The sequence below is a fragment of the Clostridium homopropionicum DSM 5847 genome (assembly GCF_001263795.1).
GTDB classification, from domain to species: Bacteria; Bacillota; Clostridia; order Clostridiales; family Clostridiaceae; genus Clostridium_H; species Clostridium_H homopropionicum.
The window spans coordinates 1-54,631 of the sequence record NZ_LHUR01000017.1 but is presented as its reverse complement, the minus strand read 5'-3'; the positions used below and the strand labels follow the sequence as shown (position 1 = coordinate 54,631).

Annotated in this window: 53 protein-coding genes and 1 rRNA gene; 40 read left to right on the top strand and 14 right to left on the bottom strand. The window is 30.1% G+C overall.

Translation table 11 applies throughout. From position 1 onward, the window contains the following. The 8 genes from CLHOM_RS06475 to dnaA all read right to left on the bottom strand — a co-directional run. Positions 1–121: ribosomal RNA gene (locus tag CLHOM_RS06475) — 16S ribosomal RNA — on the bottom strand; the annotation flags it as partial. A gap of 470 nt (positions 122–591) precedes the next feature. After that, positions 592–3,099 (bottom strand): DNA gyrase subunit A, encoded by a 2,508-nt coding sequence (gyrA, locus tag CLHOM_RS06470; protein ID WP_052220895.1) that lies wholly within the window; start codon positions 3,097–3,099, stop codon positions 592–594. Between the two features lie 21 nt (positions 3,100–3,120). Continuing rightward, positions 3,121–5,034 carry a DNA topoisomerase (ATP-hydrolyzing) subunit B gene (gene gyrB / locus CLHOM_RS06465; RefSeq protein ID WP_052220894.1) on the bottom strand — a complete coding sequence of 638 codons (1,914 nt, stop codon included), beginning with the start codon at positions 5,032–5,034 and terminating at the stop codon, positions 3,121–3,123. 18 nt (positions 5,035–5,052) lie between these two features. Further along, complete coding sequence (gene remB, locus CLHOM_RS06460; protein ID WP_052220893.1) at positions 5,053–5,319, bottom strand: extracellular matrix regulator RemB; 267 nt, start codon at positions 5,317–5,319, stop codon at positions 5,053–5,055. A gap of 28 nt (positions 5,320–5,347) precedes the next feature. After that, the gene (gene recF, locus CLHOM_RS06455) at positions 5,348–6,430 is read right to left on the bottom strand and encodes a DNA replication/repair protein RecF (protein ID WP_052220892.1); all 1,083 of its coding nucleotides are present in this window, start codon (positions 6,428–6,430) and stop codon (positions 5,348–5,350) included. Positions 6,431–6,473: 43 nt separating this feature from the next. Then, positions 6,474–6,680 (bottom strand): S4 domain-containing protein YaaA, encoded by a 207-nt coding sequence (gene yaaA / locus CLHOM_RS06450; protein ID WP_052220891.1) that lies wholly within the window; start codon positions 6,678–6,680, stop codon positions 6,474–6,476. A gap of 26 nt (positions 6,681–6,706) precedes the next feature. Then, positions 6,707–7,810, bottom strand: coding sequence for a DNA polymerase III subunit beta (gene dnaN, locus CLHOM_RS06445; RefSeq protein WP_052220890.1), 1,104 nt, complete (start codon positions 7,808–7,810; stop codon positions 6,707–6,709). A 259-nt stretch (positions 7,811–8,069) separates the two neighbouring features. Next, a complete protein-coding gene (gene dnaA / locus CLHOM_RS06440) occupies positions 8,070–9,422 on the bottom strand; it encodes a chromosomal replication initiator protein DnaA (protein ID WP_052220889.1) in 1,353 nt (450 codons plus the stop codon). A gap of 547 nt (positions 9,423–9,969) precedes the next feature. Between dnaA and rpmH the strand changes: the two genes are divergently transcribed. The 12 genes from rpmH to CLHOM_RS06380 all read left to right on the top strand — a co-directional run bounded on the left by rpmH (position 9,970) and on the right by CLHOM_RS06380 (position 19,388). Next, positions 9,970–10,104, top strand: a complete 135-nt coding sequence (rpmH, locus tag CLHOM_RS06435) for a 50S ribosomal protein L34 (RefSeq protein WP_052220888.1) — start codon at positions 9,970–9,972, stop codon at positions 10,102–10,104. 51 nt (positions 10,105–10,155) lie between these two features. After that, positions 10,156–10,515: a ribonuclease P protein component gene (gene rnpA / locus CLHOM_RS06430; RefSeq protein WP_052220887.1), complete on the top strand. Its 360-nt coding sequence runs from the start codon at positions 10,156–10,158 to the stop codon at positions 10,513–10,515. Continuing rightward, positions 10,496–10,705 (top strand): membrane protein insertion efficiency factor YidD, encoded by a 210-nt coding sequence (gene yidD / locus CLHOM_RS06425; RefSeq protein WP_052220886.1) that lies wholly within the window; start codon positions 10,496–10,498, stop codon positions 10,703–10,705. Before rnpA ends, yidD begins: the two co-directional genes overlap by 20 nt. Before the next feature lie 16 nt (positions 10,706–10,721). After that, on the top strand, positions 10,722–11,465 hold the full coding sequence (gene yidC, locus CLHOM_RS06420) for a membrane protein insertase YidC (RefSeq protein ID WP_082204372.1): 744 nt from the start codon (positions 10,722–10,724) through the stop codon (positions 11,463–11,465). A gap of 56 nt (positions 11,466–11,521) precedes the next feature. Further along, complete coding sequence (gene jag / locus CLHOM_RS06415; protein ID WP_052220885.1) at positions 11,522–12,151, top strand: RNA-binding cell elongation regulator Jag/EloR; 630 nt, start codon at positions 11,522–11,524, stop codon at positions 12,149–12,151. Positions 12,152–12,205: 54 nt separating this feature from the next. Next, the gene (mnmE, locus tag CLHOM_RS06410; RefSeq protein ID WP_052220884.1) at positions 12,206–13,585 is read left to right on the top strand and encodes a tRNA uridine-5-carboxymethylaminomethyl(34) synthesis GTPase MnmE; all 1,380 of its coding nucleotides are present in this window, start codon (positions 12,206–12,208) and stop codon (positions 13,583–13,585) included. 12 nt (positions 13,586–13,597) lie between these two features. Then, entirely contained in the window at positions 13,598–15,481 is a 1,884-nt protein-coding gene (mnmG, locus tag CLHOM_RS06405) for a tRNA uridine-5-carboxymethylaminomethyl(34) synthesis enzyme MnmG (RefSeq protein WP_052220883.1), read from the top strand. A 14-nt stretch (positions 15,482–15,495) separates the two neighbouring features. Further along, complete coding sequence (rsmG, locus tag CLHOM_RS06400) at positions 15,496–16,227, top strand: 16S rRNA (guanine(527)-N(7))-methyltransferase RsmG (protein WP_052220882.1); 732 nt, start codon at positions 15,496–15,498, stop codon at positions 16,225–16,227. Between the two features lie 36 nt (positions 16,228–16,263). Next, positions 16,264–17,043 (top strand): ParB/RepB/Spo0J family partition protein, encoded by a 780-nt coding sequence (locus CLHOM_RS06395; protein ID WP_052220881.1) that lies wholly within the window; start codon positions 16,264–16,266, stop codon positions 17,041–17,043. 194 nt (positions 17,044–17,237) lie between these two features. Beyond that, entirely contained in the window at positions 17,238–18,005 is a 768-nt protein-coding gene (locus tag CLHOM_RS06390) for a ParA family protein (protein WP_052220880.1), read from the top strand. Between the two features lie 7 nt (positions 18,006–18,012). Further along, positions 18,013–18,849 carry a ParB/RepB/Spo0J family partition protein gene (locus tag CLHOM_RS06385; RefSeq protein WP_052220879.1) on the top strand — a complete coding sequence of 279 codons (837 nt, stop codon included), beginning with the start codon at positions 18,013–18,015 and terminating at the stop codon, positions 18,847–18,849. Between the two features lie 32 nt (positions 18,850–18,881). Beyond that, the gene (locus CLHOM_RS06380; protein ID WP_052220878.1) at positions 18,882–19,388 is read left to right on the top strand and encodes a DUF4446 family protein; all 507 of its coding nucleotides are present in this window, start codon (positions 18,882–18,884) and stop codon (positions 19,386–19,388) included. A 45-nt stretch (positions 19,389–19,433) separates the two neighbouring features. Here CLHOM_RS06380 and yyaC read toward each other — a convergent pair whose 3' ends face one another. Next, positions 19,434–20,048, bottom strand: a complete 615-nt coding sequence (gene yyaC, locus CLHOM_RS06375) for a spore protease YyaC (protein WP_052220877.1) — start codon at positions 20,046–20,048, stop codon at positions 19,434–19,436. 248 nt (positions 20,049–20,296) lie between these two features. On the opposite strand from yyaC, the gene CLHOM_RS06370 reads away from it, so the two are divergent. From CLHOM_RS06370 to CLHOM_RS06310, 13 genes are all read left to right on the top strand, one after another. Continuing rightward, on the top strand, positions 20,297–20,500 hold the full coding sequence (locus CLHOM_RS06370; protein ID WP_052220876.1) for a DUF951 domain-containing protein: 204 nt from the start codon (positions 20,297–20,299) through the stop codon (positions 20,498–20,500). A 123-nt stretch (positions 20,501–20,623) separates the two neighbouring features. After that, on the top strand, positions 20,624–20,911 hold the full coding sequence (gene rpsF, locus CLHOM_RS06365) for a 30S ribosomal protein S6 (protein WP_052220875.1): 288 nt from the start codon (positions 20,624–20,626) through the stop codon (positions 20,909–20,911). An 11-nt stretch (positions 20,912–20,922) separates the two neighbouring features. Then, complete coding sequence (locus CLHOM_RS06360; RefSeq protein WP_052220874.1) at positions 20,923–21,375, top strand: single-stranded DNA-binding protein; 453 nt, start codon at positions 20,923–20,925, stop codon at positions 21,373–21,375. Between the two features lie 40 nt (positions 21,376–21,415). Further along, complete coding sequence (gene rpsR, locus CLHOM_RS06355) at positions 21,416–21,652, top strand: 30S ribosomal protein S18 (RefSeq protein ID WP_052220896.1); 237 nt, start codon at positions 21,416–21,418, stop codon at positions 21,650–21,652. Between the two features lie 151 nt (positions 21,653–21,803). Next, entirely contained in the window at positions 21,804–22,118 is a 315-nt protein-coding gene (locus CLHOM_RS06350) for a MazG-like family protein (RefSeq protein WP_052220872.1), read from the top strand. Positions 22,119–22,131: 13 nt separating this feature from the next. Next, entirely contained in the window at positions 22,132–23,124 is a 993-nt protein-coding gene (locus CLHOM_RS06345) for a DUF2232 domain-containing protein (RefSeq protein WP_161803202.1), read from the top strand. Positions 23,125–23,134: 10 nt separating this feature from the next. Then, positions 23,135–25,123 carry a DHH family phosphoesterase gene (locus CLHOM_RS06340; RefSeq protein WP_052220870.1) on the top strand — a complete coding sequence of 663 codons (1,989 nt, stop codon included), beginning with the start codon at positions 23,135–23,137 and terminating at the stop codon, positions 25,121–25,123. Next, positions 25,120–25,563 carry a 50S ribosomal protein L9 gene (gene rplI, locus CLHOM_RS06335; protein ID WP_052220868.1) on the top strand — a complete coding sequence of 148 codons (444 nt, stop codon included), beginning with the start codon at positions 25,120–25,122 and terminating at the stop codon, positions 25,561–25,563. Before CLHOM_RS06340 ends, rplI begins: the two co-directional genes overlap by 4 nt. Positions 25,564–25,633: 70 nt before the next feature. Further along, on the top strand, positions 25,634–27,565 hold the full coding sequence (lonC, locus tag CLHOM_RS06330; RefSeq protein ID WP_052220867.1) for a Lon family ATP-dependent protease: 1,932 nt from the start codon (positions 25,634–25,636) through the stop codon (positions 27,563–27,565). Positions 27,566–27,577: 12 nt separating this feature from the next. After that, a complete protein-coding gene (locus tag CLHOM_RS06325; protein ID WP_052220865.1) occupies positions 27,578–28,912 on the top strand; it encodes a replicative DNA helicase in 1,335 nt (444 codons plus the stop codon). 183 nt (positions 28,913–29,095) lie between these two features. Next, positions 29,096–30,385 (top strand): sensor domain-containing diguanylate cyclase, encoded by a 1,290-nt coding sequence (locus CLHOM_RS06320; RefSeq protein ID WP_052220864.1) that lies wholly within the window; start codon positions 29,096–29,098, stop codon positions 30,383–30,385. Positions 30,386–30,467: 82 nt separating this feature from the next. Beyond that, positions 30,468–31,331, top strand: a complete 864-nt coding sequence (locus CLHOM_RS06315; RefSeq protein ID WP_052220863.1) for a DegV family protein — start codon at positions 30,468–30,470, stop codon at positions 31,329–31,331. Positions 31,332–31,343: 12 nt separating this feature from the next. Further along, positions 31,344–32,180, top strand: a complete 837-nt coding sequence (locus CLHOM_RS06310) for a DegV family protein (protein WP_052220861.1) — start codon at positions 31,344–31,346, stop codon at positions 32,178–32,180. 43 nt (positions 32,181–32,223) lie between these two features. Here CLHOM_RS06310 and CLHOM_RS18280 read toward each other — a convergent pair whose 3' ends face one another. Next, complete coding sequence (locus CLHOM_RS18280; protein ID WP_074782965.1) at positions 32,224–34,917, bottom strand: extracellular catalytic domain type 1 short-chain-length polyhydroxyalkanoate depolymerase; 2,694 nt, start codon at positions 34,915–34,917, stop codon at positions 32,224–32,226. Positions 34,918–35,665: 748 nt separating this feature from the next. On the opposite strand from CLHOM_RS18280, the gene CLHOM_RS06300 reads away from it, so the two are divergent. Continuing rightward, complete coding sequence (locus tag CLHOM_RS06300; protein WP_052220859.1) at positions 35,666–36,208, top strand: CPBP family intramembrane glutamic endopeptidase; 543 nt, start codon at positions 35,666–35,668, stop codon at positions 36,206–36,208. Between the two features lie 10 nt (positions 36,209–36,218). Here CLHOM_RS06300 and CLHOM_RS06295 read toward each other — a convergent pair whose 3' ends face one another. Then, entirely contained in the window at positions 36,219–36,821 is a 603-nt protein-coding gene (locus CLHOM_RS06295) for an accessory gene regulator ArgB-like protein (protein ID WP_052220858.1), read from the bottom strand. Positions 36,822–36,991: 170 nt separating this feature from the next. Here CLHOM_RS06295 and CLHOM_RS18130 point away from each other — a divergent pair, with 170 nt between their 5' ends. Continuing rightward, entirely contained in the window at positions 36,992–37,135 is a 144-nt protein-coding gene (locus CLHOM_RS18130) for a cyclic lactone autoinducer peptide (protein WP_139205675.1), read from the top strand. Here the strand turns inward: CLHOM_RS18130 and CLHOM_RS06290 are convergent. Next, complete coding sequence (locus CLHOM_RS06290) at positions 37,110–38,453, bottom strand: sensor histidine kinase (RefSeq protein ID WP_052220855.1); 1,344 nt, start codon at positions 38,451–38,453, stop codon at positions 37,110–37,112. The genes CLHOM_RS18130 and CLHOM_RS06290 overlap by 26 nt on opposite strands. Continuing rightward, positions 38,446–39,180 (bottom strand): LytR/AlgR family response regulator transcription factor, encoded by a 735-nt coding sequence (locus CLHOM_RS06285; RefSeq protein WP_052220854.1) that lies wholly within the window; start codon positions 39,178–39,180, stop codon positions 38,446–38,448. The genes CLHOM_RS06290 and CLHOM_RS06285 overlap by 8 nt, the downstream gene beginning before the upstream one ends. Before the next feature lie 548 nt (positions 39,181–39,728). Here CLHOM_RS06285 and CLHOM_RS06280 point away from each other — a divergent pair. The 13 genes from CLHOM_RS06280 to CLHOM_RS06220 all read left to right on the top strand — a co-directional run bounded on the left by CLHOM_RS06280 (position 39,729) and on the right by CLHOM_RS06220 (position 53,914). Next, positions 39,729–40,562, top strand: coding sequence for a cytochrome c biogenesis CcdA family protein (locus tag CLHOM_RS06280; protein ID WP_052220852.1), 834 nt, complete (start codon positions 39,729–39,731; stop codon positions 40,560–40,562). Between the two features lie 24 nt (positions 40,563–40,586). Then, the gene (locus tag CLHOM_RS06275) at positions 40,587–40,886 is read left to right on the top strand and encodes a hypothetical protein (protein ID WP_052220851.1); all 300 of its coding nucleotides are present in this window, start codon (positions 40,587–40,589) and stop codon (positions 40,884–40,886) included. Between the two features lie 15 nt (positions 40,887–40,901). Next, positions 40,902–42,092: a TlpA family protein disulfide reductase gene (locus tag CLHOM_RS06270; RefSeq protein WP_052220850.1), complete on the top strand. Its 1,191-nt coding sequence runs from the start codon at positions 40,902–40,904 to the stop codon at positions 42,090–42,092. Between the two features lie 131 nt (positions 42,093–42,223). Next, on the top strand, positions 42,224–43,513 hold the full coding sequence (locus CLHOM_RS06265; protein WP_052220849.1) for a homoserine dehydrogenase: 1,290 nt from the start codon (positions 42,224–42,226) through the stop codon (positions 43,511–43,513). A 28-nt stretch (positions 43,514–43,541) separates the two neighbouring features. Beyond that, the gene (thrC, locus tag CLHOM_RS06260) at positions 43,542–45,035 is read left to right on the top strand and encodes a threonine synthase (RefSeq protein ID WP_052220848.1); all 1,494 of its coding nucleotides are present in this window, start codon (positions 43,542–43,544) and stop codon (positions 45,033–45,035) included. A 180-nt stretch (positions 45,036–45,215) separates the two neighbouring features. Continuing rightward, entirely contained in the window at positions 45,216–46,037 is an 822-nt protein-coding gene (locus CLHOM_RS06255; RefSeq protein WP_052220847.1) for an alpha/beta fold hydrolase, read from the top strand. Positions 46,038–46,245: 208 nt separating this feature from the next. Then, positions 46,246–47,646, top strand: coding sequence for a sigma-54 interaction domain-containing protein (locus CLHOM_RS06250; protein WP_200903902.1), 1,401 nt, complete (start codon positions 46,246–46,248; stop codon positions 47,644–47,646). 153 nt (positions 47,647–47,799) lie between these two features. Continuing rightward, positions 47,800–48,834 carry a 3-oxoacyl-ACP synthase gene (locus CLHOM_RS06245; RefSeq protein ID WP_052220845.1) on the top strand — a complete coding sequence of 345 codons (1,035 nt, stop codon included), beginning with the start codon at positions 47,800–47,802 and terminating at the stop codon, positions 48,832–48,834. 60 nt (positions 48,835–48,894) lie between these two features. Next, on the top strand, positions 48,895–50,202 hold the full coding sequence (locus CLHOM_RS06240; RefSeq protein WP_052220844.1) for an acetyl-CoA hydrolase/transferase family protein: 1,308 nt from the start codon (positions 48,895–48,897) through the stop codon (positions 50,200–50,202). Between the two features lie 39 nt (positions 50,203–50,241). Then, entirely contained in the window at positions 50,242–50,664 is a 423-nt protein-coding gene (locus CLHOM_RS06235; RefSeq protein ID WP_052220843.1) for a MaoC family dehydratase, read from the top strand. 457 nt (positions 50,665–51,121) lie between these two features. Next, on the top strand, positions 51,122–51,775 hold the full coding sequence (gene atoD, locus CLHOM_RS06230; protein WP_052220842.1) for an acetate CoA-transferase subunit alpha: 654 nt from the start codon (positions 51,122–51,124) through the stop codon (positions 51,773–51,775). A gap of 2 nt (positions 51,776–51,777) precedes the next feature. Then, complete coding sequence (locus CLHOM_RS06225) at positions 51,778–52,437, top strand: 3-oxoacid CoA-transferase subunit B (RefSeq protein ID WP_082204371.1); 660 nt, start codon at positions 51,778–51,780, stop codon at positions 52,435–52,437. Between the two features lie 124 nt (positions 52,438–52,561). Continuing rightward, positions 52,562–53,914, top strand: coding sequence for a TIGR00366 family protein (locus tag CLHOM_RS06220; protein WP_052220840.1), 1,353 nt, complete (start codon positions 52,562–52,564; stop codon positions 53,912–53,914). Between the two features lie 64 nt (positions 53,915–53,978). Here the strand turns inward: CLHOM_RS06220 and CLHOM_RS06215 are convergent, their stop codons facing one another. Further along, the gene (locus tag CLHOM_RS06215) at positions 53,979–54,374 is read right to left on the bottom strand and encodes a CoA-binding protein (protein WP_052220839.1); all 396 of its coding nucleotides are present in this window, start codon (positions 54,372–54,374) and stop codon (positions 53,979–53,981) included. Between the last annotated feature and the right edge of the window lie 257 nt (positions 54,375–54,631).

Here is a 54,631-nt window from a genome sequence, read left to right as displayed (position 1 = left end):
GCCCACGTGTTACTCACCCGTCCGCCGCTAGGTTTGTTCCGAAGAACTCCCCTCGCTCGACTTGCATGTGTTAGGCACGCCGCCAGCGTTCGTCCTGAGCCAGGATCAAACTCTCAATTTAAAAGTTAAGCAGAGAGCCCAAATTTATAATTTGGTGCGAATCGCTTAAGCAGATATCTCAAATCTATGATTTGATGATAGTCGCTTACTCTTTGAGCACTCCTCAGCTTCGCTGAGCGAGTTTCCTTCGCTTCTCTATAACTTCATTTTGAGTATCCTTACTCAATTACAGTTATTGACTGGCATTTATTTACCTTAATTCTGTTTAATTTTCAAAGACCATTTGTTTTCGTCATTTCTTGACGACAAAAATTATTTTATACTGAAAAAATACTTTTGTCAACAATATTTTTTCATTTTATATTTGTAAAATAAATACAATATATAAATAAGCTTAAAAAGAAATCCCTAATATCTAATCACTAGCCCCTATGCTTTAATAAATACATAGAGATTAGCGATTAGAGACTAGAGACTATTTTTTATTTTTCATAAACAAACTTATAACATAACTACAAAATCTAAAATCTTCTATTCCTCATTGCCATCATCAATTTCTACTCTATCTTCTATTTCATTTGAATTTGTCGATTCATTTACTAAATTTTCTTCGTTTTCTCCACTAATGTTTACTTTAGCCATAGCAACTACCTTTTCTTCTTCAGTAGTTTTCATTAAAGTAACTCCCATAGCATTTCTACTAGTAGTTGATATATCAGATACATTTATCCTTATTGCTATTCCATTAGTATTAATAAGCATTAATTCTTCTCCATCACTAACTAATCTAGCACCTATAACTTTACCTGTCTTTTCAGATATCTTATAGGTTATAAGTCCTTTTCCACCTCTCTTTTGAAGCGTATATTCTTCAATAGGTGTTCTCTTACCATATCCGTTTTCACTTACTACTAGAAGATCTTGATTCTTAGTAGCTACTTCCATTCCAACAACTTCATCGTCTTCTCTTAAATTAATTGCTTTAACACCAGAGGCAGTTCTTCCTAAAGATCTTATGTCACTTTCATTAAATCTTATGGCATATCCATTTTTAGTTACGTAAATTATCTGGCAATTTTCAGTTGTTACTCTTACACTAATAAGCTCATCATCTTCTTTTAAGTTAATAGCATTTAAACCATTCTTCCTAATAGATGAATACTCACTAAGGGAAGTTTTCTTTATTAGACCTTTTTTAGTTCCCATTACTAAATGGCTATTTTCAGTAAACTCATTTATATATAAAACAGCTTGAATCTTTTCCTCTTGACCTAGAGGGATTAGATTAATTAAATTCATTCCTTTAGCTGTTCTACCTGCTTCCGGTATTTGATAAGCCTTTAGCTGATATACTTTTCCTAGATTTGTAAAGAAAAGTATATTGTTGTGGGTTGTTGTTGTCATAATATGTTCAACAAAGTCATCTTCCTTTGTTGCCATTGCCTGAATACCTCTTCCCCCACGTTTTTGAGCGCTATAGGTTTCAATAGGAAGTCTTTTGATGTATCCAGCATGAGTTAATGTTATTACAAGATCCTTCTCTTCTATAAGATCTTCTAACTCTAAAGCATTTCCCTCATCTGCTATTATCTTACTTCTTCTCTCATCACCATATTTTTGTTTTATTTCGTTAAGTTCATCTTTTATTATTTTTAATAATAGAGCATTATCAGATAAAACTTCTCTGAAATATTTTATTTGTTCTAATAATTTAGTATACTCTTCTTCAATTTTGTCTCTTTCAAGACCTGTAAGTCTTTGAAGTCTCATATCCAAAATGGCTAAAGCTTGCTTTTCTGAAAGACCGAATTTATCCATTAAGCCCTCTTTTGCATCATTTGTTGTTTTAGAAGCTCTAATTAGCTTTATAACCTCATCAATATGATCTAAAGCTATTTTTAATCCTTCCAAGATATGAGCTCTAGCTAAAGCTTTATCTAAATCAAACTGAGTTCTTCTTCTTATAACTTCTTCTTGGAATTTTAAGTAATGTTCTAGCATTTGCTTTAAGTTAATAACCTGAGGTTCTCCATCAACTAAAGCAAGCATTATTATTCCGAAGCTATCTTGCATCTTTGTATGCTTATATAATTGATTTAGAATGATATTTGGATTACTGTCCTTCTTCAATTCAATTACAATTCTCATACCTTCTCTGTCTGATTCATCTCTAAGGTCTGATATTCCATTTATCTTCTTATCCTTAACAAGATCTGCTATATTCTCTATAAGCTTTGCTTTATTAACCTGATAAGGTATTTCAGATACTATTATTCTATGTTTTCCTTTTATCTCTTCTATATCTGCCTTGGCCCTCATTAGTACCTTACCACGGCCAGTTTCGTAAGCTTCTCTTATTCCTCGTTTCCCAACAATTAATCCGTAGGTTGGAAAATCTGGGCCTTTAATTTCAGTCATCAGCTGTTGAACTGAAACCTCAGGATTATCTATTAACATATGGATACCATTTATAACCTCTGTTAAATTATGTGGAGGAATATTAGTTGCCATACCAACAGCAATACCTGATGAACCATTTACAAGTAAATTTGGAAATCTTGAAGGAAGTACTGATGGTTCTTGTTCTTCTCCATCAAAGTTAGGAATAAAGTCTACAGTTTCCTTGTTTATATCCCTAAGCATCTCTAATGTTATTTTCTGCATCTTAGCTTCTGTATATCTCATAGCTGCAGCGCCATCACCGTCTACTGAACCAAAATTACCATGGCCATCTACAAGAGTATATCTAATTGAAAAATCTTGAGCCATTCTTACTAAGGCATCATATACAGCAGTATCTCCATGAGGATGATACTTACCAAGAACGTCTCCGACAATTCTTGCGCACTTTCTATATCCTTTTTCAGGAGTTAATCCTAACTCATGCATTGAATATAAAATTCTCCTGTGTACTGGTTTTAAACCATCTCTTACATCAGGAAGTGCACGACCAACAATAACGCTCATGGCATAATCTATATAACTTTTTTTCATTTCATGACTTATGTCTACCGGTAAAATATTACCTTCGTTATTCATTTTTACACCTCTTTACTAACCTTATATATCTAAGTTAACAACCTTCTTAGCATTTTCATGTATAAATTCACGTCTTGGCTCTACCTTATCTCCCATAAGGATTGTAAATATTTCATCTGCCACCATGGCATCTTCTACTGTCACTTGAAGTAAAGTTCTGTTTTCTGGGTTCATTGTAGTCTCCCACAATTGTGTTGCATCCATCTCTCCAAGACCTTTATATCTTTGAATGTCTGTGTTTTTATCTTTTCCACCCATCTCCATTAATTCGTTTTGAAGCTCATTATCTGAATAAGCATATCTTATATTTTTTCCTTTTTGAATTTTATACAAAGGTGGTTGTGCGATAAAAACATGGCCTTTTTCTACTAATTCCTTCATGTATCTATAGAAAAATGTTAATAAAAGAGTTCTTATATGAGCACCATCGACATCAGCATCGGTCATTATAATAATTCTATTGTATCTTATTTTTGTAACATCAAAATCCTTTCCAATTCCTGCTCCAAAGGCCGTTATCATGGATCTTATAGTATCTGATCCTAATATTTTATCTAACCTCTGTTTTTCAATATTCATTATCTTACCTCTCAAAGGTAAAATTGCCTGGAATCTTCTATTTCTTCCTTGCTTAGCTGAACCTCCCGCAGAATCTCCCTCTACTATGTAAATTTCACATTCCTCTGGATCCTTAGAAGAACAATCTGCAAGCTTTCCTGGAAGTGTTGTACTCTCTAAAACACTTTTTCTTCTAGTAAGTTCTCTTGCCTTCTTAGCAGCTTCCCTAGCTCTAGCTGCTGTTAATGATTTTTCTATTATAATCTTACCAACTGCTGGATTTTCTTCTAAAAAAGTATTTACACTTTCAGCAACTATGGTATCAACTATACCTCTAACCTCAGTATTACCAAGTTTAGTCTTTGTTTGACCTTCAAATTGTGGTTCTGTAAGCTTAACTGAAATTACAGCAGTAAGTCCTTCTCTAGTATCATCACCAGACAAGTTCTTATCATTTTCTTTTAAATATCCATATCTTCTAGCATAATCATTTAAAACTCTAGTAAGAGCAGTTTTAAATCCTGATAAATGAGTACCACCTTCTATAGTGTCTATGTTATTTGCAAATGAAAAAATGTTTTCATTGTAGGTATCATTGTATTGTAATGCTAGTTCAACAATATAATCATCCTTTACACCTTCTACATAAATTGGTTCTGGATGAAGCTTTTCTTTATTTCTGTTCAAATATGAAACAAAAGACTTAATACCACCTTCATAGTGGAATTCATCTCTTCTTTCTTTTTCTCCTCTTTTATCTGTAAGAGTAATTTTTATTCCTTTATTTAAAAAAGCTAATTCTCTTAATCTTTGTGCTAAAGTATCGTAGTCAAATTCAACTTCTTCAAATATATCCTTATCAGGCTTAAAATAAACTACGGTACCGTGATCTTCTGTTTCACCGATAATATCTAATCCACCAAGAACTTTTCCTCTGGAATATTCTTGTCTCCAAATCTTTCCTTCTCTTTTTACTTCTACTTTACAGTATTCTGATAGCGCATTAACAACTGATGCACCTACTCCATGAAGTCCTCCAGATACCTTATATCCACTTCCACCAAATTTTCCACCTGCATGTAGAATAGTCATAATAACTTCTACAGTAGGTATTTGCATTTTTGGATGTATACCTACAGGCATACCTCTACCATTATCATCAACTGTTATTGAATTATCTTGTTCAATAGACACATCTATTCTGTCACAGAAACCTGACAATGCTTCATCAATACTATTATCAACTATTTCATAAACTAAATGATGAAGACCCCTTAAGCCAGTACTTCCAATGTACATACCTGGTCTTTTTCTAACTGCTTCAAGTCCTTCTAATACTTGAATTTGCGATTCATCATAAATTTGATTGTTTTCCATTTATATCCTCCTAACTTACTATTTAGGTTCATAGAACATATTTTCAGTCCTCTTAGTTAAAGTGGAAGAAGATATAGGCGATAGATATATCTTGCTTTTTTTATCTACCTCTGCAACAATAAATGATTTTGCACTTTCTTTACTGATTCTCTCTACAAAACCATCTTCTTCAGCCATCCTTAAAAATTGAATGGTATCTGTACTATACATGGTAGTTTCTATATCAAATATCCCTATTATATCCTTTAATGGAACTACTACATTTTCTCCTAGATGTAAAAACATAAATATCCTCCTTAAAAACTATTAGATATTATTCAACTGTTCCATTTTTTACGTAATACATATTGATATCCTCATCTAAGTAATCCTTAATATCGAATATTCCAGTACAAGTTATTATAGTCTGAACCTTTTTAATAGAATTTAATATATATTTTTGTCTTTTTAAATCTAATTCCGATAAAACATCATCTAATAAAAGTACTGGATATTCTCCAATTTCTTCTTTTATTATTTCTAAAGACGCAAATTTTGTAGACAATACCGCTGTCCTTTGTTGCCCTTGGGAACCAAATTTTCTAGTATCTATATTATTTATGAATATTGAAAAATCATCCCTATGTGGACCTATTGAAGTTATGCCTTTCTCAAGGTCCTTTCTCCTATTTTCACGCAATAATTTAATAAAATCATTTTCAATATTGTCAAAATCTTTAACTTCTGTAATATATTCAAAATCTATAAATTCATTATTTGAGGTAATCTTCTTATGTATTATTTTACCCTGATCATTTAGCTTTTTTATATAATTTAATCTTTCTTTAATAATCAAACTAGCAAATTTACTTATTTGACTATCGTAAATATCTAAGATATTTTTATCATTTTCCCATTTTCTTAAAGCAAAATTTCTTTCATTTAAAACTTTATTATACTGAACAAGGGTATAATAGTATTTTTTATTCAGTTTGCACAATTCAATATCAATAAATTTTCTTCTAAAGGCAGGTGATTCTTTTACAATTTTTAAATCTTCCGGAGAAAATATTACAACATTAAAAACTCCCATGAGATCAGAAATTGAATTCAATTTAATAGAGTTTATATTAATTCCTTTTTTTCCCTCTTTAAATATTTTTATATCAATTTTCTTATCAAGTCTTTCTTTTGAAATATATGTACTTATATAAGCTTCGTCAGCTCCCCATTTGATTAACTCTTTATCTTTACTAGTTCTATGGGATTTTCCAATACTGCAATAATATATACTTTCAAGAATATTAGTTTTTCCTTGAGCATTATCACCTGTAAAAATATTAATGCCTTTATTTAATTGAATTGATAAATTATTATAATTTCTAAAATTTAATAAGTTTAAACTTTTTATATACATAGAAACACCTATTTAATTATATCATAACATACTCAGTGTAAGCCTAAACAATTTTATAAGTTTCTCCCTGAAACTCTATTAAATCACCTTTTGTTAATTTTCTACCTCTTCTTAATTCTACTTCTCCATTAACTTTTACTTCTCCATTTTGAATTAAGAATTTAGATTCTGATCCCATTGAAGTAATATTAGCCCATTTTAGAAATGAATCTAACTTTATTATTTCCGTATTTATTTCTATTTCTTGCATAAAAATAACCTCCTACAAGAATTTTGTTAATTACTTAACAATCTTACCGGTAACACCAAGTATGTATAATTATTATTTTCTTTACTTTTTATTACGCATGGACTAACACTACTTGAAAACTCTAAAACTATTTCATCTTCTTCAATGATTTTTAAAACATCTATTAGGTATTTAGAATTAAATGCAATCTGTAATTCCTCTCCTTGCAAAATTATATTCAATTCTTCTCTCACTCTTCCCAATTGAGAATTAGATGTAATTATTAGTGTATCTTCTTTAATATCAAACTTTATTAAATTAGTGTTTCCATCCTTAGCCATTAGAGAGGCTCTTTCTATACAATTAAGTAATTCTAATCTTTTAGCAGTTACCTTTAAAGCAAATTCTTCTGGAATGATCGAGTTGTATTTTATAAATTCTCCCTCTAATAATCTTGATACTATTTTAGTGTCACCTAAATTAAATAGGATGTGATTTGGAGTAAATGTTATATTAACATTTTCATCTTCATCACTTAAAATTTTAGATACTTCATTAAAGGTTTTTCCAGGAATTACTGCATTTATTACATCTTCGTTTTCAATAATGCTGCTTCTTAGGGCTAATCTATATCCATCTAGAGCAACTAAATTTAGTTTATTTTCCTTAACTTCAAAAAGTATTCCTGTTAAAATAGGCCTAGTTTCTTCTTGCGCAATAGCAAAAATAGTACTTTTTATCATATTTTTCAGCATCTTTTGAGAAACACTAAATATTATATTTTCATTTATCCTTGGTAAACTAGGAAATTCTTCTGGATCCATATGTATTAAATTAAATTTAGATTTTTCACAAATAATTTCTATAGAATTATTATCTAAAGTCTTTATTTCAACCAAGCTATTAGGAAGTTTTCTTATTATCTCACCAAATATTTTTGCATCAACTACTATGCTTCCTTCTTGCAGAACCTCCGCTTCAATTTTAGTTTCTATACTTAAATCTATATCAGAACCTATAAGTATTAGTTCATTATCTTTTGCTGATATTAGTATACCTTGAAGTATTGGCATGGGTGATTTGCCAGTGACAGCTTTTTGTGCTATTGAGATAGCTTCTTGTAATTTGGTTTTGGTACATGAAAAATTCATTAATGATTTTACCTCCTTTATCCACACTTAGTTATTTCTTTATATAGGTAAGATAATTAATAAAAATATAGTAGTAATAGTAATAGGGGCTGTTAGTATGTGGATAAGTACTTCAACCTCAATAAATAAAAGAAAATTAACAGAAAAATTATTGTGGATAAGTAAGTAAGTTAAAATTAACTTTATCCACAATAAAAACACATGAACTTTCTTTTTTATTCTATCCACAAATAATTAAAAACTTATTATAAACAATTGTTTATTTAGTATTAATTTTTTTAGTAAGATCAGTTATTACATTTTTTAATTGTTCATCTTTTTTTAAACCATTTGATATTTTTTCATAAGCATGAATTACTGTAGTATGATCGCGACCACCAAACTCTTCACCTATTTTAGGCAAAGACATATCTGTAAGTTTTCTACTTAGGTACATTGCTATTTGTCTTGGAAAAGCTATATTTCTTGTCCTTCTTGAAGATTTCAATTCTTCAACCTTTAAATTAAAGTAATTTGAAACAACATCTTGAATGAGATTTATTGTAACCTGCTTATTTTGTTCGTTTGAGATAATGTCTTTTAAAGCTTCAGCAGCTAAGTCTACGCTAACATCTTTATTAGTTAATGAAGAATAAGCTACTATTCTTATTAGAGCTCCTTCTAGTTCTCTTATATTTGACTTTATCTTATTTGCTATGTATACCATTACCTCATTAGGTATGTTTAAGTTTTCTACATCTGCTTTTTTCTTTAGAATTGCTATTCTAGTTTCAAAATCTGGTGGTTGAATATCTGCGATTAGACCCCATTCGAATCTAGATCTTAACCTATCTTCTAATGTAGGTATTTCTTTAGGAGGCCTATCACTTGATAATATAATTTGTTTATCAGCAGAATGTAAATCATTAAAAGTATGGAAAAATTCTTCTTGAGTTCTTTCTTTTCCAGCAATAAACTGAATATCATCTATTAACAGAACGTCTACATGCCTATATTTATTTCTAAAATCAACATTTTTATCATCTTTAATAGAATTAATTAGTTCATTAGTAAATTTTTCAGATGATACATAAACAACCTTTGCTTTTGGGTTATTTTGTAATATGTAATGGCCTATTGCATGCATTAAGTGGGTTTTGCCAAGTCCTACACCGCCATATATAAATAAAGGATTGTATGCTTTGGCTGGAGCTTCTGCAACTGCGAGAGAGGCAGCGTGAGCAAATCTATTGCTATTACCAATGACGAAGGAATTAAATGTATACTTTGGATTTAAAGTAGAAGACATTTCATCGTTTACTACAACATTTGAATCTTTAGGAGTAGTATTTTGTATCTTTTCGTTTTCAACGGTACCTTCTTCTGATGAAATTAAAAATTCAATATTATATCTTTTTGAAGTTAATAGTTTAATTGCATTGATTATTAAATCCTTATACCTACTTTCAAGAATGCCTCTTGTAAAATCATTTGGAACTTCTAATTTCATAGTTGTATCTTCTAAAGAAATAGGAACTATGCTTTTAATCCAAGTATTAAAACTTACTTCGGTTAGCTCGCCTTTTATTATATTCAATGTTTTTATCCATAGTTGTTCGAGTTGGGCATTCATTGTTTATCCTCCAGTCTATAAAAATAAAAAAATTTTTGATATAAATTTTATATAATTCACAAAAAATGAACAACTTAATAACAACATAGTATAAGTTGTTGACAAATAGAGAAAATAATATTCACATGTTTATAACATTGTTTATATTTAAAGAATATAAAAAGTATTAACAATAAACAAAAAATACATATTAACATAGTAAAATAAGAAAAATAGCCGACAAATTAAATATGAAGTTCGAATATTAAGAAGTATAGAACAAGTTATACACAGATTTGTCCACAGAGTGTGAATAACTACATTTAAAAACAATTTATTAACAGTTCAACAATAATAATATCAAAAGAATAACTTGTATTCAAGGACTTATCCACAAAAAAAGATCAAAAGAAAAAAATATCAACAGTAAACCATAATCTTGACATTAATAAGGTGTATATATATAATTTAATAGTAAAACTACTTTTTTGAATTACCTTTGTTATGAATTTAATTAATATTCATATAAAGTGTGTAATGTTCATTAGTTGTAAGGAGGTGGATACTGATGAAAATGACATATCAACCAAAGAAAAAGCAAAGAAAAAGAGAGCACGGATTTAGAAAAAGAATGAGTACTTTAAATGGAAGAAATGTTCTTAAGAGAAGAAGACAAAAAGGAAGAAAGAAATTGTCAGCATAAGGGCCGCTTTAGTGGCCTTTTTCTGCAATTGCAGAAAAAAGGAGCACTTTTATGAAAAAAGAACAGAAAATAAGAAAGAATGTGGAGTTTCGTAGGGTTTATAGAAAAGGAAAATCGTATTCTAATTATTTTTTAGTGCTATATGTATTTAGTAATTTTTATAACAATGATAAAAATAGAGTAGGAATATCGGTAAGTAAAAAAGTTGGAAATAGCGTTGTAAGAAGTAGAGTAAAGAGATTGATAAGCGAGAGTTATAGATTACATTTAGGAGAATTAAAAAATGGCTATGATTTAGTTTTTATAGCTAGAAATACTTCAAAAGGAAAGACATATAAAGAAATTGAGAGTTCAGTATTAAACCTATTAAGCAAGGCAGGTTTATATAATAATGAAAAAAATTATTCTTAGTATAATAAAATTTTATAGAAAATACATTTCACCTCTAAAAAGACCTAGTTGCAGGTTTTATCCAACATGTTCTCAGTATGCTATTGAAGCAATTGAAAAATATGGTGTATTTAAAGGTGTTGCTATGGCTTTGAAGAGAATATCAAAATGTCATCCATTTAATCCAGGTGGATTTGATCCAGTTAAATAATTAAGGAGGTCTTGATTTGGAAGTTACTTTTTTAAGTTATGCGTTAATTTCTGTGAAAACTAGTTGGCTGAACAATGCTTTTATTCAATTCTTTAATATAATACATAGTGCTGTTCAAAGCGTGTTTACTAGTCCTAACATATCTTATGGTATTTCAATAATTTTAGTTACAATAATAATAAGGGGTATATTATTTCCTTTAAACTATAAACAGATTAGATCTTCAGTAGTAATGAATGAATTACAACCAGAAATAAAAAAAATACAAACTAAATATAAGAGCGATCCACAAAAACTACAACAAGAAACAATGAAATTGTATAAGGAAAAGGGAGTTAATCCTCTAGGTGGATGCTTACCATTAATTATTCAATGGCCTATATTAATAGCGTTGTACTATGTATTTAATAATTTAAGTACAATAGATCCAAATATTAATACTGCTTCTTTTTTAGGTCTTAAATTAATGGGAGTTCCTGTATTAAGTCCTGACAAATGGTATACTTGGATTTTACCTCTTTTATCTGGAGCTTTAACTTATTATTCCACAATAATGATATCACCTAAGAATCAGGAAAATGCTCAAAATAAACAAATGAATACTATGAGTGTAAGTATGGCTATACTTATCACTTTTATGAGCTTTAAGTTTAATACTGCATTAGTATTGTATTGGGTTACTAATAGTGTTGTTCAAATAGTTCAAACTTTTATTATCAAAAGAATGGAAGATAATAAACTAGCTAAACAAAAGATATAACAATGTGGAAATTTGCCTTATTTTAATATTATGAAGGGCAGGTGTCTTTAATAAATATGAAATCAATAGAAATGACTGGAAAAACTGTAGAAGAAGCTATTGAAAACGCTTTAAAGAAACTTAATCTATCAGAAGATAAAGTGGAAATTAAAGTTATTGAAGAAGGTACTAAAGGATTATTTAAAATTTTTAAAGGCAAGGAAGCAAAAATTGAAGTAACTGTCAAGGAAGATAAAAAGGAAGAAGCTAAAAAATTCTTAAGAGATGTATTAAATTCTATGGGAATATTAGCTGAGATAAGAATTAAAGAAGAAGATGATGTATTAAAAATTAACCTTACTGGTCCTAATATGGGATTAATAATAGGTTACAGAGGCGAAACCTTAGATTCTCTACAATATTTAGTAAGTTTAGTTGTTAATAAAAATAATGAAGGCGCTTATAAGAGAGTAACTTTAGATACTGAAAATTATAGAGCTAAAAGGGAAGAGACCTTAATAAGGCTTGCTAATAAAATAGCTTTCAAGGCTAAGAAGACTAATAGAGCTGTTAAGCTTGAGCCAATGAATCCTTATGAAAGAAGAATAATTCATTCTGCTTTACAAAATGATTCATCTATAATAACATATAGTGAAGGTGAAGAGCCATTTAGAAAAGTTGTAGTTGATTTAAAGAAGAAAGCCTAGGGGCTTTCTTTTAATTTTATTTAATATTACTATAATCTAGGAAGGATGTAAGAAATGAAAGAATTCGATACAATTGCTGCTATAGCAACGAACTTAGGTGAAAGTGGAGTATCAATTATAAGAGTTTCAGGAAATAAAGCTTTAAGTATTGTAAGCAGTATTTTTGTAGGAAAAAACGAAAAAAAATTAATGGATATTAAATCATATACCATGAGATATGGTTTTATAATAGATAAAGCAACTGAGGAAAAACTTGATGAAGTAATTGTAAGCTATATGAAAGGACCTAGAAGCTTTACTGCAGAGGACACTGTTGAAATAAATTGCCATGGTGGTGTAGTAGTTACAAGAAGAATATTAGAAGAAGTTATAAAAGCAGGGGCTAGACTAGCTGATCCAGGAGAATTTACAAAACGAGCATTTTTAAATGGAAGAATAGATTTAAGTCAAGCTGAAGCTGTTATTGATATTATAACTGCAAAAACTGAATTGAGTGTTAAATCAGCATTAGAACAATCCGGAGGAAAGCTTTCCCGGGAAATAATGAATCTTAGGGATAAACTTTTAGAAGTTATTGCTCATATAGAAGCTACAGTTGATTATCCAGAGGATGACTTAGAAGAAGTAACTGCTGAAAAATCAAAGTCAGATATTCAGTTTTTAATAAATAAAATAAGAGAACTTCTTGATAGTGCTGATGAGGGGAAAATTTTAAGAGAAGGATTAAATACTGTAATTGTTGGTAAGCCTAATGTTGGGAAGTCATCAATTTTAAATGCGCTTTTAATGGAAAAAAGAGCAATAGTTACGGATATTCCAGGAACTACTAGAGATGTTATTGAAGAATATATAAGTATAGATGGTATTCCAATAAAAATTGTAGATACTGCTGGAATCAGGGAAACAGAGGATGTAGTTGAGAAAATAGGAGTAGAACGGTCAAAAGAAAAGGTAAATGCTGCTGATTTAGTAGTTTTTGTTTTGGATGTTAGTTCGGAATTCACTGAAGAAGATAGAGAAATAATTAATTTTATTAAAGATAAAAAGTATATTGTATTATTGAATAAAATGGATTTAGAATTTAAAATAGATAAGAGTGATATAAAAGCATTAGATTCACGCTATATAATAGATGTTTCTGCTAAAACTGGAGAAGGTATAAAGGAATTTAAAAATACTATAAAAGAGCTGTTTTTCAAAGGTGAGGTTAATTCTAAGGACGTAATGATAACTAATTCAAGACATAAAGAAGCCTTAATTAGAGCTGAGGAGAACTTAGAAGCAGCTGTAGAAGCTCTTAATAATACTTTTGCAATAGATTTAGCAGCGATAGATTTAAAAAATACTTGGAAAATTATGGGAGAAATTTCGGGAGATACTATTGAAGAGGATATTATAGACAGGATATTTTCTAAATTCTGTTTAGGAAAATAAGGGGAGGAACGTATGAGTTATTTTGCAGGGGAATACGACGTAGTTGTTGTAGGCGCAGGCCATGCTGGATGTGAAGCTTCTCTTGCTAGTGCAAGATTAGGGGCAAAAACACTAGTATGTGCTACTGATTTGGCAAGTGTTGCTATGATGCCATGTAATCCTAATATTGGTGGGACTGCTAAAGGTCACTTAGTAAGGGAAATTGACGCTTTAGGTGGAGAAATGGCAATAAATATCGATAAAACTTTTATTCAATCAAGAATGTTAAATACATCGAAAGGACCAGCAGTCCATTCTCTAAGGGTTCAAGCAGATAAGAGAAGATATTCTGAAACTATGAAGCATGTATTAGAGAATGAAAAAAATCTAGATTTAAAGCAAACAGAAATAGTTGAAATAGAAATTGAAGATGGAAAAGTTAAGGGAGTGCTTACGCGAACAGGAGCTTATTTTAAAACTAAGGCTGTTGTTTTGTGTACTGGAGTATATTTAAAATCTAGAATTATCATTGGTGAAGTTAGTTATGATGGTGGTCCTAGTGGTTTATCTGGTGCATATATATTATCTGAAAATTTAATTAAGCATGGAATAAACTTGAGAAGATTTAAAACTGGAACTCCAGCAAGAATAAACAGGAACTCTGTTGATTTTTCAAAAATGATAGAGCAAAAAGGTGACGACAAAATTATTCCATTTTCTTTTATGAATGATAATGTAGATAGAGAACAGATATCATGTTATTTAACTTATTCTAATGATAATACAAAGCAAGTGGTTCTAGATAATATTGATAGATCACCTTTGTATAATGGCTCTATAAAAAGTGTTGGACCAAGATATTGTCCGTCTTTTGAAGATAAAATTATGAGATTCCCTGAAAAACTCCAACATCAAATCTTCATAGAACCAGAAGGTGAGAATACTGAAGAACTTTACATTGGAGGCATGTCTAGTTCTCTTCCTGAGGAAGTTCAAATTAAAATGATAAGATCCGTTCCAGGGCTTGAAAATGCTCAGATGATGAGAACAGCTTATGCTATTGAATATGATTGCATTGACCCTGTACAATTAAAACTATCATTAGAACTAAAGAATATCAGTGGATTATTTTCAGCAGGTCAAATGAATGGAAGCTCAGGCTATGAAGAAGCTGCTTGCCAGGGATTAATTGCTGGAATTAATGCAGCCTTGAAAGTACAAAATAAAGAACCACTTATTTTAGATAGATCTCAAGCTTATATAGGTGTTTTGATTGATGACTTAGTTACAAAAGGTACTCTAGAACCTTATAGAATGATGACTTCTAGAGCTGAATATAGGTTGCTCTTAAGACAAGACAATGCTGATTTGAGATTAACTGAGATTGGATATGGAATTGGGCTTGTGACAGAAGCTAGATATGAAAGATTTATTAAAAGAAAGACTGACATAGATAATGAAATAGATAGATTAAAGAATTTACAAATTACTAATAAGAATGAAGTTAATGAATTTTTAGAAAGTATAAATTCTGTTTCATTGAGAAAACCAATAAGTCTATATGAATTAATTAAAAGACCTGAACTTAATTATTTTAGTGTAGAAAAATTGGATGAAAATAGGCCTCTACTTCCTAAAGAAGTTCAGGAAGAAGTAAATATTATGTCTAAATATGAAGGCTATATTCAAAAGCAATTAGAACAAGTTGAGCAATTTAAAAAAATTGAAGATAGATTAATTCCTGAAGAATTTGATTATAAAACTGCCAAGGGTCTTAGAGTTGAGGCAATACAAAAATTAGATAAAATAAGACCTGTTAATTTAGGGCAGGCATCTAGAATTTCGGGAGTTTCCCCTGCAGATATATCTGTTCTTTTAGTAATTCTTGAACAATATAATAGAAATACCAAAAAATAGGAGGATTTAACTGAATGGAAGAGAATAATAAGTACTATGACTTATTAAATTCCGCTGTAAATGATGTTGGCTTAGAATTTGATGAAAATAAATACAATCAATTTATGCAATATATGAGCTTGCTTAAGTCCTGGAATGAAAAGGTTAATTTAACAGCAATAATAGATGATTTAGAAATTGTAAAAAAGCATTTTATAGATTCAATAAAAATATTTAAATTTGAGCCATTAAAGGATGCTGTAAAAGTTATTGACGTTGGTACTGGTGGAGGATTTCCAGGTATACCTATGAAAATAGTAAAGCCTGAATTAGAAATGGTATTATTGGATTCTTTAAAAAAGAGAATTAATGTTTTAGAGAGTATTTCAGAGAATATTGGAATTAAAGGCGTAACTACTATTCATGGTAGAGCAGAAGAGTACGGAGCTAATCCAAAGTTTAGAGAAAAATTTGATATTGTAGTGTCTAGGGCTGTTGCTAATTTAGCTGTTTTATCTGAGTTTTGTTTACCTTATGCTAAAGTAGGTGGATATTTTGTAGCATTAAAGGGTCCGTCAGTTGAAAGTGAAGTGAGCGAAAGTAAAAGAGCTATTAATGAATTAGGTGGAAAGCTTATTGATTTAATAGAGGTACAGATTGAAAATAGTGATCTAAAACACAATTTAGTGATTATAAAAAAGATGAAGAATACCCCTAAACAGTATCCAAGAAAAGCTGGTATAGTATCGAAAAAGCCTTTATTATAAATAACCAAATTTATAGTTAATCGAGGGATGGGAAATATGCAAAAAGAAATTATTGAGATTTCTACTGATTTAATTATTCCAAATGAAAATCAGCCTAGAAAATACTTTAATGAAGAGACTATTGATGAATTAGCAGAATCAATAAAAGTTTATGGAATTATTCAACCTCTTTCTGTCAGGGTGCTCAAGGATGGTAAGTATGAACTAGTGGCAGGAGAAAGAAGGCTGCGCGCTGCAAAGAAAGCTGGACTAATTATGGTGCCTGCAATAGTAGTTGACATAAATACGAAAGATTCAGCTGCTGTTGCTTTACTTGAGAATATTCAAAGAGAAGATTTAAATTTTATAGAAGAGGCTGAAGCATATCAAAATCTTATTTCTGAATATAATTATACTCAAGAACAATTAGCTTCTATTATAGGTAAAAAACAGTCAACGATAGCAAACAAGATGAGAATTCTGAAGTTAGATAGCAGTTTAAGGGAATTGCTTTTAGAAAATTATTTAACAGAAAGACATGCTAGAGCTCTATTAAAACTTCCTAATATTGAATTACAGAAAAAAGTATTAAGTGTTGTAATTAAAAAGAAGCTTAATGTTAAAGATACTGAACTATTAATTAATAAGGAAATTTTAAAACTAAATTCTAAAGATTTAGCTTCTGATGGGAAAAAGAGAATAAAAGGCATCTTTAGTCCTAAGGTTTACGTTAATACTGTAAAGCAAGTTTTTGATAAGTTTGGTATTAATGCTTCATATAAAACTAAAGAATTAGAAGATAAAATACAAGTTACGATTACTATACCTAAAAATTAAATATTCTTTTTTAATAATTTAATGTTTCACGTGAAACAAAACACCTATTTTTATTATTTTTAGGTGTTTTTTTATTTTAATTATTTTTATAACAAGTTATGCTTTATAAATTTTAATAGAGATATTATAATGTAAATAAGTAAAATATTATATTTAATTTTATATGTATTTTTTAAAATACAAGGGGGGATAAAATGAAGGTAGTATGTATCTTTAATCAAAAGGGAGGAGTAGGTAAAACTACTACAAACATTAATCTTTGTGCAAACTTAGCTATGAACGGACATAAAGTCTTGGCCATAGATATAGATCCACAAGGTAATACTACTAGCGGACTTGGAATTGATAAAAGCAAAATTAAATACTCTATTTATGATGTACTAGCTTCAGATATATCCATTGATGAAGCTATGTTTGAAAGTGAACTTATAAATAACTTTTATATTGTTCCATCAAACATGGAATTGGTCGGTGCGGAAATTGAATTAATTTCTAAGGAAAATAGAGAAACAATTTTAAGGGACAAAATAAAAGCTATTAAAGATAAATTTGAATATATATTTATTGACTGTCCTCCTTCTCTAGGATTTTTAACAATCAATGCGTTAACTGCTGCAGATAGCGTTTTAATACCAATACAGTGTGAATTTTATGCATTAGAAGGAGTTGGGCAGTTAATTAATACAATTCAGCTTGTAAAAAAATCTCTTAACAAGAGTTTAGAAGTTGAAGGTGTTATTATGAGTATGTATGATAATAGAACAAAATTATGTAATGAGGTAGTTGAAGAAGTTAATAAGTATTTTAATGATAAAGTTTATAATACATATATACCAAGAAATATTAGACTTGCTGAAGCACCTAGCTTTGGTTTGCCAATTATGTTATATGATGATAAATGTAAGGGTGCAGAAGCATATGAAAGGTTAGCTGATGAATTTTTAAGTAAACAAGGAGCGTGAATTAACATTGACTAAAAAGTTTGGATTAGGAAAAGGTCTCGGAGCTTTAATTCCTGAAGAAAATTCTAATGAAGATAACATTCTTAAAGTTAAAATTAATTTGATAAAACCTAATAATTCACAACCAAGAAAGAATTTTGACGAAGATAAAATCATTCAACTTTCTGAGTCTATAAAAGAACATGGAATAATTCAACCCCTAGTATTAAAAAAAGAAGGAAATTATTATCTAATTGTAGCTGGTGAGAGAAGATGGAGAGCTGCTAAGGCAATTGGTCTAAAAGAGGTACCAGCTGTTATATTAGATTTAGATGATAAGCAAGTTTTAGAAATTTCTTTAATTGAAAATATCCAAAGGGAAGATTTAAATCCTATTGAAGAAGCTATTGCATATAAAAAGTTATTAGAAGAATTTGATTTTACTCAAGAATTATTAAGTAAAAGAATAGGTAAATCGAGAGCTGCTATTGCTAATTGCATTAGATTATTGAACTTAGACTCTAGAGTTCAGGAGTATTTAATTGAAGGTGTAATCACTGAAGGACATGGAAGGGCACTGCTTCCATTAGAAGATAAAGATCTTCAGTATAAATTTGCACAGATGATTATAGATGAACAGTTAAATGTAAGGGATGTTGAGGCATTAATTAAAAATATAGGTAAAGCTAAAAAGCCTAAAAAACAAAATGAAAATAATCCATATTATAATGATATAAAAACTAAATTGGAAAATTTGTTTGATACAAAGGTTGTTTTTAAAACTAATGGTAATAAAGGTAAAATAACGATTGAGTATTATTCAGAAGAAGAGTTACAAAGAATTATTGATGTATTAAATATATAATGTTTCACGTGAAACAATGGGAGGACAATTAAATGAACAGTATTTCGCAATTAATGAATGGCTTAGAGGCTTATATAATAGTTGGTCTTTCAGTAATAATTTTAATAATGCTAATAATGTTAATATCATTAGCAAGATCAATAAGTAAATTAGATACTAAATATAGAAAATTAACAAGAGGTATAAATAATAAAAACATAGAAGAAATTATTGTAAATTACTTAGATAATATAGATGAAGTAAAAACAATAGCTCATGATGTTAAAAATAGGCAAGATAATATAGAAGACAAATTAAAAGAGTGTTTTCAAAAGATATCAATATTAAGATATAAAGCTTTTGATGATGTTGGTAGTGATTTAAGTTTTTCTATAGCTCTATTAAATGAAAATAATGATGGAGTAATACTTACAGGTATATATGGAAGGCACGATAGCACCGTATATGCTAAACCTATTGACGAAGGAATATCAAGATATGATTTATCTGATGAAGAAGAGGAAGTATTGCAAAATGCATGCAATAAAATATTTAAATAATTAAAATAAAATAACTCCTTATATGTGGAGTTATTTTATTTTATGTTAACTATTTGAATCTAGCAGTCTACTTATTTTATTAGATAAGCTAATACTAAAATCAGATGCTTTTTTATAGCCTACAGTTTTTAATATACAATGATAAATACCTCGATAAATCACATCAGAAAGATGCATGACAGTAAATAATCGAGTGTTTTGAAGAACCATGAATTCTAAAGCCCCAGAAATGTTTACAATACCAGTTATGCTTAAATTTCCAACTTTAGGAAGTTGCTTATTCATTGCAGCTCCAGGAGATAGGGGTTTATCTTCTATTATTATATTACCGATGCTTTGAATACTACCAAGACAAGCATCAATAGCAATTATGTATGGATTTTCATATTTAGAGTTTATTTCATCAATAACAGATACTAAGTTTTTAGCGTGCACAGGAAATTCTAAAGTTCCATATAGATAAAAATCTTTACCTATAATGTAACGTAATCTATTTCCTACTAAAGGTCCTAGGCTATCACCTGTAGATCTATCTGTGCCAATGCATAAAAAAATGATAGGCCTTTTATCTTTCAATATATTGAAAATTTTTTGAGATAAGATATCTCTTAAATCATATACAGAATCGATATCGTTAGAGTTGATAACATATTTACTCATGTAATAACCTCCTTTGAAGAGATTATTTACCAATTATCATATTTTTATTCAAGTGCCGATAATTTAGTTACAAAATTAAAGTTAATAAGTATTTATATTTATAACTAACTTATTATATAATTATATAAAGTTTGAAATTAAAAATTAGGCTATGTTTTAAGAGATTATTGATTTCGTATAATATCGTTAAAATATAGCATTAAACTATAAAAAGATATATTATATTAGAATAGAAGGGGAAATTAGAAATGGAAAAAGAATTTTATTTAGGGGATATAGTAGAAACAAAAAAACAACATCCTTGTGGAAGTAAGAAATGGGAAGTAATAAGATTAGGAGCAGATATAAAAATAAAATGTTTAGGCTGTGATAGAATAGTAATGTTACCTAGAACTAAATTTGAAAAAAGTATAAAAAAGATAATAAAGCAAAATATTCCTGATGCTGAGTAAAAAATTGAAATAATATATTGATTTTTATACCTTATAATGATAAAATGATTAAATGTGGTCCCTGCTGTGGGGATAGTTTTAATATAACCACGGCCGTTAGTCCATAGGGAGGAGGTGAAATCAATGAGAAATTATGAAACTATATTCATATTACACCCATCTTTAGATGATGAAGCTATAAAAGCAAATATCGAAAAGTTTAAAGGTGTAATAGAAAATGGTGGAGGAGTAATTGAAAACGTTGATGAATGGGGTAAAAGAAAGCTTGCTTATCCTATAGATAAAATTAACGATGGATATTACACTCTAGTTAACTTTAAGTCTAATCCTGAATTACCTAAAGAATTAGAAAGAGTATTCAGAATAACAGATGGAGTTATAAGATTCATGGTAGTTAATCCTGAAAAATAGGTGGTGCAAGAATGAATAAGGTTGTTTTAGTAGGTAGGTTAACTAAAGACCCAGAGTTAAGATTTACTCCAGGGAAAGGAACAGCTGTTGCAACTTTTACTTTAGCAGTAAATAGAAGATTTAAAAGTCCAGGTCAGCCAGAAGCAGACTTTATACCTGTAGTTGTTTGGGGAAAACAAGCGGAAAATACAGCAAACTATGTAGGTAAAGGAAGAATGGTTGGAATAAGTGGATCTATACAAACTAGATCTTATGATGCTAAAGATGGTACAAAAAGATATGTAACAGAGGTTGTTGCTGAAGAAGTACAATTCTTGGAGCCTAAAAATGCTAGCCTAAATAGAACAGAACCATTTTATTCAGGAATGAATAATAACGCTCCATTAAATGATTTTGGAAGCTCAAATCAACCAGAGTATGAAGATGATATTACTCCAATTGATGATGGTGATATACCATTTTAGCTAATTCTTGATTTTTAAAAGGTAAGGAGGGAAAAATATGATGCAACAAAACAAGAGAAATATGAAAAGAAGAAGAAAAAAAGTTTGTTCATTTTGTGCAGACAAAACTTCTACAATAGATTATAAGGATGTAAATAAGTTAAGAAAGTACGTTACAGAAAGAGGAAAGATACTTCCAAGAAGAATTTCTGGCAGCTGTGCTAAGCATCAAAGAGTATTGACAATAGCTATTAAGAGAGCTAGAAACTTAGCTTTATTACCATTCACAACTGATTAATAAAAAACATAGAGCAGTGTCATTAGGCACTGCTTTTTTATATCATTAATATTCCCGATTAAAAACTAAAGTTGCATAAGTTAGAAAAAATAACTAAAATATATATATAAGATTGTAAATATGTATGTATGGTACATAGGAGGTGGATTTATTGAAAAATGATGACTTTAATATAATGTCAAATATAAAAATTATTGAAAATCTAAAGGCAGACCTTCTATGTATTGTAGGCGACCTTTTTAAATTACTTGCTAAGGGGAGTAACGTTGCACAAGGAGCTCTTTTGGAGTGTATTTCCGGGGCAATAATTTTATTATATCTATTAGCTGAGAGACTGGGATATTCACATTTAGAAGTAGATGAAGAAATGAAGAGAAAACTAAAACTGGGTATTATAGAAGAAGATATTGTTGAAAAAGAAAATAAAGATCTAAGCAGGTTATATAATCATATTAAAGATAGATAGAATGAGGGCTAAAATGCAAAACAACAATTATAATGCAAATAAAATAGTTGAAACAGGTATAATGATATCAATAACTTTTGTCATAATTGCTATGACGGCATATGTGCCTATATTATTAGAGTTGGGCATGTTTATTTTACCTATTCCAGCTACTTTAATATATATTAGACATAATTTCAAGCTAGCTTTTATAACAATAATTTTAAGTATTATTCTTACAACATTTTTGTATAATCCTATTTCAGCCTTAGTCTCTGGTGTAGTATATGGATTTGCTGCACTAAGTTTAGGATATTACATAAAAAATAATAAAAGCAGTAGTGAAACTATAGTAGCTGTAACAATAGCTACTGCTATAGGTAAAATCATTAAATTTTTAATTTATGCTATCTTTGTTAGTAAAGCAGGAATAGTACAGTACTTAAATATGATGGTAAATCAATTGCACGAATCATTGGATGCGTATAAAAATATCTACATACAAATGAACGCTCCAAAGGAAGCAATAGATTATGTAGAGAGTGTTTCAAAATATGTGAATTTAGAAATGTTAATTGTAATATTAACTTTAAGTTTTATAATAGGTGGATTAATTCAAGCCTATATTAGCTATATTATTATACAAAAAGTACTTTTGAGATTAAATTATGTGGTTGAGGAAATAATTCCATTTAGCAGAGTATATATTCCAAATAGAATTGAAGCATTATTGATAATAATCGCATGTATAGGAATAATATTGAATGCTAAAGAATTTACTAAATATTCATACGCATTTTCCATTGTAAATACGCTAGTTATTTTCACTTTAAATCTAGACGGAATGGCGTATTTGGTATATCTATTAAAAGAAAAAGGAAAGCTGCCAAAGGGTATAATAATAATAACAGTATTACTAATATTATTTATCCCAGCTATCTCTGATTTATATCTTGTGTTTGGAATTACAGATATAATATTTAATTTAAGAAAGCTAGATCCTAATCCAATAAGGAAAGTAAAATAGAGGGAATAGTATGAAAAATGATTTTATGAATCAAAAAAGTAAACTATATATATTTATTATAGGAGTTTTAATAGCTATTTTTTTTATCTTAAAGCATTACTTTATAGGTAGTTTATTAATCATTACTTATGGTATACTTATAGCTTATAATACAAGAATATCTAAAATTACAAAGAATGAATGGGAAAGGATAATTGAGGATTTCTCTTCAAAGATAGATGCCTCTACTAGAAATATCTTGTTGAATTCACCTTTTGCATTAACCTTAGTTGGGGCTGAAGGAGATATACTTTGGTATAATCAAGGTTTTTTTAATATAATCAATAAAAACGATATATTAGGGAAGCGTTTAAATCAGGTTATAGAGGATAAAAACATAAATAAGATTATTGCAGCAGAGAAGAGCACAATAAAATATATAAAAGTTAATAACAAATATTACAATGTAGTTTCAAGTGTTAATGATAGTTCTACTAATATTAAAGACAAAATAATTCTGCTTTATTTCTATGATGTAACAAATGAAGTAGAGATTAGCGAAAAATTAAATCAAAGAAAGACAACAATTATTTTAATCGAAGTAGATAACATAGATGATGTATTGAAAACTACTGAAGAAAATAAAGCACTATTGTTATCTGCTGAAATAGAAAGAACAATAAAGACCTATGCTCAGAATATTAATTCTGTTGCTATTAAGTATTCATCAAACAAATATATGCTGGTAACTTATTTTGAAAATATTAAAAAAGAGATGGAGAAAAATTTCCAGATACTAGATGAAATAAGAGAGATACGTTCTGGCAATGAATTAGCAGTTACTCTAAGCGTTGGTGTTGGATGCGATGGTAGTACTCCTGTAGAAAACTATGAATTAGCTATGACGGCTAAGGAACTTGCATTAAGTAGGGGTGGGGATCAAGTAGTAGTAAAGATTAATGATAAACTGCAATTTTTTGGAGGAACAACAAAAGAAGTTGAAAAGAGGACAAAAGTAAGAGCGAGAGTAATTGCCCATGCTTTAGTTAATTTGATAAATGAGAGCAGTAACATTTATATAATGGGACATTCTAACTTAGACATTGATTCATTAGGAGCAGCTATAGGAATTTATAGCGTGGTGAAATCCTTAGAAAAGGAAGGATATATTATACTTGATAAAGTAAGTAGTGGAATTGAAAAGCCAATGGAAAGGCTTAAAATAACACATCAGTATGATAAGACATTTATTACAGGTGAAAAAGCTATAGCTGCACTTGATAAAAATAGTTTACTAATTTTAGTTGATGTAAACAGTAGAGATTATGTCCATAACAATCACATTTTAGAAAAAGTAAGCAGGATGGTTATAATTGATCATCATAGAAAATCTACAGAATCCATAGAAGGAGCATTGCTTAGCTACGTAGAGCCTTATGCATCATCTACTTGTGAGCTAGTTACAGAAATGCTTCAGTATATGATTGATAATCCAAAGCAGTATGTAAGTTCTATTGCGGCAGAAATGCTTATGGCTGGAATTTATATAGATACTAAAAATTTTTATTTTAAAACAGGAGTTAGAACCTTTGAGGCTGCAGCATATTTAAGACAGCTTGGTGCTGATATGATTGATGTAAAAAAAATGTTTGCAGGACAATTGGAAACCTACTTAAAAAGAGCTGAAATAATAAGCGAAGCAGAAGTAAATAATGATATTGCAATTGCTATCTGTCCACCAGATATAAGAGATAATGTATTAGCTGCACAAGTAGCGGATGAATTACTAAATATTACAGGTGTTCAAGCGTCCTTTGTTCTTGCTAAAATAGAAGGTGAGGTATTTATAAGTGGAAGATCATTTGGTAATATTAACGTTCAAGTTATCTTAGAAGTATTAGGTGGAGGAGGGCACATGACTATAGCAGGTGCAAAACTAAAAAATGTTTCTATAGAAGAAGCAAAGGAACAGCTTCAAAAGGCTATTTATAAATACTTAAGGGAAGGTGAAGAGGAATGAAGTTAATATTATTAAAGGATGTTAAAGGTCAAGGTAAAAAGGGAGAAGTAATAAATGCATCAGATGGGTATGCAAGAAACTTCTTGCTGCCAAAGGGACTTGCAAAGGAAGCAACTGATGCAAATATGCATGTTTTAAATAAACAAAAAGAAGCAGAAAGAAAGAAGAAGCTAGAAGAAACAGAAGCTGCACAAAAATTAGCTGAAAGTCTAAGAAACAAAGAAGTTAAGATAATTGGAAAGGCAGGAGAAAATGGAAGACTTTTCGGTGCTATTACTAGCAAAGATATAGCTGAAGAGTTAAAGAAACAATATAACATAGATATAGATAAAAAGAAGATAGTTACAGATACAATAAAACAATTAGGAACTCATGAAGTAGAAATAAAGTTATATCCTGAAATTTCTACTAAGGTGAAGATAGTTATATCTGAACAATAGTTTATAACCAAAAAGGGGGGACACCCGAGGGGAAAATCTTTTAAAAGCAGACTTTCTTAAGGGTAACATATTGAAATTTTCATTATTAGATGAGAAATCAAAAGATTCAATTGAATATATTAAAGATAATATTCCTTTTGATGTAAAAGTAAATGCTTTAGATGAGCTTATGAGAAAAGTAATAGATGAAAAAACTATTAAAACAAGAGTAATAAAATATAAGTTAAACAAGCATTTGCATAGTGAAGATATGTTTAAAAGGATATATGCAATAAATAAAATAGTCAGTGATGGCAAAGGAATAGATATTATACCAAGTGAACATAATGTAGATGAAGTTTTCGAAAGTATAAATAACTATATTGTTGATATTGTTGCAAAAAAATATATAGAAAACAGCATTGAAAAAGAAGTAGAGCAAGTAGTTATTGAAAAACAAGAAAAATATATTGATGAAGTGAGATTAGGAATTATAAGAAAGAAAAAGGGGCCAGAAAATGCTAAAACCTTGAAAAAGTATGCAAGGTTAGAAGTTTTGGATTCAAGAAAAATGACTAATAATATTCAAGCACTTTTAAGACCGCAAGAATTCTCAGAAATAGTAGGTCAGGAAAGAGCAATTAAGTCACTATTATCAAAAATAGCTTCTCCTTATCCACAGCATATTATTCTCTATGGACCTCCTGGAGTAGGAAAAACTACTGCAGCACGTCTTGCATTAGAAGAAGCTAAAAAGCTAAAATATACTCCTTTTTATAAGGATGCAAAATTTGTGGAAGTAGATGGCACTACCCTTAGATGGGATCCTAGAGAGATAACAAATCCTTTGTTGGGTTCAGTACACGATCCTATATATCAGGGAAGTAAAAGGGATTTAGCTGAAATAGGAGTTCCTGAACCAAAACCAGGTCTTGTAACTGAGGCTCATGGAGGGGTTCTATTTATCGATGAAATAGGAGAACTAGATATAATACTTCAAAATAAGCTATTGAAGGTATTAGAAGATAAAAGAGTAGAATTTTCATCATCATATTATGACCCTGATGATGAAAATGTTCCTAAGTATATAAAGTATCTATTTGATAATGGAGCACCAGCAGATTTCGTGCTTATAGGAGCTACTACAAGAGAACCTAAGGATATAGATCCAGCTCTAAGATCTAGGTGCGCAGAGGTATATTTTGAACCGCTGTCTCCTAAGGATATAGAGAAAATTGTTGAAAATGCGGCTAAAAAATTAAATATAAAACTAGAAGAAGGTTCTTCAAAGCTTATTAGTAGATATACTATTGAAGGAAGAAAAGCAGTAAATATTTTGGCAGATACTTATGGTTATGTACTTTATAATAAAAGATCAGAAACCTATGATGATGTCTTTATATCTTTAAAGGATATTGAAGAAGTAATATCTATAAGCAGGTTTACGCCTTTTGAAGAAATTTCAACAGAAGGAGAACATGAAGTAGGTCATATTTTAGGACTTGGTGTTAGTGGATATATTGGTTCAACCTTAGAGATAGAGGCCGCAGTCTTTGACGCTAAGGAAAAGGGAAAAGGTCATGTAAAATTTAATGATACAGCTGGAAGTATGGCAAAAGACTCAGTAGTTAATGCTGCTTCTGTAATAAGAAAAATAACAGATAAGGATATTAATGATTATGATATTCATGTTAACATTGTAGGGGGAGGACGTATTGATGGACCTTCCGCTGGTGCAGCAATAACTATTTGTATAATAAGTGCATTATTAAATAAGCCAATTAGGCAAGATATTGCGGTAACAGGTGAAATATCCTTAAGGGGAAAAATAAAACCTGTTGGTGGAATATTTGAAAAAGTATATGGAGCTAGAAGAAAAGGAATTAAGTTAGTAATAGTTCCAAAAGACAACTTAAAGGAAGTACCTTCAGGATTAGACGATATTGAAGTAGAAGCAGTTGATAATATAGAAGAACTTATTAAAATTGCTTTTGAAGAAAGCAAGTCTAAACTAGACAATTAGGGGAGATGGCAAATGGAAGCACATCTTAGGGTTCTGCCTCAAAATATTGAGGCAGAACAAAGAGTTTTGGGATGTATGATAAAAGATAAAACATCAATAGCTCAAGCAGCAGAAGTATTAAAGGGAGAAGACTTCTATAGAGAAGGTCATAAGATTATATTTAATGCTATTTTAGAATTATATTCTAAGGATATTCCAGTAGATACTGTAACTTTAATTGAACATTTAAATGCTACTGAGAAGCTGCAAGTAGTTGGAGGCATTACATACATAACAGAACTTACAGCTTCTATAGAAACTACTAGTAATTTAAATTCTTATGCTAAAATTGTTGAACAGAAATCTGTGCTTAGAAAATTAATTAAAGCTTCAGCAGAAATAACAGAAGAAAGCTACACAAAGCAGGATGATGTAGAAGGGGTTCTAGATGGAGCTGAAAAGAGAATTTTTGATATTGCACAAAAGAAGAGTTCTAGTGATTTTGAGCCTATCAGCCTTGTACTTGAAAGAGGTTTTGAGCAGATAGAAAAAATGTTCAATAATAAAGGAGAAACAACAGGTGTTCCTTCTGGATTTCCAGAGCTAGACTCAAAAACCTCTGGATTTCAGTCAGGTGATATGATTTTGATTGCAGCTAGACCATCAATGGGAAAAACAACTTTTGCTATAAATATTGCTCAATATGCTGCAATAAGGGAAGGGAAAAGCGTAGTAGTTTTTTCTTTGGAAATGTCGAAAGAACAATTAGCTTATAAGATTCTTTGTGCTGAAGCTAATATTGATATGCTTAAGCTGAGAACAGGAGCTTTAGAGGACAGCGATTGGGAAAGAATAGCTAAAGCAGCTGGTCCAATAGCAGCTTCTAAAATATATATTGATGATACTGCTGGAGTTTCTGTAATGGAAATGAGATCTAAGTGCAGAAGATTAAAAATAGAATATGGTATTGATCTTATAGTTATTGATTACCTTCAGTTAATGAGCGGAAGCAGTGGATCTGAAAGTAGGCAACAAGAGGTTTCTGAGATATCTAGATCTATAAAGGCTCTAGCAAAGGAAATGCATTGCCCTGTAATTGCACTTTCTCAGTTATCCCGTGCACCAGAGCAAAGAGCAGACCATAGACCAATGCTTTCTGACCTTAGAGAATCTGGTTCCATTGAGCAGGATGCGGACCTTGTTATGTTTTTGTATAGAGATGAATATTATAATAATGAAACAGAAGATAAAAATGTAGCAGAATGCATTATTGCAAAGCAAAGGAATGGTCCAGTTGGTACAGTTAAGCTTGCATGGCTTGGACAGTATAGCAAATTTGGTAGATTAGATGTTGTACATCAGCAATAAAGGAAGATGTGGAAGTATAAGCCACATCTTTTTTTGTGTTAAGGATGAATTTATGTTATATTAAATTTATAAAGGATTTTTAATTTTCATGAACAATAATTAAAATAATACAGTATTTATATGACGTAAAATGTATAAATATATCATAATAAGAAATATAATTTATTGTCTTTCTTAAGGGGTGTGGAAATTACGAAGGAGAAAACCAATTGTAAGGTATTAATTGTTATTTTACTATTGATTATGAGTCTATATATATCTTTAAGAAATTATATTTTATTTCATTTTATTCTAGAAATTTTTTGCGTTGTTATTGCTTCATCTATTGCAATTTTAGGATTTTCAAGCTATTCATCTAAATCAAATTCGCTAGTAAATAATATAGGAATTGCGTATTTGTCTGTAGCAATAATAGATTTTTTTCACGTTTTATCATATAAAGGAGTTAATATTATATGCAGTGGGGCGAATATACCTACTCAACTTTGGATTCTTGTTAGATATGTAGAAAGCATTTCATTTTTAATAGCATTTATATGGCTAAACAAGAGAATTAATAAAAGCAGGATTGCAATCGTTTACTTTGTATTTACTGTCGCCTCTTTATATAGTATATTTTTTACTAGTTATTTTCCAGATTGCTATTTAGATGGTATAGGTTTGACTAAATTTAAAATTATTAGTGAATATGTTATTATAGCAATTAACGTAATAAACATATTTTTGCTATACAAAAATAAACAGTATTTTGAAACAAATATAGTAAAGTTATTTGCGCAAAGCTTTATTTTTGCTATTATAGGAGAAGCATATTTTACTTTGTATTTTGATGTATATGGAATATTTAATGCCTTAGGTCATGTTTTTAAAGCTATATCTTATGTTTTTATTTGTTATGCTATATTTTTTGAGAATATTAAAGCACCCTTTGAAAAAGCACTTTCAAATTACAAAGAAGAGTTACAAAAAAACTTAAATTTAAGTTTAAATATGTGCATTGATTTTATGACAGGATTATATAATAGAATGTATTTAGATTCGGTAATTAATAATATATTTGTAAGTAACTATGAGAAAACTATATTAATAGTTTTTGACATGGACAATTTAAAAATAATTAATGATAAATTTGGACATGTTAAAGGGGATAAGGCTATTTTACAAACTGTCAACATTCTAAAAAATAATTTTGATAAAAAAAATATTCTCATAAGACTTGGAGGAGATGAATTCTTATCCATAGTCATTGGCTCAGATGAGGAGGAAATAAAAGCTAGATTAGCATCAATTGATGAAGATTTAATGAACCGTGGAAATGAACTTAAGATTCCTCTATCTATATCTTATGGGATAGCTAAATATGAAGGTAAAATTGATAAAGATATTTTCCTAAAACTCTTTGATGAAGCAGACGAAGAAATGTACAAGCAAAAAGCAATGAGAAAAAAACACAATAGTTTTATTATCTCCTAAAATTTATATAAAAAGTAATAATAATTACCAATAATAGTGTAAAATAAGATAGTAGGATTTTTTATTATAAGGGGATGATAGAATGACTATAAGGATATTAACAGATAGTGGGTGTGATTTACCAGAATATATTATTAGGGAAAATAATATAGAAGTTTTGCCACTCTCTGTACATTTAGGTGAAGTTGATTATTTAGATGGTGTGGATATTAAACCAGAGCAAATGTATTCTCATATGAGAGAAGGAAAAGTGTACAAGACTTCTCAGGTGCCTCCAAGTAAATTTAGAGAAGCTTTTATAAAATATGCAGAAAAAAAGGAGACTTGCATATATATAGGATTTTCATCAGGACTTTCTGGAACTTTTCAGGCAGCAACCATTGCAAAAGAAGAGGTTCTAGAATTATATCCTGATTTTGATGGGTATACAATTGATACAGGCTGTGCATCAGTAGGTTTTGGATTAGTAGTTTATGAAGCCTCAAAGATGGTAATGAAGGGAAAAAGTAAAGAAGAAATATTATCTAGAATATATTTTTATATAAAACATATGGAGCATATTTTTACAGTTGAAACCTTAGAATATCTTTTTAGGGGAGGAAGAGTCAGTAGAACATCAGCTTTCATTGGTGGACTATTAGACATAAAGCCAGTTCTTAATGTAGAGAAGGGTAAGCTTATACCAATAGAGAAAATTAGGGGAAGAAAAAAATCACTAAGAAGAATAGTTGATATAGTTGGAGAACGAGGAGTAGATTTAAAGAATCAAATAATAGGTATATCACATGGGGACTGCCTAGATGAAGCAGAAAAAATGAAACAGATGATAGAAGAAAAGTATGGATGCAAGGAATTCTTAATAAACACAGTAGGAAGTGTAATAGGAGCTCATTCAGGTCCAGGGACTATAGCAGTATTCTTTTTAAATGCAAAGGAAGAAAAGTAGGGGTGAAAATTGGTGAAAGTTAAAATTGTTGCAGACAGTAGTTGTGATTTATCTGAGGATATAAAAAAAAGTTTAAACATAGAACTTGCCCCTTTGATTTTGCAGTTAAAGGACAAAGAATATGTGGATGATGATAAGTTAGATGTTATGGGTTATATTAAAGATATGGAAATGTGTGAAGTTGCTCCTAAAACATCTTGCCCTTCTCCAGAAGAATATATGAAAAAGTATCAAGGAGAGGACAGTGTTTTTGTAGTAACCTTGTCTTCAAAATTAAGCGGAAGCTATAATAGTGCAGTGCTTGCAAAAGACTTGTTTTTAGATGAAATAGGGAACAAATTTATACATGTTTTTGATTCCTTAAGTGCTTCTGTTGGTGAAACATTAGTTGCATTGAAGATAAATGAATTATCCAAGAAAGACATAGAAGAATTAGAGATAGTAGAAATAGTAACAAAATATATTCATGAAATGAAAACATTCTTTTTATTAGAGAGTCTAGAGCATTTAGCTAAGGCAGGTAGATTAAATCCGATTATTGCAAAAGTGGCCAATATGTTATCAATTAAGCCTATTATGGGTTCCACAAAAGAGGGTACCATAAGATTAGTTGAAAAGACAAGAGGATATAAAAAGGCTTTTGGAAGGTTGCTTGATATTATAGGTGAAGAAGGAGAAAGTTTAGAACAAAAGGTACTGGGAATTGCCCATTGTAATTGCTTTGAAAGAGCTCAGAAATTTAAAGAAGAGGTATTAAAAAAATATAATTTTCAAGATGTTTTTATTGTTGAAATGGCAGGACTTAGCTCCACATATGCAGATGATGGAGGTATAGTTATAGCTTTTTAATAGTAAAAGAAAGAGTGGTAGCAACTACCACTCTTTCTTAGATTTAGTTTGTTGTAATAATTAATTGAGGAGCATATTGAGTGCTGTCTCCACCGTAGATCTCAAGTGAATCAGCTATAGAATCAGTTGTAGACACTCCTTTTAATCTAAATTGAGTTTTACCTGACTTATTGATATAGGATAATGATAATGATGATAATGGAATGTCAACATAATCATTATTTGAAGCTGGTACATTTCCAGTAGCAACATCAATAAGAGAAGCACTAGCACTGTAATCTGATTGAGCTAAAGCACTGCTTGTGCCAAAGTATCCAGATTTTATATCAACGTTAATTCCAGTTACACTTCCAGTTAAAGCTTTTCTGTATATTCTCAATTTAGCACTTCCAATTGAAGCAGATCCAAGAGAACTAGTATCAAAAGATAAGATTGAGTAGTATGTGTTAGCATTATACATTCCCTTATCTCCAACTTTTAAAGTTGTAGTGCTGTATCCATCAGAAGTTAATTGACCAACATATCCATCTTCAGCATCTATTGAGTTGAATACTGTTCCAGCAGATTGGAAAGTATAAGATTCGGTTTTAACAGCTTCAGTATTACCAGCAGTATCGACACTGAAGAATTTTAATGTTGTGTTAGCGCTAATATTGATGGCACCAGTGTAAACAGTTGAACTTGTAGTTGGAGTAGTTCCATCTAAAGTATAGTAAGTAGTAGCGGACTCATTAGGAGTTAAAGTAACTGATTGAGCAGAAGTGTAAGTACCGCCAGCTGGGCTTGCAGTAGTTACAGGAGCTGTTGTATCTACAGGGGGAGCTTGAATAGTATAAGTTTCAGTTTTAACAGCTTCTTGATTGCCAGCAGTATCAACACTGAAGAATTTTAATGTTGTATTAGCGCTAATATTGATGGCACCGGAGTAAACAGTTGAACTTGTAGTTGGAGTAGTTCCATCTAAAGTATAGTAAGTAGTAGCGGACTCATTAGGAGTTAAAGTAACTGATTGAGCAGAAGTGTAAGTACCGCCAGCTGGGCTTACAGTAGTTACAGGAGCTGTTGTATCTGTTGTTCCTGCAGGGTTAACATCAGTCCAAACAGAAGATCCTTCTACTTTATATAAGTTAAATGGCGTTGAGTAGCCATATTTTGTACCCATTTCTATATATCCTGCTGCATCTAATCTACCAGCAACATAGTGTTCTGTAGCTGTTCCTGTAGCAGTTTCGTAGCTTATTTCAATATTATAAACTTGAGTTTGTACAGCTTCAGTATTACCAGCGGTATCAACACTGAAGTATTTTAATGTTGCATCAGCACTAATAGTTATAGGAGCACTGTAAACAGCTGAACTTGTAGTTGGAGTAGTTCCATCTAAAGTATAGTAAGTAGTAGCTGCTTCGTTAGTAGATAAAGTAACATTTACAGATCCAGTATAAGTACCACCAGCATTGTTTGCAGTAGTTATAGGAGCTATTGTATCTTCACCAAATTGATAAACTTGAGTTTGTACAGCTTCTTGATTACCAGCAGCATCAACACTGAAGTATTTTAATGTTGAGTCATCGCTAATAACTATAGGAGCACTGTAAACAGCTGAGCTTGTAGTTGGAGTAGTTCCGTCTAAAGTATAGTAAGTAGTAGCAGCTTCATTAGCAGTTAAAGTAACATTTACAGCAGAAGTGTAAAAGCCACCAGCTGGGCTAGCAGTTGTTACAGGAGCTACAGTGTCAGCCATAAAACTTTTAAAGAATTCCCAAGTAAGTTGACTTTGATTTGGACCATTTGGATCAGTATAGCTTCCAGCAGTGCTTCCGCCAGACCAAGCATGTCCCATTCCAGTAACTAAGTATTTTTCCATTATAGAGTTTCCATTAGCATCATTGTATATATATCTAGTATAAGCTCTTCCACTAGAACCAGGCACTTGACCAGTTATTGTTTGGTCAGCAACATCGTCTATTGAATTATTTGAAGAACCGTCATCAGCACGATCGTTTGTTTCGGCCCATTGAGTAAGAACTTGGTTTCCGTTAACTGGAGCAACAGTAGAATCAGAAGTTCCGTGCCATACCATTGTAGGTACTACTCTTTCATATGATCCCATTGCATTGTAAGCAGCTAGCCCTTGAGCTACAGGATCTGGACCACCACTGCTCATTGCAGTGAAAGCAGCAGTCATGCTAGTAGCAGCTTTATATTCTAAACCAGCACCAACACTTATAGCTTTGAATACATCTGGGTAAGTAGCTCCCATAATAGCAGTCATAGCACCACCAGCAGATAATCCAGTTACAAAAACAGCCTCGTTATTTACAGAGTATTTAGATTTAACATCATTAACCATACCTGCTATAAGAGCTGGCTCACCTGAACCTCTTGTTTGACTAGTTGGCTCAAAAAAGTTCCAACAAGCATTTTGATTTGCAGATGTTGTCTGTTTAGGGTACATTACTAAGAAGTTTTCAGTTTCAGCTAAAGCATTCATTTGTGTACCAGCTGCAAATTGATCTGGATCTTGAGTACATCCGTGTAGCATAACTACTAAAGGTAAGTTTGAGCCAGCAGTATAACCGCTTGGTACATAAAGCTTGTACTCTCTACCACTATAAGTAATAGTAGTGAACGTTCCTGTAGCAAAGGCTTGTAATGGAGATAATGACGTAAATCCTAAAGAAAGAGTAAATGCTAAAGCTAAACGAGCACATAAAACTTTTAGTCCTTTTGATTTCAAAATAACCCCTCCAATTCAAAATTAGTTTTGATAAATATTCTATTATTTAATATTATGAATAATAATTAAAGATTCACCTCCTTTCATATGTGTAAAGATTATAGATAACTTATGAATTTAAAGATAACGTTTTCAATATGATTGAAAAATTAATCATTATTACATTATTGTATAAATGTAAATGACATAATAATGTAAATGTTTACACGAGTCTACACAAAAATGTAACCTTTTCCGACAATTTTATAAATAGCATAAATCATGCCAAGCGTTTGATATTGATGAATTACTTCGTAAAGTGCATAAATACTTAACATAATATTAATATCTATAAGATTGTCTTAAATTAAATGTATAATTTTATGACAGTGTCTTAAAATTATACAAGGTATATTATATCATTGAAACTTATTAAACAGGACTTATGCAGTTGGTGTAAATGATGTGTAAACAGTTACAAAGAATTGTATAAATTCTATACTGCAATATTAAAATATAATAGAAATTTAGTAAATACTAATACCATTAGAGGGCATTTTTATGTCGCGAATTAGCTTTTTAATATTTTACGACATAATAAAGAGGTCTTACGGTATACCACATGGTTTGTGTTAGTTTACAATAAAAAATACATCCAATTTCAACAAAAGGGGTCTGTTAACTTGACAATGTAAAGCTTGTATGTTAAATTCCATTAACATACAAGTTTAAATAACAGTTATAGAGAAAAAATATGGATGTGATTAAAATGACAGACGAAAATGTGTTATTTATAATAAATTTATTAATATATCTACTAATTTTCATATTTCCAGTTATCTTTTATCTAAAATTTATAGACAAGGTATCCCCCTTAGAATTTTTAAAACTCACCAAAAACATAAAGCAAAATTTTATAAAAGGCTTTGTTATAAGCATTTTATTTATATTAGTACTTATATTAAAAAAATTAATAGTAGGTTTCAATAACATTAATTTTAATATAGGAATACTTTGGATCAGTGGGCTAACAGTTGGTATATTAGAAGAAATACCTTTTAGGGGCTTTATACTTCAAAAACTTACTAAGCATACGGATTTTATTGCAGCAAATTTATTAACAACACTGCTATTTATAACGATACATATACCAAACTGGTTACTTAATGGAGTTAATATTATAGATTCTACTAAAAGCTTAGTTGTTGTTAGTTTTATTTTAGGTTATTTGTTTAAAGAAACTGATTCCTTATGGGTGCCAATAATATGTCATTCAGTTTTTAATATAATTATATGGATTGGTCTTGGTTAAGTAATATATTCTAAATTTCTATATTTTCATAATTTCTATAAGGCTTTTTCAAAATGGAGTAGGCTAAAGGAGTAATTAAAAATGATTCTTGTAAGGCAGAATAGACCAATATATTTTTATAAATTGGATTGGTAAGTAATATGCTTAATAAAAATAATAATAATACCGCAATACATGACTTTATTTTTAAAGTTCTCCTTAACTTTTTACTTACCAACGGTCGTTCAGCAGTATCTGCCGGTGCATATTTAATAATTAGAATTAAGCTTATTGAAAATAATATAACCATGGAAATGAAATTCAATGAAAAACTTAAGCTTAATAATACATTTCCTAAAAAGATTATAAAATTACATGTAATACATTTTATGCTGGAGTCTGCATGAACTCCACAGGAGAAAGTTCTAATAAATCCAAAGGATAAAAGTGATATCAAAGTATATTTAAATAGTCCTAAAAAATATGCGGTGACAAATAAAATAATCATTTTAAATATATTCATAAATATAACTTGCAGACCATATCTAATTTTTTCTATATCTTCTTCTGACTTTCCTAAATTAATCTTTATATAGCTAAAAAAAGAATTATAAAATCTATTTATAATATTCAAGATAACACCGCCTAAAAAATTATTTTTATTAATAAAGTCCTTATCAATGACATTTCACGAAAGAAATGGTTGATTTTATGAAATATTATGGAAATATATTAGAGTACTATGTTAAACTACTATTCAAATTAAAAAGTATTTATTATTTTATGATAAAGGAGAGATTTATTATGAAAAATTCAATAATAGGAAAAAGATTAGCCTTATTGATTTGCTCAATTGCAATGGCTGTTGCCGCTACTTCATCCTCCATGTGTATTTGGTGGTATACTGAAGAAAGTAAAATGCCTAAATCTTTGTATAAGGTAGATTAACTATTAGCTCCTGGGTGAATACAGAATTTTCAATATGAGTAGTCAAAGTGACATTTTTATATTTTTCGTTAATAATATTTCTCACGGACTTCAATCCGATGCCCCTTTGGCTGCCTTTTGTAGAAAAGTTTTTTTCATAAATTTTATAAATAGGAGGCACATCCTCAGAACAAGAATTACTTAGAATAAATACAGTACTATTTTCATCACGATATATTAAAAATTCTATAAATTTATCATTGCAAACTTCAGCTGCCTCAATGGCATTATCAAATAGGACTCCAACAATTCTACATATATCTATTAAGTTTATTGATAATTCATGAATGTCTTCAGAAATTTCTAATCTAACATTGATTCCTTTCGATTGGGCAATAACAACTTTAGAAGATATTAGCCCTTTTAAGGGTATAATTTTAATGTGTTGAAGTAATATAAAAGATCTATTTTTCGCTAATATTTTTTTGCTTTCAGGCATTAACTCATTTCTGTAAAATGCATCTAATTCATCTATTTTTTTAGAATCAAGGTAATCCCCAATAATTTGAATTATATTCACATAGTCATGTTTAAAGCTTCTCAAATCACTTGAAACAGCTTCAAGCATTTCAGTATACTCTTTAAGTTGATTTAAATCAGCTTCCTTATGTATGTTTTCTAAATCTTTTTTAATGTTTTTATAATTTAAATATATAATTAAGGTTAAAAAGATAAAGAAACTTACTATTAAAAGTAAATTTGACATATAAAAAGTTATACTTGGCGATTGAGACCAGTATTTGAATATCCTAGTATATAAGTAAATAGAAATCAATACTACAGTTAAAGAGAAAGCAAATATGCTTGCATCTTTTTTAATAAATCTACTAAGAGAAATAAAAGATTGCTTTCTAATAAACACATTAAAAGATTTACTTATAATATATGCGACTGAAATAATTGCAAAAGATAGCATTAAGGCTATCACTATGTTATTTGTTATAAGAGAATAATCTATTTTTAAAATAACTACGAAAACGATACCAACAATAGCATCACTTAAAGCAAAAATAACTTGTGTGAAAACAGATATTAATAGGGCAGAGTATTTATTTTTCAAAATTGAACAATAAAGTAGAAATATTATGATTACAGAAAGTGGTACTAGAAGGTTATTCATTTTAAAAATGAATAACCAATAGCTTGGAATAAAGATAGTTATAGTTGTAATAAAAATATGTTTAATTGTTGCTTTTATACCACTAATATTACTTGCGATGATACTGACATTAAAAGATAAAGTAAGAACATTGAGAATATTCATTATTATATCAAACATTCTTTTTCAATCCTTTTATAAATTTTTTTGAAGCGTAGCAAGTTTCATCATTTATCATACTAATAGTATTTGTATGCTTATTTATTGATTTGATATTGTTTGTATTAACTAAATATGATCTATAAGTTTTACTAAAATATGCAGGTAATTTAACTTCTAAATCCTTTATTTTTCCATAGAACTCAAAATGACCAGCCTTAGTATGAAGTCTCAGCTTGTGGTCAACAGTTGTTGTTTCAAAAAATAAGATTTCATCATAGGAAAATTTAATTATTCTGTTTCCTAAATCTATTTCTATAAAGCCTTTCTCTTCAAGGTAATTATTTTTATAATCATTATAGGCTTCTAGCAAACATTCAGAGATACTATTTTTAAAGTTATTAGTATCAAATTTAGATATATAATCTAAAGCTTGTACTTTATATTTAAAAGTCAAATTTGATAACTCTGTATGAGAGGTAACAAATATGATATATCCTCTTGAATCATATTTTCTTATAATTTTAGCAAGTTCTATTCCATTGATATCTGCTTTTAACTCAACATCTAAAAAATAAATAAAGCTGTTACCTATTTTGCTAATTATATGATTAATAACATCTGTAGGATTGTTTGTTGATAAATCAGTTTTCAAATTAAGTTTTAAATCTACTATTTCAGCTTTTATTATATTTTCAAATTTTTCCCTATAATAACTATCATCTTCACAAATAATAATGTTCAGCATATCAATTCCTCCCAAAAATTACTATAGAATAATGATACATATTAAATGACATATCATTAGAATTTATGCAATTTGTTCCAGGTAATGTAAGGGTGACAGTTTATTTGCTAAAAAGTCGACTTAATGTCGATTAAGAAGGTATATACATCCTAGAATCTCTTTAAGAATAGGCACATCATTACAGTGATCAATCAGCTATTTTATTTACAGAGATACTGTTTGAAATACAATTTTGGCATTAAATGAGTATTAATTACATTAAAGCATATTTTAGCTGTTTATTACTAAAATATGAAAAATTATATATGCATAAGATAGTTTTTTGAATTTATAGATGATATAATTTAAATGGATTAATATTTTCGACAAATATCTCCTCAGCAATAATCATGCCAAAATGTACACGACTTTATAGAACCCAAAATACAGAACAATATTCTAAATTGTTAATATAATGTTCTGTATCTATTTGACACAGCGTATCAATTTGTTACATATATTCAGAAAAAATATGATTATTAATAATTAACAGATAAGGAAGGGATAGAGTGAAAAAATATTATAAGACCTTAATAATAATATCATTATTAATTATTGCAATAGTAATTTTTAAAGATAGCCTTATAACTGGGGAATTTATAATATCTAAGTTAAGAAGTGGAGAAGATTTGAATGTTATAATTGTTATTCTTGCAGGTATTATAGATGGAATAAATCCATGTGCTTTATCTATGCTTTTATTCTTTATAACCTTTTCCCTTGCTAATGATTCGAAAAATACCAATATTATCTTATTGGGTATCATGTTTGCAATAGGCACATTTATTTCATATTTTCTAGCAGGACTTGGAATATTAAAGGTTATTTATCTTGGAAAATATATAACTAATTTTCATATTATAATATACTCTTTCACGGCTATAGTAGCTTTTTTACTTACATATATGAACATAAGGGATGGTATTAGTGCAAAAAAGTACGATGTTGGAAATATTAAGCTTCAATTACCAAATAAAAACAAGGTGTTTATTCATAATACTATAAAAAAATTTGCTAATCTTAGATTTAAATATTTAGTAAGCTTACTACTGGGCTTTATTGTTACCGTATCCGAACTATTATGTACTGGACAAGTATATTTAGCTACAATGGTAACCATTCATAAGTTAGATGCAAGTTTAAGAATAGCGTATCTGTTTATTTTTAATCTAGGATTTGTTCTCCCTATTATTGTAATTAGTTTTATAATTAATAAAGGGAGAGAGGTTATGGATATGACAGATTTATTATTTAATAAATTATTCATTATAAAATACGTTACTGCAGTGATTATGTTTATATTTGGAGTAATTTCTATATTAAATCTTATTTCTGTTTTATAAAAATTCAGAAGGGTAGTGTTAGTTATGAAAGATAATTTAGAATATACAAATGCTAAAATAATAGTCATGGATAAGGATGAAAAAACAATAATAGATAAGCCATTAATAAAACTTCCTTTGGCAGAAAAAATTTATGAAATAGAAGGAAAGAAATTATTTGGAGTATCAAGTCCATGCATATTGGAAAGAAGAAGAATAGATTATAATACGTGTAGGGATACTGCTTCAAAATTAGAAAATGGGAAGAGATACAAGTCTTCAGAGGTGGACTGGTTACTGGAGTTATATAATTTAAAAGGTGAGTATATTATAGTAATTTATTAAGAGGTGAAAGAGATTATGGGAAAATTAAATTTGACATTAAGGAAATATGTATTTAAGGTTCTTATAGGGTTAATAGTAGTAATAATTACTACTATTAACCATTCAGTTATAGTTTTTTCAGAAGAGAATGTATTAGGTAATATTCCAGTAAAAGGATTAGTATCAGAAGAAGGATTATCAAGTTACACTGATGAGGAATTTCAAAAGGCTCCCATAAGGATTACTGTATTTTCAGCTACTTGGTGTCCACATTGCAAGGAATTAAAGGGAGAATTCCCAAATATAATTTATTCAAAGTATAACAAAGATACTGTTGCAATAAGAGTTTGGGAGATAGATTCAAAAGAAGTTGTGAATTATTTTCAGAAATTTGCTGATAAAAATCAAATTCCTCAAGAGATAAAAAGTCAAATACCTTTTATTTTCATAAATGAAAAATATCCTTACTTAGGATATTCAAAGGAGATTACAAATAATATTCTAGAAGATATAGAAGCTATTTTAAATGGTAAAGAAGCAATTAATGGTGGTAATATTAATGTAGATGATAATTCAACAGAATCAGAAGAAACTACTTTACAATATAAAGTTGAAAAAGACTTGAAAACTGGAGAAATTAATCAAGTTAACTTTGTGCAAGCCGGTATGGGGGATAATTTTAAATCCATATTCTTAATCCTATTTTCCTTATTATTCTTCTACTTTTTAAGTTTTAGAAAAAGTAAAAAGGTTTTAATAGGAGCAATATATATAATCTCAATTTTAATATTTAATATCTTGATTTTATCTAACAAAATCCCAGAACTTTCAAATGTTAAATATGTTGAAGCTATAAAAATAGGATTATATATTTTATTCGGTATAATAATTGGAGAACTAATAATCAACTTTATCTTAGGAAGCAGAAATAATAGTAAACTGGTTGATAAAATTATTCATATTTTTAATAGTAAAATTGTAATTATTCTTTCTTTTTTAAGTGGATTTATACTTATGAACTCTCAAATATATAACAATAACACATATTATTCATTGATAATAAAGAGCATAAAGGGAAATCAGATATTATTGAATAAGATTTATATAGGAGTTCTTTATAGTTTAGGGTTAATATTAGGGAATATTGTTGTAATATGGATTATTAAATCAGCTTTAAGTATTTTAAAGGGTTTAAGTTGTAATTTTAAAATTAAAAAATATATATAGGTACTTTATTATTTGTCAAAATATAAGTATAATTATACTTTATAAAGGGTATGTATACTGTAATGAAATATTCCTATATTCAGTAAGAATACAGTTTTATTGGGGCAAAAAATATACGAGGGGGTATTAAAATGGACAAAATTAATATTGCATTATTAGGCTTAGGAAATGTGGGCGGAGGAGTTTTCGAAATATTAAAGACGAACATAGAGGAGATACAAGAAAGATCAGGATGTGATATTCAGATTAGTAAAATTCTTGTTAGAAATCCAAACAAAAAAAGATGTGTTGATGTTCCAGAAGAATTAATAACCACAAATCCAGATGACATATTTAATGATGAGAGTATCAAGATAGTTGTTGAAGTTATGGGTGGAATTGATCCTGCAAAAGAATACATGATTAAAGCTATGAAAAAGAAGAAACACGTAGTTACAGCAAATAAGCTTGTTATTGCTACAACAGGAGCAGAACTTATAAGAACAGCAAAGGAAGAAGGAGTGCGATTCTGCTATGAAGCTAGTGTAGCCGGTGGAATTCCAATAATTAACGGAATTAATGAAAGCTTAACTGCAAATAAAATTGAAGAAATAATAGGAATAATAAATGGTACAACAAATTATATATTAACAAAAATGTATTTAGACAATATGGACTTTGGCACAGCCTTAAAGGAAGCTCAAGATAAAGGTTATGCTGAAGCAGATCCAACATCAGATGTTGAAGGATTTGATGCAGTTTATAAGCTTAGCATTTTAACTTATCTTGCTTTTGGAAAGCTTGTTAATCCAGATTTAGTATACAGAGAAGGAATTAGCAAAATAGATGCTATGGATATTGAGTATGCAAAAGAATTTGGTTATGTAATTAAGCTTTTGGCAATTGTTAAAGATGATAATGGAGTACTTGAATTAAGAGTTCATCCTACAATGATACCTGAAAGACATCCATTAGCTAATGTAAATGACTCTTTTAATGCTATCCTAATAAAAGGAAACGCAGTTGGAGAGCTAATGATGTATGGTAGAGGGGCAGGGGATCTTCCTACTGGAAGTGCTGTTGTTGCGGATGTTATATCTATTGTAAGAAATGTAAATGACCCAATATTTAAGCTAAGCGAAAGCAAAAGTGGAAACTTAAAACGCATAAGAAAAATGGAAGAAACAACTTCTGAGTATTATATAAGAATTACTGTAAAAGATGAACCTGGAGTTTTAGGTAGAATATCTAGTATATTAGGAGCACATAATGTAAGTTTACTATCTGTAATACAAAAGGGAAAAAGACAAGAGTATGTAACTTTAGTATTTGTAACTCATAAAACTCTTGAAGGAAATATCAATAAATCTATTGAAGAAATCAATTCTCTAAGTTTTGTAGATAAAGTAGAAAACATAATTAGAGTGGAGAAAATGGAATAAAAATACAGATAGTAGGGGAAGTGGAATTATGGAAGAAAAAATATATTATAAAAGTACTAGGGGTGGACAAAACGGCATCTCTGCATCAGAAGCTATACTAAAGGGAATTGCAGAGGATGGAGGCTTATTTGTTCCAAGTAGAATTCCTAAAATAGATTTGAAGTTAAAAGAGCTTGCAAGTATGAATTATAGGGAGCTTGCTTACTATGTATTAAGCAAATTTTTAGTTGATTTTACTGAAGAAGAGTTAAAAAATTGCGTTAATAATGCTTATGACAATAAGTTTGATACAGAAGAAATAGCACCTATGGTTAAGGTTGGTGATTCTTATTTCTTAGAATTATTTCATGGACCAACCCTTGCTTTTAAGGACATGGCATTATCAATATTGCCATACCTTCTTACTACATCATCTAAAAAACAAGGCTTAGGAAAAGAAATTGTAATTCTAACTGCTACTTCTGGAGATACAGGAAAAGCAGCCTTAGAAGGGTTTACTAATATACCTGGAATTAAAATAATAGTATTTTACCCTGAAGAAGGTGTTAGCGAAATACAGAAGATGCAAATGATAACTCATAAGGGCAATAATACTCATGTAATTGGAATAAAAGGTAACTTTGATGATGCTCAAAGTGGAGTTAAGAGAATCTTCAGAGATGAGGAGTTCTTGAAAACATTAGAAGAAAATAATTATGTGTTTTCTTCCGCTAACTCAATAAATATTGGAAGACTTGTTCCACAAGTAGTTTACTATTTTTATGCTTATTTAAAGCTTTATTCTAAGGGAGAAATAGCTGAGGATGAAAGTATAAATGTAGTTGTACCAACAGGAAATTTCGGAAATATACTTGCAGCATATTATGCAAAGGAAATGGGACTACCAATAAACAAGTTAATATGTGCATCAAATGATAATAAAGTTTTATATGATTTTATCAGTACAGGAGTTTATGATAAAGGACGAGAATTTTATACAACTATCTCTCCTTCTATGGATATATTAATATCCAGCAATTTAGAGAGATTATTATATGCCTTAAGCGGTGAAGATTCAAAAATGGTTAAGGAGCTAATGGATAGCTTGGATTCTAATGGAAGCTATAAGATTAACGATGCCATGAGAAGTAATTTAAAAGACTTTTTCGGAGGTTATGCTTCTGAGGAAGAAACTAAAAAGGCTATAAGTGACTTATATAATAAAGATAAATATATTATGGATACTCATACTGCAGTAGCATATAGTGTAAATGAAAGATATGTGAAAGTTTCAGAGGATAATACAAAAGCTGTCGTTGTGTCAACTGCAAGTCCTTACAAATTTACATATGCTGTTATGAATTCAATAGATAACAAGTATGCAGATTACAATGATTTCCAATTAGTTAAGGAAATGAGCAGCCTTTTAAATAAGGAAGAGCCTTTAGCTATAAAAGATATTAATAAGAGAGAAATTGTTCATAAGACTGTATGCAATAAAGAGGATATGAAAAAAGCAGTACAAGAATATTTAAATTTTTAGAAGTTAAATAGAAAGAAGTAAAAAATTAAAAAAATTTTTTACTTCTTTTATAATTTTTTTTTACAAAATAAAGGAAAAAATAACCTGAAAAAATTTGGCATGATTTATGCTTGAAAAATCTATGGGTTTATTTTTTACATAAAAGGGTTTAAAGTAATAAAAGAGATGGGAGTGACAAAAATGTCTAAAGTTAATGTAATGGGTTACGAAATAAATTATGAAGTGTACGGAAAAAAAGATGGAGAACCATTGCTATTTTTAAATGGTATTATGATGAGTACTTTAAGTTGGGCACCATTTAAGGATGCTTTTGAAGATTATCAAGCTATATTTATTGACTTCTTTGATCAAGGAGCTTCAAGTAAGGAAACAAAGCCTTATACACAAGATTTGCACGTAGAAGTATTAAAAGAGTTAATAGACAAGCTTAATCTAGGAAAAGTACATCTATTTGGAATCTCCTTCGGCGGAGAAGTTGCAATGCAGTTTGCATTAAAATATCAGGATAGACTACTTACACTTATATTATCTAATACTGTAAGTGAAACCAATGCTTTAATGCAGGATCTAGAAGAAGCATGGGATTATGCTGCAAGCACCTATGATGGAATGGTATTCTTCAATGCTACAATGCCATTTATATATTCTTCTAAATTTTATAGAGAAAATTCAGAATGGCTAAAGGGAAGAGCAGAATTATTTAATCAAACACTTACTCCTGAATGGTATGAAGGCTTCAGAAGAGCTATCAGAAGTGCTCATAGCTTAAATATTACTGATGAAATTCATAAAATTGAAGTTCCTACTTTAGTAATGGGAGGAGACTTGGATATTCTTACTCCTTTAGAAAATCAAATAGCGATACATGAAAGAATAAAAGATTCTAAAATGCTTATTATGAAAGATGCTGGACATGGGGCTATGTATGAAAAATCATACGAGTTTGCAGCAGCTATTGTAGGTTTCTTGAAGACTTACAATAAGAATATAGTAGTTAAATAATATTATAAATTTAAAAAACCGTTAGCTTATTTAAGCTAATGGTTTTTTAAATTTATAATATGTAACCATATATGTTAATAAACTAGTAAAAATGGTATTTATTGTTCTTAAAAATGTAGACGTTATCAATAATTATTTTATATGTATTTTGTATAATTGCAAAAAATTTGTTATAATAGCAATAGATACTGTGGGGGAGATGAGAAGCTTGGCAAAGTTTTTTAAATCGAAAGAATTTTATGATTTTTGCAATTCAGTTTTTGGAAAGTTGCCAGTTCCTATTGACGTTATTGATCAAAATGGCACTTTAATATATATAAATAAAGCTTTTTGCGATTTTCTTGGTAATACTGAAGAATATTTTCTTGGACAAGTAGTTACCCATGTAGAGAAAACTTCAAGATTTTTAGATACCTTAGAATCTAGACAAGCAGAGATAGCCTGGAAACATACCTTTTCTAATGGGAAAGATGCCATAGTACACAGAATACCTATTATTGACGATGATGGTTCTTTAAGTGGGGGCTTTGGAATGATTCTTTTTGAAGACATTTCTGCAATGCAAGAGGTTATAGATAGATATAAGGTTTTAGATAAAGAATTGCGACTTTATAAAAGTACTATTGCAAGATTAAACGCAGCAAAATATACTCTAAGTAATATTATTGGTAACTCCGCAGCCATAATTAATTGTAAAGGAAAAGTTAAGAAAATTGCCAGAGTTAATCTTAATGTTTTAATATTTGGGGAAAGTGGAGTGGGTAAAGAATTATTTGCTCATTCAATACACAATGAAAGTAATAGAAATGACCAACCTTTTGTAGGAATTAACTGTTCTGCTATTCCAGAAAATCTTATTGAAGCTGAGCTTTTTGGATACGAAGAAGGTTCTTTTACAGGTGCAAAAAAAGGTGGTCATATAGGTAAGTTCCAATTAGCTAATGGAGGTACTATTTTTCTAGATGAAATAGGTGAAATGCCATTGCATATGCAGGCAAAATTACTTAGAGTTTTGCAAGAAAGAGAAGTACAACCTATTGGATCTAAAACTCCAGTGAAAATTGATGTGAGAGTAGTATGTGCAACTCATAGAAACATTAAGGAAATGGTTGAAAAAGGAGAGTTCAGAGAGGACCTATATTATAGGTTAAACGTTTTGACATTAGAAATTCCACCTTTAAGGGATAGAAAAACAGATATACCTGATTTAGTAGATAAGTTCCTAGGGGAATTTTATAAAGAGACAGGAATATATAGACGTATGCCAGATAATTGTATGGCTATTCTTGCTAACTATAATTGGCCAGGTAATGTTAGAGAATTAAGAAATATAGTTGAAAAGGTTTCGGTTAATGCAGAAGATGTAGATATTACTGAAGAGGATTTCCCAGCATATATGTTAAAACAAACAGGTAAGGGAGCAAACAACATTGTTGCTAATATGTCTGAGGAATCTGGCTTAAAACAGATTTTAGACTCTGTTGAAAAGGAAGTAATAATTAAGACCCTAAAGGAATGCAATAATAACAAGAGTGAGGTTGCTAAGAAATTAAATATACCAAGAGCTTCTTTATATAGAAAAATAGAAGAGTATGAACTTGAGGTATAATTGTAACAAATACATACACTGTTTCAAATAAATACAGGATAGAGCAATAAAAATTCATTGTTTTATCCTGTATTTTGTGTTTTTTTGTCTTGAAAATGTGGCACGATTATTGCTTACATTAAAAACGATGAAAGTAATTCAGGAGGTGTTACAATGAGAAAACATGTAGGTATTGTGGGGACAGGTATTTATTTGCCTAAAAAAATAATGACAGCAAAGGAAATTGCTGATGCAACAAATGGAGTATGGACTGAAGAGGCGGTTAAATCAAAGCTTGGAATTAATCAAAAGTGTGTTCCAGGAGAAAGCTTAGAAGATGGAACGCAAGAAATGGGTGCAGCGGCAGCTCTTGACTGCTTAAGAAATACTGGTGTAGACCCAATGGATATAGATGTAATATTATGCATGGGTGAAGAGTGGAAGGAATACCCATTAACAACTTCAGGAATTTATATTCAAGAAAAAATTGGAGCAAGAAATGCCTGGGCAATTGATATTCAACAAAGGTGTTGTACATGTGTTGCTGGAATGAAAATTGCTAAAGATATGCTTATGGCTGACGATGAAGTAGACACTATTATGGTAGTTGGCGGTTATAGAAATGGAGACTTTATTGACTATACTGACAAAGATATGTCAATGATGTATAATCTTGGTGCAGGTGCTGGAGCTATTATACTTAAGAAAAACTACGGTAAGAATGAACTTTTAGGCTCTCATATAATGTCAGATGGTTCATTAGCTAGAGATGCTGGTGTTGAAATTGGTGGTATAGTAAATCCAATGACAGTTGACAATATTAACGAAGCATATAAATCACTAAGACTTTTGGATGCTAAGCACATGAAGGATGCACTAAACGTGATTTCTATGCCAAATTGGATGAATTGTATAGATAAATCACTTGAAAAATCAGGCTTAACAAGAAAAGATGTTGGATATCTTGCAGTTCTTCATTTTAAATATTCTCAACATATAGGAATGCTAAACAACTTAGGATTAACAGAAGATCAATCAATATACTTAAGCGATTATGGTCATATCGGACAAGTAGACCAAATATTATCATTACACTTAGCTCTTCAAGAAGGAAAAGTTAAAGAAGGTACCATAGTTTCTATGATAGCAGCTGGTATAGGATATGCATGGGCTGCAAACGTAATCAGATGGGGAGCAGTACAAGAATAATAAATACAGAGTACATAGAGAAAAATGCAACTGGTGAAAATAAGTAATAGGGGGATAGATATGAATTACAATGAACAATATAAAAAGAAGCTCATAACTTTAAGTGAAGCACTTCAAAAGGTTGAGTCAAATATGGATATAGTTGCAGGACTTGCTGCAATGGAACCAATGGATTTTATGGCAAGGATTCACGAAGTTAAGGATAGAGTAGAAGATGTTCGTATATATACTTGCCTTAACATGGGAGATTATGAGTTCTTTAGAAATCCAGAAATGGCTGGGCATTTTACAAATGCAGCATGGTTTTATACACCACCTATAAGAAAAGCTCATGAATTTGGAACTACAAACTTTGTACCAAATCATCTTCATAAATCAGCAACAGACAGAATAAGTACTACAGCACCAAGAATGTTTGTTGGAACAGCTACTCCAATGGACAAACATGGATATTTCAACTTATCTTTATCAGCAACTTATGAAAAGCTATTATTGGAGACTGCTGATATAGTTATACTTGAAATTGATCCAAACTACCCAAGAACTTTTGGTGATACAAACGTTCACATTAGTGATGTTGACTTTGTGTATGAGACTGCAAGACCTATTCCACTTTTCCCATATGCACCAAGCACTGAGAAGGACAAAATGATAGGAAACTACATTGCTGAATTAGTTGAAGACGGTTCTACAATTCAGCTTGGTATAGGTGGAATTCCAAATGCAGTTGCAGGAGCTCTTATGAATAAAAAAGATCTAGGAGTTCACACTGAATTATTCAATGATGGAATGATTGATCTTATAGAGGCAGGAGTTATAACAAACAGCAGAAAAACATTACATAGAGGTATTTCTGTTGCAACTATGGCTCTTGGTTCAGAAAAGCTTTATGACTTTATAGATCAAAATCCAGGAGTTGCTATAATGAATGGTAACTATGTAAATGATCCATATGTTATAGGACAAAATTATAAACAAGTATCTATTAACACTACATTAGAAATCGATTTAACAGGACAATGCTGTTCAGAATCTCTTGGCTCAAAACAATTCAGTGGTACAGGCGGTCAAGCTGATACAGCAATAGGAGCACAAAGAAGTGTTGGTGGAAAATCTATAATTGCTTTATATTCAACTGCTGTTGATAAAGCAACAGGCAACCCAATAAGCAAGATAGTTCCAACATTAAAACCAGGTGCAGCAGTTTCTCTATCTAGAAATGATGTAGAATATGTTGTTACTGAATATGGTGTTGCTCGTCTAAGAGGAAAAACTATTAAGGAAAGAGTTAATGACTTATGTGCAATAGCTCATCCTGATTTTAGAGAAGAATTAAGAAAAGAAGCTAAGAAATTAATGCTTTGGTAATAATAAGTCAAATTATTATTTATGGGAGGAAATATTAATATGATAGGAAAGACAATTGATCAAATTCAATTAGGAGATAAAGCTTCCTTTACAAAAACTATGTCAGAAACTGATGTATATCTATTTGCAGGTATTTCTGGAGATTTAAATCCTGCACATGTTAATCAAGTAGACTCTGAAAAAACAATGTTCAAAGGCAGAATTTGTCATGGAATGTTAGTTTCAAGTTTAATTTCAACAGTTCTTGGAATGTATCTTCCAGGTCCAGGAACAATATATATGAGCCAAGAAGTAAGATTCTTATCTCCAGTTAGAATGGGAGATACAGTTACAGCTGAAGCAGAAGTAATTGAAAGAAATGTAGAAAAGAACAGATTAGTTCTTAAGACAACTGTAACAAATCAAGAGGGAAAAGTAGTTATAGAAGGTCAAGCAAAAGTTATGCCTCCTAAAGCTATATAATATAATATATAATAGCCAAAATAGAAAGCACTAAATCAAATACATTTGATTTAGTGCTTTCTATTTTTCAAATCAATATATCTTTAAAATATAAATCAAAATTAAAATTAGCTATGTACTATTGATAATTTTAGAGTATAATATTGTTATAACATAAATAGTATACAAAATCACTTTAAGAAGTTTATTCATGCTCATAATATAATTAATAATAAACAATTAAATGGTTAATTAATGTGGATAATATGATTAATTATATATAATTAAATGATTTATTACTATGTTTAATATAAGGTACAATATAAATTTTAATTGTTAACATATATATATAATGTAATTGGGAATATATATTAAGACAGTAAACATATATGTATAATATAATTGGTAATATTAATTTTAATAGTTTATTATTGCATATAATGCAATTAATAATATATATTATAAAGGAGGAGAGCACATGAATAAGCTAATTACTCTTGAAGAAGCCGTTTCAAAGATTAAAGACGGTACTACAATAATGGTAGGAGGATTTCTGGCTACGGGAAGTCCATGCCAAATTATAGATGCCTTAGTTGAAAAAGGTGTAAAGGATTTAACTATTATTTGTAATGATACTTCTTTTATAGATAGAGGAGTAGGTAAGTTAGTTGTAAATAAACAAGTCAAAAAAGTAATAGCAAGCCACATTGGAACTAATGCTGAAACAGGCAGACAAATGAATGCTGGAGAAATGGAAGTTGAATTAGTGCCTCAAGGAACCTTAGCTGAAAGAATAAGATCAGGTGGAGCAGGACTTGGAGGTATATTAACTCCTACTGGAATAGGGACAATAGTAGAAGATGGAAAAGAAAAAATAACAGTTGATGATAAAGAATATATTTTGGAAAAGCCTCTAAAAGCTGATATAGCAATAATATTTGGATCTAAAGTCGACAAAAAAGGAAACGTTTACTATAACTATTCGACTAGAAACTTCAATCCTCTAATGGCTACAGCTACTGATATAGTTATTGTGGAAGCAGAAAACTTAGTTGAAATAGGCGAAATTAATCCAAATGATGTAATGACTCCTGGAATATTTATTGACTATATTGTAAAGGAGGACAAATAAATATGGAAAAGAAGAACTTAAAAGAAATAATTGCAAGAAGAGTAGCAAAGGAGCTTAAGGATGGAGATGTAGTAAACCTTGGGATTGGTCTTCCTACAATGGTAGCTAACTATATACCAGAAGGAATTGAGGTTACCCTTCAATCGGAGAATGGATTTGTTGGTATTGGACCTGCTCCCGAAGCAGGAAAGGAAAATAAGGACCTTGTTAATGCAGGAGGGGGATATGTTACTATCCACCCAGGAGCCGCATTTTTTGATAGTTCCATGTCTTTTACGATAATAAGAGGTGAACATGTAGATATGACTGTTCTTGGAGCACTTCAGGTAGATGGGAAAGGAAATCTAGCAAACTGGATGATACCAGGCAAAATGGTACCAGGAATGGGTGGAGCTATGGATTTAGTTGTAGGAGCTAAAAAGGTTATCGTAGCTATGGAACATACTGCAAAAGGAAGTCCAAAAATATTAAAAGAGTGTAATCTACCGCTAACAGCGGCAGGACAAGTTAACTTGATAATAACTGAAATGGGAGTAATGGAAGTTACTAAAGAAGGATTAGTACTAAGAGAAATTGGTGAGGGTTACACAGCAGAGGATGTAAAAGCTGCCACTGAAGCAGAATTAATTATTGCCGATGACCTAAAAGTTATGGAAATATAGAGTAACATTTTCAATACTAAACGTATTGATAACTAAATTATTAATTAAGATTAATAAATGAGATTAGTAATTAATAAGTTTAGTATTGGGATTAAAAATAATTAAAAAAGGGGAGTGTGTATCAATGTTTAAAAAAATTACCAAAGCTTGCGTAAGTGTAGTTCAGAAGTATTTACCAGATCCATTTATTTTTGCGGTTTTATTAACGTTTTTAGTATTTATATTAGGAATTACAGTTACAAAACAAACCCCAATTCAAATGGTAGGTCATTGGAGTAATGGACTTTGGAGTTTACTAGCGTTCTCAATGCAAATGGCATTAGTATTAGTTACAGGAAGTGCGCTTGCAAATGCTCCAGCCTTTAAAAGAGGACTAAAGAAACTTGCTAAAATTCCTAAAACAGGTGCACAAGCAATCATAATGGTTACTGTTATTTCTACAATTGCTTGCTGGTTAAACTGGGGATTTGGACTTATAATTGGAGCAATCTTTGCTAAAGAACTTGCAAAGGAAGTTAAAGGTGTAGACTATAGATTACTTATAGCTTCTGCATATTCTGGTTTTATGGTTTGGCATGCTGGACTTTCAGGTTCCATACCTTTAACAGTAGCAGGTGGTGGAGATGCTGTAAAAAAAGCTACAGCAGGAGTTATAGCCAATGCAATACCAACTAGTCAAACATTATTTTCAACTTATAACTTAGTAGCGCTTGCAATATTATTGATTACGCTTCCATTATTAAATAAGGCTATGATGCCAAATAAAGAGGATACTGTTGTTGTAGATCCTAAACTACTAGTTGAAGAAGTAGTAGTAGAAATGAAGAAAGAACACATGACACCTGCTGATAAGATAGAAAACAGCAGAATAATTTCTTTGCTTGTTGCACTTATGGGATTTACTTATATTATTGGTTACTTTATTAATAAAGGATTCAATTTGAACCTAGACATCGTTAATGCTATCTTCTTATTCTTAGGTGTATTACTTCATGGAACTCCTAAAAAGTTTGTTGCTGCCATTACTGAAGCAGCTAAGGGAGCAGCAGGAATCATACTACAATTCCCATTCTATGCAGGTATAATGGGTATGATGGTAGGAAAATCTGCAGCAGGAATGTCACTTGCAGCAGAAATCGCTAATGTATTCGTTGCTATTTCAACACCTAAAACATTCCCTCTATTCACATTCCTAAGTGCTGGTATCATAAACTTCTTTGTACCATCTGGTGGTGGACAATGGGCAGTTCAAGCTCCTATAATGATGCCTGCTGCTGTTAAAATTGGAGTAGAACCATCAGTAGTTGCGATGGGTATTGCTTGGGGAGATGCGTGGACAAATATGATTCAACCATTCTGGGCTTTACCAGCTCTTGCTATTGCAGGATTAAATGCTAAGGATATAATGGGATATTGTTTAATGGACCTTATATATGCCGGAATAGTTGTATCGGCAGCATTTTTCTTCCTGGCGTGATAAATGTCTTAAAAATTACTAAAGTAGAGTTAAAAAGGATGAAGCAGTGCTTCATCCTTTTACTTTAACTATGATAAGTTTTAATATTTTTATAATGAGACAATAATACTAAGGCGCAGTTTTGTATAGCAGTTATACCTTCTTTTTTACAGTAATCTAAAATTTCGTCACTTTCAGCACCTGGCTGAAGTAGAATTTTATCTACGCCTAGTTTTTTGGCTTCTTTTACAATTTCTATTCCAAGAGCAGGATTAATGCATAAATCCATCACGTCAATTTTATAAGGAACATCACTTAAAGTTTTAAAGGCCTCACCGCTATCATCTTTTGAATAAACTCCCTTTACATTATAAGCTCCTTCCTCTAAAGATCTTAGTATCTTAAAGGGAAATTTTTTTGGATCTGATATTTTTCCTACTACTACCCAATTTTTATAATCAAGCAATTCTTTTGGTTCCATGTGAATACCTCCTTATTTATAATTACATATAGCCCCGGGGGGTATGTTATTTAACTATATTATATATTATTTCTTTATTAAAGTAAAATATAAACATTAATTTATTAAAAATGATATAATATAAATACAAGTGCGAGCTGCGAAGCAACACGCGAAAGCGTGAAGCTTCCTCTTGAAATGGAAGAAATTCTATTTCATTAGTAAGTTATTAATATATAGTGGGAAAATCCCATCAGGTAATACCTAACCAGTAGCCT

Excerpts from the sequence above, each read along its gene's own strand:
- gyrA (WP_052220895.1), bottom strand. The coding sequence starts at position 3,099 with ATGAATAACGAAGGTAATATTTTACCGGTAGACATAAGTCATGAAATG.
- gyrB (WP_052220894.1), bottom strand. The coding sequence starts at position 5,034 with ATGGAAAACAATCAAATTTATGATGAATCGCAAATTCAAGTATTAGAA.
- remB (WP_052220893.1), bottom strand. The coding sequence starts at position 5,319 with ATGTTTTTACATCTAGGAGAAAATGTAGTAGTTCCATTAAAGGATATA.
- recF (WP_052220892.1), bottom strand. The coding sequence starts at position 6,430 with ATGTATATAAAAAGTTTAAACTTATTAAATTTTAGAAATTATAATAAT.
- yaaA (WP_052220891.1), bottom strand. The coding sequence starts at position 6,680 with ATGCAAGAAATAGAAATAAATACGGAAATAATAAAGTTAGATTCATTT.
- dnaN (WP_052220890.1), bottom strand. The coding sequence starts at position 7,810 with ATGAATTTTTCATGTACCAAAACCAAATTACAAGAAGCTATCTCAATA.
- dnaA (WP_052220889.1), bottom strand. The coding sequence starts at position 9,422 with ATGAATGCCCAACTCGAACAACTATGGATAAAAACATTGAATATAATA.
- rpmH (WP_052220888.1), top strand. The coding sequence starts at position 9,970 with ATGAAAATGACATATCAACCAAAGAAAAAGCAAAGAAAAAGAGAGCAC.
- rnpA (WP_052220887.1), top strand. The coding sequence starts at position 10,156 with ATGAAAAAAGAACAGAAAATAAGAAAGAATGTGGAGTTTCGTAGGGTT.
- yidD (WP_052220886.1), top strand. The coding sequence starts at position 10,496 with ATGAAAAAAATTATTCTTAGTATAATAAAATTTTATAGAAAATACATT.
- jag (WP_052220885.1), top strand. The coding sequence starts at position 11,522 with ATGAAATCAATAGAAATGACTGGAAAAACTGTAGAAGAAGCTATTGAA.
- mnmE (WP_052220884.1), top strand. The coding sequence starts at position 12,206 with ATGAAAGAATTCGATACAATTGCTGCTATAGCAACGAACTTAGGTGAA.
- mnmG (WP_052220883.1), top strand. The coding sequence starts at position 13,598 with ATGAGTTATTTTGCAGGGGAATACGACGTAGTTGTTGTAGGCGCAGGC.
- rsmG (WP_052220882.1), top strand. The coding sequence starts at position 15,496 with ATGGAAGAGAATAATAAGTACTATGACTTATTAAATTCCGCTGTAAAT.
- CLHOM_RS06395 (WP_052220881.1), top strand. The coding sequence starts at position 16,264 with ATGCAAAAAGAAATTATTGAGATTTCTACTGATTTAATTATTCCAAAT.
- CLHOM_RS06390 (WP_052220880.1), top strand. The coding sequence starts at position 17,238 with ATGAAGGTAGTATGTATCTTTAATCAAAAGGGAGGAGTAGGTAAAACT.
- CLHOM_RS06380 (WP_052220878.1), top strand. The coding sequence starts at position 18,882 with ATGAACAGTATTTCGCAATTAATGAATGGCTTAGAGGCTTATATAATA.
- yyaC (WP_052220877.1), bottom strand. The coding sequence starts at position 20,048 with ATGAGTAAATATGTTATCAACTCTAACGATATCGATTCTGTATATGAT.
- CLHOM_RS06370 (WP_052220876.1), top strand. The coding sequence starts at position 20,297 with ATGGAAAAAGAATTTTATTTAGGGGATATAGTAGAAACAAAAAAACAA.
- rpsF (WP_052220875.1), top strand. The coding sequence starts at position 20,624 with ATGAGAAATTATGAAACTATATTCATATTACACCCATCTTTAGATGAT.
- CLHOM_RS06360 (WP_052220874.1), top strand. The coding sequence starts at position 20,923 with ATGAATAAGGTTGTTTTAGTAGGTAGGTTAACTAAAGACCCAGAGTTA.
- rpsR (WP_052220896.1), top strand. The coding sequence starts at position 21,416 with ATGCAACAAAACAAGAGAAATATGAAAAGAAGAAGAAAAAAAGTTTGT.
- CLHOM_RS06345 (WP_161803202.1), top strand. The coding sequence starts at position 22,132 with ATGCAAAACAACAATTATAATGCAAATAAAATAGTTGAAACAGGTATA.
- CLHOM_RS06340 (WP_052220870.1), top strand. The coding sequence starts at position 23,135 with ATGAAAAATGATTTTATGAATCAAAAAAGTAAACTATATATATTTATT.
- rplI (WP_052220868.1), top strand. The coding sequence starts at position 25,120 with ATGAAGTTAATATTATTAAAGGATGTTAAAGGTCAAGGTAAAAAGGGA.
- CLHOM_RS06325 (WP_052220865.1), top strand. The coding sequence starts at position 27,578 with ATGGAAGCACATCTTAGGGTTCTGCCTCAAAATATTGAGGCAGAACAA.
- CLHOM_RS06315 (WP_052220863.1), top strand. The coding sequence starts at position 30,468 with ATGACTATAAGGATATTAACAGATAGTGGGTGTGATTTACCAGAATAT.
- CLHOM_RS06300 (WP_052220859.1), top strand. The coding sequence starts at position 35,666 with ATGACAGACGAAAATGTGTTATTTATAATAAATTTATTAATATATCTA.
- CLHOM_RS18130 (WP_139205675.1), top strand. The coding sequence starts at position 36,992 with ATGAAAAATTCAATAATAGGAAAAAGATTAGCCTTATTGATTTGCTCA.
- CLHOM_RS06290 (WP_052220855.1), bottom strand. The coding sequence starts at position 38,453 with ATGTTTGATATAATAATGAATATTCTCAATGTTCTTACTTTATCTTTT.
- CLHOM_RS06285 (WP_052220854.1), bottom strand. The coding sequence starts at position 39,180 with ATGCTGAACATTATTATTTGTGAAGATGATAGTTATTATAGGGAAAAA.
- CLHOM_RS06275 (WP_052220851.1), top strand. The coding sequence starts at position 40,587 with ATGAAAGATAATTTAGAATATACAAATGCTAAAATAATAGTCATGGAT.
- CLHOM_RS06270 (WP_052220850.1), top strand. The coding sequence starts at position 40,902 with ATGGGAAAATTAAATTTGACATTAAGGAAATATGTATTTAAGGTTCTT.
- CLHOM_RS06265 (WP_052220849.1), top strand. The coding sequence starts at position 42,224 with ATGGACAAAATTAATATTGCATTATTAGGCTTAGGAAATGTGGGCGGA.
- thrC (WP_052220848.1), top strand. The coding sequence starts at position 43,542 with ATGGAAGAAAAAATATATTATAAAAGTACTAGGGGTGGACAAAACGGC.
- CLHOM_RS06255 (WP_052220847.1), top strand. The coding sequence starts at position 45,216 with ATGTCTAAAGTTAATGTAATGGGTTACGAAATAAATTATGAAGTGTAC.
- CLHOM_RS06245 (WP_052220845.1), top strand. The coding sequence starts at position 47,800 with ATGAGAAAACATGTAGGTATTGTGGGGACAGGTATTTATTTGCCTAAA.
- CLHOM_RS06240 (WP_052220844.1), top strand. The coding sequence starts at position 48,895 with ATGAATTACAATGAACAATATAAAAAGAAGCTCATAACTTTAAGTGAA.
- CLHOM_RS06235 (WP_052220843.1), top strand. The coding sequence starts at position 50,242 with ATGATAGGAAAGACAATTGATCAAATTCAATTAGGAGATAAAGCTTCC.
- atoD (WP_052220842.1), top strand. The coding sequence starts at position 51,122 with ATGAATAAGCTAATTACTCTTGAAGAAGCCGTTTCAAAGATTAAAGAC.
- CLHOM_RS06225 (WP_082204371.1), top strand. The coding sequence starts at position 51,778 with ATGGAAAAGAAGAACTTAAAAGAAATAATTGCAAGAAGAGTAGCAAAG.
- CLHOM_RS06220 (WP_052220840.1), top strand. The coding sequence starts at position 52,562 with ATGTTTAAAAAAATTACCAAAGCTTGCGTAAGTGTAGTTCAGAAGTAT.
- CLHOM_RS06215 (WP_052220839.1), bottom strand. The coding sequence starts at position 54,374 with ATGGAACCAAAAGAATTGCTTGATTATAAAAATTGGGTAGTAGTAGGA.